This is a genomic window from Longispora sp. NPDC051575 (genome assembly GCF_040681875.1).
Lineage (GTDB): Bacteria > Actinomycetota > Actinomycetes > Mycobacteriales > Micromonosporaceae > Longispora.
On the sequence record NZ_JBFAZP010000001.1, the window covers coordinates 748,261 to 804,162 of the forward strand.

Annotated in this window: 51 protein-coding genes (1 of these 51 only partly in view); 18 read left to right on the forward strand and 33 right to left on the reverse strand. The window is 72.1% G+C overall.

The features are described 5' to 3' along the window. Positions 1 to 44: 44 nt before the first annotated feature. Positions 45 to 1,241: an ROK family transcriptional regulator gene (locus AB0M43_RS03165; RefSeq protein WP_363720637.1), complete on the forward strand. Its 1,197-nt coding sequence runs from the start codon at positions 45 to 47 to the stop codon at positions 1,239 to 1,241. 85 nt (positions 1,242 to 1,326) lie between these two features. On the opposite strand, the gene AB0M43_RS03170 is transcribed toward AB0M43_RS03165, so the two are convergent. Then, a complete protein-coding gene (locus tag AB0M43_RS03170; protein ID WP_363720638.1) occupies positions 1,327 to 1,815 on the reverse strand; it encodes a hypothetical protein in 489 nt (162 codons plus the stop codon). 49 nt (positions 1,816 to 1,864) lie between these two features. Here AB0M43_RS03170 and AB0M43_RS03175 point away from each other — a divergent pair, with 49 nt between their 5' ends. The 3 genes from AB0M43_RS03175 to AB0M43_RS03185 are packed head-to-tail and all read left to right on the forward strand — an operon-like array spanning position 1,865 to position 4,979. After that, positions 1,865 to 2,461, forward strand: a complete 597-nt coding sequence (locus tag AB0M43_RS03175) for a LemA family protein (protein ID WP_363720640.1) — start codon at positions 1,865 to 1,867, stop codon at positions 2,459 to 2,461. 3 nt (positions 2,462 to 2,464) lie between these two features. Then, positions 2,465 to 4,444 (forward strand): M48 family metallopeptidase, encoded by a 1,980-nt coding sequence (locus AB0M43_RS03180; protein ID WP_363720642.1) that lies wholly within the window; start codon positions 2,465 to 2,467, stop codon positions 4,442 to 4,444. Between the two features lie 58 nt (positions 4,445 to 4,502). Continuing rightward, entirely contained in the window at positions 4,503 to 4,979 is a 477-nt protein-coding gene (locus tag AB0M43_RS03185) for a nicotinamide-nucleotide amidohydrolase family protein (protein ID WP_363720644.1), read from the forward strand. Positions 4,980 to 4,998: 19 nt separating this feature from the next. Here the strand turns inward: AB0M43_RS03185 and AB0M43_RS03190 are convergent, their stop codons facing one another. The 4 genes from AB0M43_RS03190 to AB0M43_RS03205 all read right to left on the reverse strand — a co-directional run bounded on the left by AB0M43_RS03190 (position 4,999) and on the right by AB0M43_RS03205 (position 8,530). Then, entirely contained in the window at positions 4,999 to 5,952 is a 954-nt protein-coding gene (locus AB0M43_RS03190) for an endonuclease/exonuclease/phosphatase family protein (RefSeq protein ID WP_363720645.1), read from the reverse strand. Between the two features lie 62 nt (positions 5,953 to 6,014). Beyond that, complete coding sequence (locus tag AB0M43_RS03195) at positions 6,015 to 6,488, reverse strand: Rieske 2Fe-2S domain-containing protein (RefSeq protein ID WP_363720647.1); 474 nt, start codon at positions 6,486 to 6,488, stop codon at positions 6,015 to 6,017. A gap of 256 nt (positions 6,489 to 6,744) precedes the next feature. Continuing rightward, positions 6,745 to 7,377 carry an alpha-ketoglutarate-dependent dioxygenase AlkB gene (locus AB0M43_RS03200; protein WP_363720649.1) on the reverse strand — a complete coding sequence of 211 codons (633 nt, stop codon included), beginning with the start codon at positions 7,375 to 7,377 and terminating at the stop codon, positions 6,745 to 6,747. A gap of 4 nt (positions 7,378 to 7,381) precedes the next feature. Beyond that, a complete protein-coding gene (locus AB0M43_RS03205) occupies positions 7,382 to 8,530 on the reverse strand; it encodes a methyltransferase (protein ID WP_363720651.1) in 1,149 nt (382 codons plus the stop codon). A 179-nt stretch (positions 8,531 to 8,709) separates the two neighbouring features. Here AB0M43_RS03205 and AB0M43_RS03210 point away from each other — a divergent pair, with 179 nt between their 5' ends. Further along, positions 8,710 to 9,399 (forward strand): nucleoside/nucleotide kinase family protein, encoded by a 690-nt coding sequence (locus AB0M43_RS03210; protein WP_363720653.1) that lies wholly within the window; start codon positions 8,710 to 8,712, stop codon positions 9,397 to 9,399. A 140-nt stretch (positions 9,400 to 9,539) separates the two neighbouring features. Further along, on the forward strand, positions 9,540 to 10,118 hold the full coding sequence (locus tag AB0M43_RS03215; RefSeq protein ID WP_363720655.1) for a carboxymuconolactone decarboxylase family protein: 579 nt from the start codon (positions 9,540 to 9,542) through the stop codon (positions 10,116 to 10,118). A gap of 43 nt (positions 10,119 to 10,161) precedes the next feature. On the opposite strand, the gene AB0M43_RS03220 is transcribed toward AB0M43_RS03215, so the two are convergent. The 4 genes from AB0M43_RS03220 to AB0M43_RS03235 form a co-directional block, all read right to left on the reverse strand. After that, the gene (locus AB0M43_RS03220) at positions 10,162 to 11,091 is read right to left on the reverse strand and encodes a hypothetical protein (RefSeq protein ID WP_363720657.1); all 930 of its coding nucleotides are present in this window, start codon (positions 11,089 to 11,091) and stop codon (positions 10,162 to 10,164) included. Between the two features lie 156 nt (positions 11,092 to 11,247). Then, on the reverse strand, positions 11,248 to 12,264 hold the full coding sequence (locus tag AB0M43_RS03225; RefSeq protein ID WP_363720659.1) for an enediyne biosynthesis protein: 1,017 nt from the start codon (positions 12,262 to 12,264) through the stop codon (positions 11,248 to 11,250). Beyond that, entirely contained in the window at positions 12,261 to 14,237 is a 1,977-nt protein-coding gene (locus tag AB0M43_RS03230; protein WP_363720661.1) for a CRTAC1 family protein, read from the reverse strand. The genes AB0M43_RS03225 and AB0M43_RS03230 overlap by 4 nt, the downstream gene beginning before the upstream one ends. A gap of 498 nt (positions 14,238 to 14,735) precedes the next feature. Continuing rightward, positions 14,736 to 15,371: a MerR family transcriptional regulator gene (locus AB0M43_RS03235; RefSeq protein ID WP_363720663.1), complete on the reverse strand. Its 636-nt coding sequence runs from the start codon at positions 15,369 to 15,371 to the stop codon at positions 14,736 to 14,738. A 703-nt stretch (positions 15,372 to 16,074) separates the two neighbouring features. Here AB0M43_RS03235 and AB0M43_RS03240 point away from each other — a divergent pair. Beyond that, complete coding sequence (locus tag AB0M43_RS03240; protein ID WP_363720665.1) at positions 16,075 to 16,860, forward strand: AraC family transcriptional regulator; 786 nt, start codon at positions 16,075 to 16,077, stop codon at positions 16,858 to 16,860. A gap of 109 nt (positions 16,861 to 16,969) precedes the next feature. On the opposite strand, the gene AB0M43_RS03245 is transcribed toward AB0M43_RS03240, so the two are convergent. Next, the gene (locus AB0M43_RS03245) at positions 16,970 to 18,322 is read right to left on the reverse strand and encodes a carotenoid oxygenase family protein (protein ID WP_363720667.1); all 1,353 of its coding nucleotides are present in this window, start codon (positions 18,320 to 18,322) and stop codon (positions 16,970 to 16,972) included. An 86-nt stretch (positions 18,323 to 18,408) separates the two neighbouring features. Between AB0M43_RS03245 and AB0M43_RS03250 the strand changes: the two genes are divergently transcribed. From AB0M43_RS03250 to AB0M43_RS03260, 3 genes are all read left to right on the forward strand, one after another. Next, complete coding sequence (locus tag AB0M43_RS03250) at positions 18,409 to 19,092, forward strand: TetR/AcrR family transcriptional regulator (RefSeq protein WP_363720669.1); 684 nt, start codon at positions 18,409 to 18,411, stop codon at positions 19,090 to 19,092. Positions 19,093 to 19,206: 114 nt separating this feature from the next. Next, on the forward strand, positions 19,207 to 20,184 hold the full coding sequence (locus AB0M43_RS03255; RefSeq protein ID WP_363720671.1) for a DUF1702 family protein: 978 nt from the start codon (positions 19,207 to 19,209) through the stop codon (positions 20,182 to 20,184). Positions 20,185 to 20,228: 44 nt separating this feature from the next. Then, positions 20,229 to 21,560 (forward strand): cytochrome P450, encoded by a 1,332-nt coding sequence (locus AB0M43_RS03260; protein ID WP_363720946.1) that lies wholly within the window; start codon positions 20,229 to 20,231, stop codon positions 21,558 to 21,560. 156 nt (positions 21,561 to 21,716) lie between these two features. Here the strand turns inward: AB0M43_RS03260 and AB0M43_RS03265 are convergent, their stop codons facing one another. From AB0M43_RS03265 to AB0M43_RS03285, 5 genes are all read right to left on the reverse strand, one after another. Beyond that, positions 21,717 to 22,175, reverse strand: a complete 459-nt coding sequence (locus AB0M43_RS03265) for a flavin reductase family protein (RefSeq protein ID WP_363720948.1) — start codon at positions 22,173 to 22,175, stop codon at positions 21,717 to 21,719. Between the two features lie 100 nt (positions 22,176 to 22,275). Further along, positions 22,276 to 22,746 carry an acyl-CoA thioesterase gene (locus tag AB0M43_RS03270; protein ID WP_363720950.1) on the reverse strand — a complete coding sequence of 157 codons (471 nt, stop codon included), beginning with the start codon at positions 22,744 to 22,746 and terminating at the stop codon, positions 22,276 to 22,278. Beyond that, a complete protein-coding gene (locus AB0M43_RS03275) occupies positions 22,746 to 28,589 on the reverse strand; it encodes a type I polyketide synthase (protein WP_363720673.1) in 5,844 nt (1,947 codons plus the stop codon). The genes AB0M43_RS03270 and AB0M43_RS03275 overlap by 1 nt, the downstream gene beginning before the upstream one ends. Continuing rightward, complete coding sequence (locus tag AB0M43_RS03280) at positions 28,586 to 29,575, reverse strand: enediyne biosynthesis protein (RefSeq protein WP_363720675.1); 990 nt, start codon at positions 29,573 to 29,575, stop codon at positions 28,586 to 28,588. The genes AB0M43_RS03275 and AB0M43_RS03280 overlap by 4 nt, the downstream gene beginning before the upstream one ends. Beyond that, positions 29,572 to 31,491, reverse strand: coding sequence for a CRTAC1 family protein (locus tag AB0M43_RS03285; RefSeq protein WP_363720677.1), 1,920 nt, complete (start codon positions 31,489 to 31,491; stop codon positions 29,572 to 29,574). The genes AB0M43_RS03280 and AB0M43_RS03285 overlap by 4 nt, the downstream gene beginning before the upstream one ends. Positions 31,492 to 32,143: 652 nt before the next feature. Between AB0M43_RS03285 and AB0M43_RS03290 the strand changes: the two genes are divergently transcribed. Next, on the forward strand, positions 32,144 to 33,691 hold the full coding sequence (locus AB0M43_RS03290) for a GMC family oxidoreductase N-terminal domain-containing protein (protein WP_363720679.1): 1,548 nt from the start codon (positions 32,144 to 32,146) through the stop codon (positions 33,689 to 33,691). Between the two features lie 169 nt (positions 33,692 to 33,860). Here AB0M43_RS03290 and AB0M43_RS03295 read toward each other — a convergent pair whose 3' ends face one another. The 4 genes from AB0M43_RS03295 to AB0M43_RS03310 all read right to left on the reverse strand — a co-directional run bounded on the left by AB0M43_RS03295 (position 33,861) and on the right by AB0M43_RS03310 (position 37,178). Further along, positions 33,861 to 34,706 carry a maleylpyruvate isomerase N-terminal domain-containing protein gene (locus tag AB0M43_RS03295; RefSeq protein ID WP_363720681.1) on the reverse strand — a complete coding sequence of 282 codons (846 nt, stop codon included), beginning with the start codon at positions 34,704 to 34,706 and terminating at the stop codon, positions 33,861 to 33,863. Positions 34,707 to 34,879: 173 nt separating this feature from the next. Further along, positions 34,880 to 35,431 carry a peroxidase-related enzyme gene (locus AB0M43_RS03300; protein WP_363720683.1) on the reverse strand — a complete coding sequence of 184 codons (552 nt, stop codon included), beginning with the start codon at positions 35,429 to 35,431 and terminating at the stop codon, positions 34,880 to 34,882. Positions 35,432 to 35,619: 188 nt separating this feature from the next. Beyond that, positions 35,620 to 35,934, reverse strand: coding sequence for a hypothetical protein (locus AB0M43_RS03305; protein WP_363720685.1), 315 nt, complete (start codon positions 35,932 to 35,934; stop codon positions 35,620 to 35,622). Positions 35,935 to 36,149: 215 nt separating this feature from the next. Further along, the gene (locus AB0M43_RS03310) at positions 36,150 to 37,178 is read right to left on the reverse strand and encodes a DUF1702 family protein (RefSeq protein WP_363720687.1); all 1,029 of its coding nucleotides are present in this window, start codon (positions 37,176 to 37,178) and stop codon (positions 36,150 to 36,152) included. Between the two features lie 235 nt (positions 37,179 to 37,413). On the opposite strand from AB0M43_RS03310, the gene AB0M43_RS03315 reads away from it, so the two are divergent. After that, positions 37,414 to 38,496 carry an NAD-dependent epimerase/dehydratase family protein gene (locus tag AB0M43_RS03315; RefSeq protein WP_363720689.1) on the forward strand — a complete coding sequence of 361 codons (1,083 nt, stop codon included), beginning with the start codon at positions 37,414 to 37,416 and terminating at the stop codon, positions 38,494 to 38,496. A gap of 80 nt (positions 38,497 to 38,576) precedes the next feature. Here AB0M43_RS03315 and AB0M43_RS03320 read toward each other — a convergent pair whose 3' ends face one another. Together AB0M43_RS03320 and AB0M43_RS03325 are read right to left on the reverse strand one after the other, a co-directional pair. Next, on the reverse strand, positions 38,577 to 39,386 hold the full coding sequence (locus AB0M43_RS03320; RefSeq protein WP_363720691.1) for a helix-turn-helix transcriptional regulator: 810 nt from the start codon (positions 39,384 to 39,386) through the stop codon (positions 38,577 to 38,579). 294 nt (positions 39,387 to 39,680) lie between these two features. Beyond that, the gene (locus AB0M43_RS03325; RefSeq protein WP_363720693.1) at positions 39,681 to 40,718 is read right to left on the reverse strand and encodes a carboxymuconolactone decarboxylase family protein; all 1,038 of its coding nucleotides are present in this window, start codon (positions 40,716 to 40,718) and stop codon (positions 39,681 to 39,683) included. A gap of 339 nt (positions 40,719 to 41,057) precedes the next feature. On the opposite strand from AB0M43_RS03325, the gene AB0M43_RS03330 reads away from it, so the two are divergent. Continuing rightward, positions 41,058 to 41,657, forward strand: a complete 600-nt coding sequence (locus AB0M43_RS03330; protein WP_363720695.1) for a carboxymuconolactone decarboxylase family protein — start codon at positions 41,058 to 41,060, stop codon at positions 41,655 to 41,657. Positions 41,658 to 41,677: 20 nt separating this feature from the next. Continuing rightward, positions 41,678 to 42,553 carry an SDR family NAD(P)-dependent oxidoreductase gene (locus AB0M43_RS03335; protein WP_363720697.1) on the forward strand — a complete coding sequence of 292 codons (876 nt, stop codon included), beginning with the start codon at positions 41,678 to 41,680 and terminating at the stop codon, positions 42,551 to 42,553. A gap of 926 nt (positions 42,554 to 43,479) precedes the next feature. Here the strand turns inward: AB0M43_RS03335 and AB0M43_RS03340 are convergent. The 6 genes from AB0M43_RS03340 to AB0M43_RS03365 form a co-directional block, all read right to left on the reverse strand. Further along, positions 43,480 to 44,178, reverse strand: coding sequence for a DUF899 domain-containing protein (locus AB0M43_RS03340; protein ID WP_363720699.1), 699 nt, complete (start codon positions 44,176 to 44,178; stop codon positions 43,480 to 43,482). A 215-nt stretch (positions 44,179 to 44,393) separates the two neighbouring features. Then, a complete protein-coding gene (locus AB0M43_RS03345; RefSeq protein WP_363720701.1) occupies positions 44,394 to 45,947 on the reverse strand; it encodes an AMP-binding protein in 1,554 nt (517 codons plus the stop codon). Then, positions 45,944 to 46,768, reverse strand: coding sequence for a p-hydroxycinnamoyl CoA hydratase/lyase (locus AB0M43_RS03350; RefSeq protein WP_363720702.1), 825 nt, complete (start codon positions 46,766 to 46,768; stop codon positions 45,944 to 45,946). The genes AB0M43_RS03345 and AB0M43_RS03350 overlap by 4 nt, the downstream gene beginning before the upstream one ends. Before the next feature lie 481 nt (positions 46,769 to 47,249). Continuing rightward, positions 47,250 to 47,837 (reverse strand): copper resistance protein CopC, encoded by a 588-nt coding sequence (locus AB0M43_RS03355; RefSeq protein ID WP_363720704.1) that lies wholly within the window; start codon positions 47,835 to 47,837, stop codon positions 47,250 to 47,252. Next, positions 47,834 to 48,418, reverse strand: coding sequence for a hypothetical protein (locus AB0M43_RS03360; protein ID WP_363720706.1), 585 nt, complete (start codon positions 48,416 to 48,418; stop codon positions 47,834 to 47,836). Before AB0M43_RS03360 ends, AB0M43_RS03355 begins: the two co-directional genes overlap by 4 nt. Before the next feature lie 120 nt (positions 48,419 to 48,538). Further along, entirely contained in the window at positions 48,539 to 49,624 is a 1,086-nt protein-coding gene (locus tag AB0M43_RS03365; protein ID WP_363720707.1) for a carboxymuconolactone decarboxylase family protein, read from the reverse strand. 268 nt (positions 49,625 to 49,892) lie between these two features. On the opposite strand from AB0M43_RS03365, the gene AB0M43_RS03370 reads away from it, so the two are divergent. The 3 genes from AB0M43_RS03370 to AB0M43_RS03380 all read left to right on the forward strand — a co-directional run bounded on the left by AB0M43_RS03370 (position 49,893) and on the right by AB0M43_RS03380 (position 51,467). Continuing rightward, on the forward strand, positions 49,893 to 50,144 hold the full coding sequence (locus tag AB0M43_RS03370; protein WP_363720708.1) for a DUF2277 domain-containing protein: 252 nt from the start codon (positions 49,893 to 49,895) through the stop codon (positions 50,142 to 50,144). A 324-nt stretch (positions 50,145 to 50,468) separates the two neighbouring features. Continuing rightward, positions 50,469 to 51,005 carry a hypothetical protein gene (locus AB0M43_RS03375; RefSeq protein WP_363720709.1) on the forward strand — a complete coding sequence of 179 codons (537 nt, stop codon included), beginning with the start codon at positions 50,469 to 50,471 and terminating at the stop codon, positions 51,003 to 51,005. A gap of 105 nt (positions 51,006 to 51,110) precedes the next feature. Beyond that, entirely contained in the window at positions 51,111 to 51,467 is a 357-nt protein-coding gene (locus AB0M43_RS03380; RefSeq protein ID WP_363720710.1) for a GntR family transcriptional regulator, read from the forward strand. Between the two features lie 182 nt (positions 51,468 to 51,649). Here AB0M43_RS03380 and AB0M43_RS03385 read toward each other — a convergent pair whose 3' ends face one another. Genes AB0M43_RS03385 through AB0M43_RS03410 form a run of 6 tightly spaced genes read right to left on the reverse strand, consistent with a single transcriptional unit; the run spans position 51,650 to position 55,759 of the window. Next, positions 51,650 to 52,150 (reverse strand): SRPBCC family protein, encoded by a 501-nt coding sequence (locus AB0M43_RS03385; protein ID WP_363720711.1) that lies wholly within the window; start codon positions 52,148 to 52,150, stop codon positions 51,650 to 51,652. Continuing rightward, on the reverse strand, positions 52,147 to 52,467 hold the full coding sequence (locus AB0M43_RS03390) for a metalloregulator ArsR/SmtB family transcription factor (RefSeq protein ID WP_363720713.1): 321 nt from the start codon (positions 52,465 to 52,467) through the stop codon (positions 52,147 to 52,149). Before AB0M43_RS03390 ends, AB0M43_RS03385 begins: the two co-directional genes overlap by 4 nt. Before the next feature lie 39 nt (positions 52,468 to 52,506). Continuing rightward, positions 52,507 to 53,541 (reverse strand): hypothetical protein, encoded by a 1,035-nt coding sequence (locus AB0M43_RS03395; RefSeq protein ID WP_363720715.1) that lies wholly within the window; start codon positions 53,539 to 53,541, stop codon positions 52,507 to 52,509. Further along, a complete protein-coding gene (locus AB0M43_RS03400; RefSeq protein ID WP_363720952.1) occupies positions 53,538 to 53,861 on the reverse strand; it encodes a PadR family transcriptional regulator in 324 nt (107 codons plus the stop codon). The genes AB0M43_RS03395 and AB0M43_RS03400 overlap by 4 nt, the downstream gene beginning before the upstream one ends. 55 nt (positions 53,862 to 53,916) lie before the next feature. After that, the gene (locus tag AB0M43_RS03405) at positions 53,917 to 54,600 is read right to left on the reverse strand and encodes a hypothetical protein (protein WP_363720716.1); all 684 of its coding nucleotides are present in this window, start codon (positions 54,598 to 54,600) and stop codon (positions 53,917 to 53,919) included. Positions 54,601 to 54,628: 28 nt separating this feature from the next. Continuing rightward, positions 54,629 to 55,759: a branched-chain amino acid ABC transporter substrate-binding protein gene (locus AB0M43_RS03410; RefSeq protein ID WP_363720954.1), complete on the reverse strand. Its 1,131-nt coding sequence runs from the start codon at positions 55,757 to 55,759 to the stop codon at positions 54,629 to 54,631. An 87-nt stretch (positions 55,760 to 55,846) separates the two neighbouring features. Here AB0M43_RS03410 and AB0M43_RS03415 point away from each other — a divergent pair, with 87 nt between their 5' ends. After that, positions 55,847 to 55,902: the 5' end (the start) of a hypothetical protein gene (locus tag AB0M43_RS03415; protein ID WP_363720718.1), read on the forward strand. Its footprint extends 445 nt past the window's final position; 56 of the gene's 501 nt are visible here — the first part of the coding sequence; it begins with the start codon at positions 55,847 to 55,849; the stop codon falls past the right edge of the window.

Consider the following 55,902-nt stretch of genomic DNA (forward strand, 5'->3'; position numbering starts at 1 on the left):
CGACACTTTGACGTACGCAAGTCCGAATGGTTAACTCTCGTCTCATGGCCCGGTCTCCGATCGCCCCCGCCCCCGCGAGCGCGGGAGACGTCCTGCGCCTCGTCCTCGCCGGCGACGCCGACACCCGTGGCGACATCGGCCGGCTCACCGGGCTGTCCCGCACGGCCGTCACCGCCCGGGTCACCGAACTGCTCACCCGGGGCCTGCTCGTCGAGACCACGGTCGGCCCGTCCACCGGGGGCCGGCCGCCCGTCCGGCTGTCCTTCAACGCCGCCGCCGGGGTGGTCCTGGCCGCCGCCGTCGGCGTCACCCGCACCCAGTTCGGGGTGTACGACCTGGCCGGCGACCCCTGCGCCGAGGACTCCGGCCCGCTGGACGCCACGAGGGGCCCCGACGTGGTCTTCGACTGGCTCCTGGACCGGTGGCGCCGGATGCTCGCCGAACTGGGCCGGACCGCCGCCGACGTGCGCGGCGTGGGCCTGGCCGTACCGGCGCCGGTGAACGTGGCCACCGGCCGGACCGGTACCCCGCCGACCTTCGCGGGCTGGGACGACGTGGACCTGGCGGCGCCGTTCGTGGCCGCGTTCGGGGTGCCCGTCGTGGTGGACAACGACGTGAACGCGATGGCCGTCGGCGAGCACTGGGCCCGGCGCGCCGACGGCATCACCGACCTGCTCGCCGTGAAGGTGTCCGCCGGGATCGGCGCGGGCGTGGTGGCCGGCGGAATCCTGCAACGCGGCGCGATCGGCGCGGCCGGCGAACTCGGCCACATCCGGGTCGAGAACGGCGGCGGCGTGCCGTGCCGTTGCGGCAACACGGACTGCCTGGAGGCGGTGGCCGGCGGCTCGACCCTGGTGCGGCGGCTGGCGGACGACGGGTTGCCCGTGCGCTCCGTCGCGGACCTGGTCTCCATGGTCGGCGACGGCAACCCCCGGGTCGTGCACGCGGTGCGCGACGCGGGGCGCCGGCTCGGCGAGGTCCTCGCGGCGGCCGTGAACATCCTCAACCCGGCCGTCGTCGTCCTCGGCGGCGACCTGGCCCGGGCGTACGAGCCCCTCGTGGCCGGGGTGCGCGAGGCGGTCTACCAGCGCGCGGCGGCGTACGCGACCCGGCGGCTGGAGATCGTGCCGAGCCTGCTCGACGAGCGGGCCGGGCTGGTCGGGTGCACGGTGCAGGTACTCAGCCGGGTGCTGTCGGCGTCGGCGGTGGACGCGGCGGTCGCGGGCCGGCCGGCACCCTGACAGGTCCACGCCGACCGGGCGAGCGCGCCGGGCCGCGCTGCCGACACGGACGCGACGCGGGGCCGCTCACCCCGGCCGCCGGGACCTAGCAGGCCGCCGTCCGGTACGCCGTGTAGGCCGCGCGCACCCCGCCCAGCGCCGTGACCAGGTCGTTCGCGTTCGCCTCGCCCACGCTCCCCGCGAGGGCGGTGTCCGCGCTGAGGGCCGACACCTTCTTGTTGTACTCGTCCACCGCGTCGGCGAGCGCCTTCACCGACCCCTCGGCACCGTGGGCGCGGACCGCGCCCGCGAGCCCCTTGCCGCCCGAGGCCAGCGCCCGCACCGCCGGGGCGGCCAGGGCCTTCACGGCCGCCACGTCCGCCGGCAGCCCGATGCCCCACCGGGTGTACGCGGCGGCGATGTCGTCGCACGCGGACATCGTCGGGGACGGGGCCGGGGACGCGACCGGGGCGGCCTTCGGGGCGCCCACGCACGCGGCGAGGAGCAGCGGGAGCGCGAGGGTGGCGAGGACCCGACGGAGCAGCATGCGCGGAGCCAACACCGGCGCGCCCCGGTACACAATGATGGTTGTCACTGTGTCAGAAACTCGATAAAAGGTCCCATATGGGATGCATCATGAGGGCATGGGGCTGCTCATCACTGTCATCTGCCTGCTCGTCGTCGTCCTCGTCGTCGCCGGCTACGCCGTGGGCGTCTACAACGGCCTGGTCCGGGCGCGCAACGCCTACAAGAACGCGTTCGCGCAGATCGACGTCCAGCTCAAGCGGCGCCACGACCTGATACCCAACCTGGTCGAGGTCGCCAAGGGCTACATGAAACACGAACGCGAGACCCTGGAGGCCGTGATCGCTGCCCGCTCCGGGGCGATGAGCGCGCAGACCCGGGCCGCCGCCAACCCCGGCGACCCGGCCGCGATGGCCGAACTCGCCGGCCAGGAGAACATCCTCAGCCAGACCCTCGGCAGGCTGTTCGCCCTGGCGGAGGCCTACCCGGACCTCAAGGCCAACCAGAACATGATGCAGCTGTCCGAGGAGCTCGCCTCCACGGAGAACCGGGTCGCCTTCGCCCGGCAGGCCTACAACGACGCCGTGATGACCTACAACAACAAGCGCGAGGTGTTCCCCTCCAGCGTGCTCGCCGGCATGTTCAACTTCGCCCCGGCCGCGCTGTTCGAGGTCGACGAACCGGGCGAGCGCGAAGCGCCCAAGGTCCAGTTCTAGAGCATGAACTTCTTCGAGCGCCAGCGGCACCTGCGCCGGATGTCCGTCCGGCTGGTGCTGCTGTTCGCCCTCGCCGTCGTCGGCATCGTCGTCGTCGTGGACCTCGCCGTCGTGCTCGCGATGGGCGCGTTCGACCAGCCGCTGTCGCAGATCACGGGCCTGGTCGTCGTCAGCACCGTGGTCACGGCCGCCGGGATCGGGCTCGCCACCCTGTACCGGATGGCCACCCTGCGCGGCGGCGGCGGCAAGGTGGCCCGCGAACTCGGCGGCGACTACGTCCCGCACGACACCACCGACCCGCAGCTGCGCCGGCTCCGCAACGTCGTCGAGGAGATCGCCATCGCCTCCGGGGTCGCCGTGCCCGAGGTGTACGTGCTCCAGAACGAGTCCGCGATCAACGCCTTCGCCGCCGGCTGGTCCACCTCGGACGCCGCCGTCGCCGTCACCCGGGGCGCGCTGGAGACCCTGAACCGCGACGAGCTCCAGGGCGTCATCGCCCACGAGTTCAGCCACGTCGTCAACGGGGACATGCGGCTCAACATCCGCCTGATCGGGCTGCTGTTCGGCATCATGTTCCTCGCCCTGGCCGGGGAGACCATGCTGCGGGCCGGCGCGTTCGGCCGGTCCCGGGACGAGAAGTCCGGCGGCAACCCGCTGCCCCTGATCGGGATCGCCCTCGTCGTCGCCGGCTACGTCGGGGTCCTCGCCGGCCGGCTGATCAAGGCGTCGGTGTCCCGGCAGCGCGAGTACCTGGCCGACGCCGCCGCCGTGCAGTTCACCCGGCAGACCAGCGGCATCGCCGGCGCGCTGAAGAAGATCGGCGGACTGCCCGCCGGGTCCCGGCTCGGCGCGCCGAAGGCCGAGGAGGTCGGGCACATGCTGTTCGGCACCGGATCGAAGGCCCGGGCGTCGTGGTTCGCCACCCACCCGCCGCTGGCCGAACGGATCCGGGCGCTGGACCCGTCGTTCGATCCGGCGCAGCTGGCGGCGCTCGCCGAGGGGTGGGCGCAGTCGCCGCCCGACGGGATGCGCGAGGACCTGACCCTGGGGCTGACGGGGCACGCGGCCCCCCGGCCGGAAAGGGGCACGGGATCCGGGGACCCGGCCGGGTCAGACGTCACCGGGCCGGGCCCCGCCGGTGCGGACACCCCGACGCGGGCGACGGCCGGGGACGAGGTCGTGGCCCGGGTCGCCTCCCCCGACGCGAACTCCTACCGGCACGCCGAGGCGTTCCTGTCCCGGATCCCGGAGACCTTCGCGGCCCGGGCCCGCAGCGTCGACCGGGTCGTGCCCCTGGTGCTGGGCCTGCTGCTGTCCGCCGATCCGGACGTCCGCGCCCGCCAGCACGCCGACCTCGTCGCGGGGTACGGCCGGGCCGTCGCCGACGCCGCGTGGGCCGAGGCCGAGGAGCTGTCCGGCCTGCCGGCGGTGCTCCGGCTGCCCCTGGCCGAGCTCGCGTTCCCCGCGCTGCGGCACCGGACCACCGAGGACCAGAACGCGGTGCTCGGCGCGGTGTACGCCCTCGTCAACGCCGACGGACGCACCAGCCCCTTCGAGTACTGCCTGTCGCGCATGCTGCACCGCCACCTCTATGAGGCCCTGCACCCCCAGCCGAGGTGGACGACCCGGCTCCCGCTGACCCGCGCCCGGCACGAGGTCTCCGTGCTCCTCGCGGTGCTGGCCCAGTCCGGGCAGTCCGGCGCGGCGGCCGACCGGGCGTACCGGGCCGGCATGGCCCTGGCCCTCCCCGACGCCCCCGCCACCCGGCCGGAACTGACCGCCGGCGTCCTGGACCTGGAGGAGGGCTGGGCGGTGCTCGACCGGCTCGACCCCGGGGCCAAGGAGACCCTGGTCCGGGCCGCCGTCGCCGTGATCAGCGACGACGCGGTGGCCCAGGTGACGGAGATCGAACTCCTCCGGACCGTCTGCGCGCTCCTGCACTGCCCGCTCCCCCCGCTGACCAGCCTCCCCGGCGCACCGTAGGCACCCGGCACGGCCCGACCGCCCCGCCCTTGGTCGCCCGGCGACCTAGAGTGGGACCGTGGATCCCCAGGACGTCGTCGCCGCCGTGCTGACCGCGCGCGGGCTCACCCTCGCCACCGCCGAGTCGCTCACCGGCGGCCTGCTCGGCGGCCGGATCACCGCCGCCCCGGGGGCGTCGCGGTTCTACCGGGGCGGCATCGTCGCGTACGCCACCGAGGCCAAGGAGCACGTCCTCGGCGTGGACGGCGGCCTGCTCGCCGCGCACGGCCCGGTCAGCCACCCGACGGCCGTGGCGATGGCCGTGGCCGCCCGCCAGCGGTTCGCCGCCGACTACGGGCTGTCCACCACCGGGGTCGCCGGCCCGGCCGAGCAGGACGGACACCCGGTCGGCACCCTGTTCGTGGGGGTCTCGGGGCCCACCGGCGACCGGGCGGTGGCGCTGCGCGGGACGGCGACGGGCCGCGACGCGCTCCGGGACTGGGCGGTGCGCGAGGCCCTGCGCGCCCTGGCCACGGACCTCGACACACCACACTGAGCGCCCGGCGTGGCCGGGGTCAGAGCCTGATGCGGGCCGCGACCGGAACATGGTCGCTGGCGGTGGACGGCAGGGTCCACAGGGACGTGACGGTCGCCGTCCGGGCCAGGATGTGGTCGATCCGGGTCACCGGCAGGGCCGCGGGCCAACTGAACGGGAACGCCGGAACCGGCGCGCCCAGCCGCGCGCTGACCGGCCCGAGCCCCCGGTCGTGCACAGTGGCGTTGAGGTCGCCGAGGAGGACCACCCGGCGCACCGGCTCGGCCGCGAGCGCCGCGCCGAGGAGCGCCGCGCTCTCGTCCCGCCGGGCGGACCGCAGACCGTCGGCGCCGAGGCGGACGGAGGGCAGGTGGGCCACGTACACCGCGAGGTCGCCCTTCGGGGTGGCGGCGGTCGCCCGCAGGCCACGGTTCCAGTCCGCGCCGAGACCCGCCGGCCGGATGTCCACGGGCCGCACGTCCGTCAGCGGGTACTTCGACCACAGGCCGACGGTGCCGACCAGCGCGCGGTGCGGGTACGCCGGGTCGAGGACCGCCGCGTACGCCGACAGGGCCGGGGGCACCAGTTCCTCCAGCGCGACCAGGTCGGCCCGGGCGGCGAGCAGGGCTCCCGCGGTACCCGTCGGATCGGGGTTCTCGTCGTCGACGTTGTGCTGGACCGCCGTGAGGTCGTGCGCCCCGGAGCCGTCGGGCAGCAGCGCGCCGCCGAAGAGGGCGAGCCAGGCGGTGACCGGCAGGACCAGCGCCAGCAGGGCGACGCCGGACCGGCGCACCAGCGCCACGACCAGCAGCGGAAGGACGGCCGACCCGCACCACGGCAGGTACGTCTCCAGCAGGCTGCCCAGCCGGCCGACCCGGTTGGGCACGGCCCCGTGGAAGACGAGCAGGGCCGCGACCAGCACGGCGAGGGCCGCCGCGACCCGGCCCCGGGACAGCGACCACCGCCGGGGTGCCGTGCCGTCGGTCCCCGTCATCGTCCGCTCCCCCGTCCGGCGCCGACCGGGCGCGGGGTCCCATGGTAGCCACGGATCCCCGGTCAGGCCCTGACCACGTCGCCCCCCACCACCTTCACCGCGATCGCCGACAGTCCCCGCGCGGCCGGCCCCTTCACCAGCGACCCGTCCTCCGCCTTGAACTGCGAACCGTGGTTCGGGCAGGTGATCACACCCTGCTCGGGGGCGTCCACGATGGTGCCCTGGTGGGTGCACCGCGCGTTGAACGCCTTCACGACGCCGGCCTGCGGCTGGACCAGCAGCACCGAACCGACGAGCTTGCCGCCGCCGACCGGCACGTCCGCGACCTTGGCCAGCACACCCGCGTCCGGGGCCGCCGAGGTCGGCGCGGCCGAGCCGCCCGGCTGGGCGTTCGCCGACCTGCTCGGCTCCGGGTCGGTCGGCGCGTCGGAGGCCGAGCCGCCGCAGGCCGCGAGCACGGCGGTCGCGCCGACGGCACCCGCCCCGACCAGCACCGCGCGCCGGCACAGCGCCGGGGTCATGTCCAGGGTTGTCATTGTCCACCCCGATCGACGAGGGGCCTGTCCCCCGCCACTACGCACCGCACCCCGCTTCGGTTCACCCCGACCCCGAAAAACTTTCGACGGGTACGACCACCCCGGCACTCCCGAGCCGCGCCCGCCCCGTCGGGCAAGGCCGATCCGCGCGGGGTGGCCTGACCCGACCGGACCAACCGGACCGACCAGGAGGCCATGCGGCTGTTTCCTGCGACCGCCCCGGCGGCCGCTTCCGGATCGCTGGCCGATCCGCGGGTCAGGAGACCCCGGCCGTGCGGAACTGGACGCTCACCCGTGGCCCGACCGGCCGGTGCGTCTTCGGCACCGCGTGCTCCCACGTCCGCTGGCACGAGCCGCCCATCACGACCAGGTCGCCGTGCCCGAGCGCGAACCGGAGGCTCTCCCCGCCGCCGCGCGGCCGGAGCAGCAGCGCGCGCGGCGAGCCGAACGACACGATCGCGACCATGGTGTCGCTGGTCGACGCCCGGCCGTTGAGGTCGCCGTGCCAGGCGACGGAGTCGTTACCCGTCCGGTACAGGCACATGCCGGCGGATACGAACGGCTCGCCCAGCTCGGGGGCGTAGTGCCCGGACAGGGCGTCACGGGCTTCGGTGAGCAGCGGGTGCGGCAGGGGCTCGTCGCCGCCGAACCAGCGCTGGAGACGCGGGACGTCGACCTCGCGGTCGTACATCGTCCGGCGCTCCTCCCGCCAGGCGACCCCGTGCAGCAGGGTGGTCAGGACCTCGTCGGAGCCGCGCGCCCAGCCGGGCAGGTGGTCCACCCAGGCGCCCAGGGTCAGCGGGTGCCGCCGGACGGCCGCGAGCCCGCCGAGCCCGGGGCCGTCGGGGGCCAGGTCGAGGATCGAGGGCTGGAAGGAGTACGAGGTCACGCCGCTATCTTAGTACACCCGTACGAACGGCGCGCAGGATCACGAACTTCGGGTTGCTGGCGACCAGGTCGCAGCTGCCGAAGAGCTTGCGGAGCTTCACGTGGTACCCGAGGTGCCGGTTGCCCACCACCCACAGCTCGCCCCCGGGGCGCAGGGCCGCGCGCGCCGCCGTGAACATCCGCCACGCGGTCGCGTCGCCGGTGGCCTGGTGCACGTGGAACGGCGGGTTGTTCAGGACCAGGTCGACACTGGCGGGCGGCTGGCCGACGAGCCCGTCGCGTACCAGAAAATGGGTCTTGACCTGGGGTGCGTTGGCCCGGACCGTGGCCTCCGCCGACGCGACCGCCTGGAAGGACTCGTCGACGAACGTCACCTCGGCGGCCGGGTTGCCGAGCGCTGCGGCCAGCCCGACGACCCCGTTGCCGCAGCCCAGGTCCACGACGTGCTCCGCCCCGGACCTGACCGGCAGGTGCTGGAGGAGGAACCGGGTCCCGATGTCGAGCCGCTCCGCCGAGAACACCCCCGCGTGGTTCGTCACCGTCAGCCCCGAGACGGCGCCCACGTCGGCGGGCAGCGCGTGGGTCCGGGGCCACGGGTTGGCCGGCCGGACCAGGGCGGGGTCCGGCACGCAGTGGATCAGCCGCGCCTTGCGCTCGGCCAGGGACGTGCGGGTCGGCCCGAGGATCCGCTCGAACAGCTCCAGCGTCGAGGTGTGGATCTCCTTGACCATGCCCGTGCCGACGACGACCGTGCCCGCGTGCGTGGCGGGCGCGAGCCGGTGCAGCTGGTCCTCCAACAGGGCCAGACTCTTGGGTACCCGCACCACCAGCACGTCGATCACGTCCGGCGGCACGTCCTGAGTGGTCAGGAGGCGCACGTCCTCCGGGGCGACCCCCGCGCGGCGCAGGTTCTCCCGGGTCGCCTCCATGGCCAGGTGCGAGTCGGTGACCAGGGTCGGGCGGTACGCGGCCAGCGCCGTGGTCAGCGCGCCCCACCGGTCCCCCAGCACCACCACGGCCCCGGACAGGTCCACCCCGCCGAGCTCCCGCAGCACGTACTCGTCGGCGGCGTCCCAGGCGCGCAGGTCCGCGCGCGGGTCGACCGGGAAGCGGACGAGGTCGAGCTCGCCGGGCGGGGTCAGCAAACGGTTCATCGAGGTCACAAGGTATCGGAGCGGGCCGGGCGGGACGCGGCCGGGCCGGGGTCCGAGGCGCGGCGGACAGGCGGCGCGCGGGTGAGGCGGGACTGTGGGGTGTCACGCGGCACGCCGCGTTTCGCGTCCTAGGTTGCTAGGTGACAGGGCTGGACGGCCCCCGCCGTTACGGTGGTGCGATGACCGAGACGACGCACGCCACCGTCGGGGAACTGGTCGACCGGGCCCGGCGCCTGGCCGCGACCGGCGGGCGTCGACTGCTCGGCGTCACCGGCCCGCCGGGTGCCGGCAAGTCCACGCTCGCCGAAGCCCTGGTCACGGCCCTGACCCCCGCCCCGGGCCCCGACCACCCCGAGGGCCCGGGAACCGGCGAGGCCCCGCCCGGGGCAGTGCTCGTTCCCATGGACGGCTTCCACCTGGCCGACATCGAACTGGCCCGGCTGGGCCGCCGGGACCGCAAGGGCGCCCCGGACACGTTCGACGGCGCGGGGTTCGTCGCGCTGCTCCGGCGGGTCCGCGCCGACACCGGGGACGTCGTGTACGCCCCGGCGTTCGACCGGACGCTCGAGGAGCCGGTGGCCGGTTCGATCCCGGTGCGGCCGGGCACTGCCCTGGTGGTCACCGAGGGCAACTACCTGCTGGTGGACGAGGATCCCTGGTCGGCGGTCCGGGGCCTGCTCGACGAGGTCTGGTACCTCGACGTCGACGAGGGGGTCCGGCTGGACCGGCTGGTGGGCCGGCACGTCGCGTTCGGGAAGAGCCGGGCGGCGGCCCGGGACTGGGCGCACGGCAGCGACGGGCGCAACGCGGCCGTGGTCGCCGCGACCCGCGTCCGCGCGGACGTCGTCGTCCGGGTCACCCCGGACTGACCCCGCACCCGGACCGACCCCGCACCCCGGCGGACCCGACACGCCGCCCCGAGCGGGCCGCGCGCCGCGGAGGTGGCGCCGGCCGCCCCGGATCCGGGAAAATGTCACCCTGCCGTCCATCTACTGTGGAGCGTGACAGCGTGGCGCACATCGACCTCGGCCTCGACGAGACCCAGTTCCCCGGCATCAACGGTCCGATGCGGTTCCGGCCCGAGACGGCCAGGCCCCTCAACGATCTCGCGGAGGCGCTGCTGCGCGGCCCGCACTCCATGACCCCGGGCGAGCGGGAGCTGATCGCCGCCTACGTGTCCGGGCTCAACGAGTGCCGGTTCTGTTGCGCGTCGCACTCGGCGTTCGCGGCCGTCCAACTGCCCGAGGGCATGCCGCTGGTCGACCAGGTGCGCGCCGACCTGGACTCGGCGAAGGTGACGGAGAAGATGCGGGCGCTGCTGCGGATCGCCGGCGCGGTGCAGGAGTCGGGTCGGAAGGTGACCACGGCGCTGGTCGAGGCGGCCCGGTCGGAGGGCGCGACGGACATCGAGATCCACGACACGGTCCTGATCGCGGCGGCGTTCTGCATGTACAACCGGTACGTCGACGGGCTCGGCACCCTGTACGTCGACGACCCGGACCGGTACCTGCAGGCCGGTCACCGGATCATCGAGCGGGGCTACGTGTACGAGGCCACGCCGGCCCCCGTACCCGGAGAAGCGGTCTGATCGTGGTGCCCCGCCCACCACCACGGCGGGCGGGGCACCCCGACTAGCCGTTGTACGGCATCGTCGGGAACCACCCGAACCCGAAGATCGCCGGCACCCGCACGCCCCAGTACACGACGGTGAACACGCCCAGCGCGATCAGCAGCGACGCGGTGACCACCATGGTGCGGCGCGGGCTCGCGGCCAGCCAGCGGAGGAACCCACCCCGGCTGGCGACCACGAGCAGCGCGAAGATCGCCACGACGATCGCGATGTTGCCGAGGGACTGCAGGACGAAGGCCGCCGCGCCGTAGAGGGGGTTGCCGGTGTCGGCGGCCCAGTGGAAGAGCTTGTTGAACAGCGGGTACGGCCGGCCGATCAGGAAGCCGCCGATCAGCGCGCCGAGCGTGATCACCCGGGCGACGGGCCGGTCGCGGAACGGGTCCGGGAGCACCCGGAGCGCGGCCAGGCCCAGGTAGACCAGCGCGAGGCCGATCACGACGAACACGACCTCGGACTGGATGATCCGCACCGGGACGGCGCCGACCTTCTCCGTGGACAGCTGCGGCAGCCGGTCGCCGAGCAGGACGCCGACGAAGCCGTAGACGGCCGACACGGTCACCATGCCGAGGGTGAGGAACCCGACGGGCCGCAGCAGGGTACGGACCCCGGCGGTCCGGTCGGCGGCGCTCACCTGGCTCATCGGACCGACGGCGGCGGCCATCGCGATGTTGCAGGCGGTGAACGTGCCGGCGAGGCCGGAGACGAACGCGAAGAGCAGTCCCGCGAAGGTACCCCCGATGGCGGTGCCCTTGGCGTCGTGGCCGAGCAGGGTGTTGGCGACGTTGTCGCCGATCACGGAGTCGACGAACTCGTAGGACCAGAGCACCGCGAGCAGGATGCCGGCGGCGACGCTGAACAGCAGGATCCGGCCGGTGCGGGGCGGCCGTTCGGTGGTGGCGGGCGGGATCGCGGTGCTGGGGGACGCGGTCACGCGGGTCTCCTTCGGTCGAGGGAAGGGAGCGGTATCTCCCTTGTGGACACTGAGCGGAGCCCGGGGCGGACGTCGGACGGAAACGGGAGGACGGCTGGACGGGCCCCGCGCGCCAGGAGGCGACGCGGGGCCCGTCCAGCCGGTGGTGGCTGCCGGTCAGGTGACGGGTAACGGCGCGGGCGCGCGCCCCCGCTCCCGGAAGGACTTGATCCACCAGAAGGCGCCCCGGATGGCGCACACGATGCAGACGGCGAAGAACAGGGTGTACACGATATTGAACACCATGAGTATGCCGTAGACCATGGCCACGCTGGAGCCGAACATGAACTGCATCTTGCCGCTGGACGGCGTCGTACCCGGGTCGGTGATCATGTAGTTGGTGAACAGCACGAACGCGACCCCGGTCATCGGGATGATCGCCGCCCACAGCTGCACGTCCCAGATCCAGTGCCGCAGCAGGGCCTGGATCACGAACCCGCCGACCCAGCCGACGATCAGCGGGACCTTCTTGGTGAGCATCGTGTTCAGCACGGTCCCGGCGGTGATGATGACCAGCGGGATCACGATCCGGATCACGTCGGGCACGTGCTCGGTGAACTGGTACGGCGGCGCGATGTTCACCCAGGAGAAGGCCAGCAGGGTGATCGTGATGCCGAAGTTCGACGGGTTCATGAAGTGCCGCATCCGGCCCTTGATCGGGGCCTGGAGGACGAACTTGGCCCCGATCGACACCACGATGGCGAACGCGATCGGCCAGTACAGGGTGTTCGCGTACAGCAGCATGTTCGCCGCCAGGGCCGTGATGTGCGCGGGCAGCAGGAACGTGTACATCCCCCACACGCCGTGGCCGGAGTACCCCGGCGGCCGCTTCTGCGCCCAGGCGGCGACCCGTTCGAAGAGCATCTCGGCGGAGTACCCGATCATGAGTCCGAAGATCGGCCACAGCCACGGCTGCTCGAACCCGAACACGGTGTACCCGAGGATGTTGAACACGCTCATCGACATCGCGAAGTTCCGCAACGCCAGGTACCGGGGGTCCCGCTTGTCGATCCTCGGCGGCCGGATGTCCTTCGGCGCCTCGACCGCGCGCGCCTGGCCGTTCTGGGTGACCGGGGCGACGGCGACGGCCGTCCGGACGGCGTCGGTCCGGTCGACGGGTCTGACGTCTGTCATGACACCTTCACCTCCTGGGCGGTGGTGGTCAGCATGAAGTCGTGCCAGCCGGCGGCCAGGTCCAGCGCCTGGGTGTGGGTGGCACCGTTGAGGTCGCGCCAGGTCAGGTCCGCGGCGACCGGCTTGTCGCCCGCCTGGCCGAGCCCGAAGTAGACGTCGAAGCTGCGCTTGCCGGAGTGGCCGCCGCCGCCGTCGAGCTGGGCGATCTGGGTCCGCCCGTCGGCCGTGCGGATCCGCACCTGGGCCCCGTAGGCGGGGCTGCCGGGGGCGCCGGGGGCCGCGCCGTCCGCCGGGCGGTGCAGGCGCAGGCCGAGGAAGTTGCTCCGGCCCGGGTTCATGTTGCAGTAGAAGACCGGCGGGCCCCACTGCCGCGCGACCGCGAAGTCCTGGGAGCCGTCGCCGCTGGTGTCGGCGACCGCGATGCCCCGGGTGGGGATCGGGGCGTCCATGCCGAGTTCGGAGGTCAGGTTCGCGTACCGCCCGTTGGCCTCGCGGACCCAGAAGGCCATCGGGTGGTCGCCCGCGATGTCGTCCCCGGGACCGGCCTTGGGCCACATCGCCGGCTCCTGGAGCATCAGGTCGTTGCTCATCGCGAGTTCCTGCAGCCAGTTCCACCGGTTGATGTCGCCCTTGACGAACCCGGTGGCCTGCACGACGCTCAGCCGGCCGCTGTTGTCGAAGTCGGCCATCTTGGCGTCCCAGCCCCAGCCGACCCAGGCCATGTTGGTCTCGGCGGCCGCGTTGTCGAACGGCGCGACGTGGTCCTTCAGCTTCTTGCGCGCCTCGGCCGGGCTCGCCGCCGTGTTCTTCCAGACGAAGTTGCTCTCCTCGATGCCCCACGAGGTGGTGATGTTGCTGACGAACATGTCGAACCTGCCGGTGCCGTACAGGTCACCGAAGTCGATCGACATGCCCTTGAACGAGTCGTGCCCGACCACCAGCGACTTCGGGGTGAGCGCGCCGCGCCGCCCCTCGGCCAGCTCGAAGCAGATCTTCCCCGGCGTCGAGACGTTGTGGAAGAACCGGTCGTTGCCGAAGTCGTTGGCCAGGTACAGCTCCGGCAGCAGGTCGCCGTCGAGGTCCGCGGACGCCGAGCCCAGGGTCCAGCCGGTGGCGTACCTCGGCTCGATCGCGGGCTGTTCCTCGAACGTCGCCGACGGGACGCTGTTCGGGCCGGCCGGGGTCGAGGAGACGCCGCGCAGGATGTGCGCGCCGCCGGAGTTCTGGGCCCGCGACATCGAGTGGTTCATCTGCACGCCCTTGAGCCCGTTCGGGTCGAGGACCGCAGTGTCGGGGAAGTAGTTGAACACCCCGAGGTCGACGCGCCCGTCGCCGTCGAAGTCGGCGACCGCCACGGCGTTGGTGTTCCACAGCGGGCCCCGGTACCTGCCGTCCGTGCCCGCGCCGTTCGGGATCAGCTCGGTCGGCTTGTAGGTGCCCGGGCCGAGCGGTCCGCCCTTGGCGCAGTTGAGGAACAGCACGGGGGTGCGGCCCCAGTAGTAGACCAGCAGGTCCATCCAGCCGTCGCCGTTGTAGTCGCCGGGCACGCAGCCCATCGGCGCGACGGCGTGGGTGGTGGGCAGCGGCGCCGGGTCCAGGGCGAACGGCGGGTAGGTCTGCGCGCTGTCCGGGGACGGCGTGACGACGACCGTGTCGCTGCGGGTGTCCACGAGGCACAGGTCGTTGGCCGAGCCGCCCCGGTCCAGGTCGTTGACCGCGATGGCGGCGCCGACGGAGGAGACCCACGCCCGGATGTGCTCGTACTCGGGGTTCACCGTCCGGATCGAGTTCGCCGGCAGGCCCGGGGGCAGCGCGATCGGGAGTTCCTTGAAGTGGAACCTCGACGCCAGCGACGACCGGGTGTCGGCCGAGGCCTCGGGAAGCTGGGCCGCCACGTACAGGGCACTCACCAGTGAGAGCACCAGGACGGCGGGTAGAAGTCGGCGGAACAGGCCGACGGGTTGCGCTGGCATCGGTCCCCCTCGTAGTGGGAAGGCACGGAGAATCACCCGGCGACCGGCGCTGGGGCCGGTACCGGGAAACAGTGGGAGATAAACGTCGCGTGGAACCGCTCCGGGTTCCGCGCCGAACTGCGGACTACCGCATTCCCGGTCCGGCGCCGACGCGCCGGCACGACGGGCGGGGCGGAATTCCGTCCCGATCCGGCCGACAATTGTGTCGACGTGCGGAACGAGGTGTGAACAAAAAGAAAGAATGCAGAGGGACCACAGGGGATCCGGGTACGCGACCCGAATGTCTCGGATCTGTTTCCGCTACTCCTCTCCCCTAGTCCGTAGCACCCCCGGCGCTGTTTCTCTCGACCTTCGACATCGTCGCGTTCTGCGACGTGTCCTGTCTTCTCAGAACGTGCTCAATGCCCGTTGTGCGTGCCCGGACGGCAACACGGAAGAGGGTCCGGCGCACATTCGACAGCGGCGTCACAGCACGGGAATAGGGAGGCCCACTATTGGTTACCCGTCGGTAACGCCGGCGCCTTCCCCGTCCCGCCGCGCCAGGAGGTGCTCGAACGCCATCCTGCGCATCACCGCGAAGGCGACCTCGAACAGGACGGTCCGCGTGACCAGCTCCTGCGCGCCGGGGGGCATCGCGTCCAGCTCGCGGGCGGCGAGGAGCTCCGCGGCGCGCGCGTACGGCAGGAAGACGTCGGCGACCTCGCTGGAACACCCCAGGTCCCGCAGCGCCGCGACCACCTGGGCGAGCGCCGTGCGGCCCGGGGCGTCATCGCCCACCCGCCAGCCGACGCCCTCGATGAAGCCGTCGGTCTGCTTCCGGGCCCGGTCGACCGCCGCGGCGTCCGTGGAGACGGCCTGCTGGGCGCAGAGCGCGCCGTTGAGCACCTGGTAGAGCTCGCGCTGCTCGACCCCGCAGTCGTCGATGGCGGCGAGCACCTCACGCACGGCCGCCAGGCTCATCATGCCGATGCCGGTCAGCGTCCGGATCAGCTTGATCCGGGTCAGGTGCGACTCGTCGTAGTCGGCCTGGTTCCGCGCGGTGAGCGTCCCGGGCGGCAGGAGCCGCTCGCGGAGATAGAACTTGATCGTCGCAACAGGCACGCCGCCCCGCCTGCTGAGACTGGATATGCGCATAGATCCCCATGAGTGTGCTCGCGGCGACGGAAATGAAGCTTTGCACAGAGATCATACCCCCGACAAGGGTCGCTGATCGTCTCTTGTGGACTCCGATTGAAGGCCCGTCCACCTCGGCTAACTCGACACTAAAGACATTTGCGCTATGTCAGTACAGGGCATCACATCGCCGGACAGGGAACACGGAGCGTGGGGTCCGACAGGCGACGGGAAACGCCGTCAGCTCCCATCACCACGCTTGGTAGTCGCCGGTCCACATTCATTCTTCACTTTCTGTTGTGGACCCCGGAAATGGATAGCAGGAATCGCCAACACCTTATCGTCGCGATATTGCCCTTTTTTTGCTCGCCGCCAAACGTGGACTCCGTTTCCGCAGGTCAACGTCGCGACCTCCGGCACGCGTCCGGAACACCCTCTCGAATGCCCGCTTCCCGGTAGTCCGAGCATTGCTCTACGCAACGGGCTGAGTTAGCATCGGTATCTGTCCCTATTGGACTGTTAAGGGTGCGAGGAACCGAACCGTCACGACTTCTGAACGAGCCGGAGGTCTGTGCCGGGCAGAAAGGGACTTCCACGTTCCGGACAGGTAAGTGACGCGTAAACAATGACAGTCCGCATTGACGGTCGGATACGTGGGTCGGGGAAGCCAGGTACCACAGTACGGCGTCAACTCGCACGAAGACACTGGCATCAGGAGGCGGAAATGGAAAACGCAACCGAACGGGCCGTTGAGCGAGTAGTCACCACGATGCGCGACAAGCTGGGCGAGGAACTCACGATCGACGACATGGCCAGGGTGGCCATGTTCAGCAAGTTCCACTTCTCGCGGATCTTCCAGCGCGTCACCGGGGTCTCCCCGGGCCGCTTCCTGTCGGCGCTGCGGCTCCAGCAGGCCAAGCAGCTGCTCACCTCGACCTCGTTCAACGTGACGGAGGTCAGCCTGCGGGTCGGGTACTCCAGCGTCGGCACGTTCAGCTCCCGGTTCACCAGGAGCGTCGGCCTGTCCCCCACGACGTACCGCAGGGCCGGCGGCTTCACCCCGAAGCTCGTCGTCGACAACACCGTGGACACCACCGGCCCCGCCTACGGCACGGTGCGGGGCACCGCGTGGGCCGACACCGACGACCACAAGCTCGGCCTGGTCTTCGTGGGCCTGTTCCCCGGCCGGATCCCGGAGGGGCGGCCCGTGAGCTGCGTCGTCCTCGACGGCCCGGGTGACTTCGTGCTCGACCACGTGCCGGCGGGCCAGTGGTTCCTGCTGTCGCACTCCGTGGCCGACGACCCGGACGAGCGCATGGTGGCGCACCCGTCGGCGGCCGATCATCAGACCGTCTTCGTCGGATCGAAGGGCCCGCTCACCGTCGAGCAGGACGGCGCCCTCAAGGGCATCGATTTAGAGTTGCGACTCGCGCGTTCGTTCGACCCACCGGTCCTGCTGGACCTGCGCACCTCGGCACTGAACCGGCTGGCCCAGCAGGAGGCCGCCTGAGCATGGCGTCGTGCGAGCAGCGTCGTAGTACGTCCCCGGTCGCGGTGTCCGGCGGGTCCCGAGAGGTTCCCGCCGGGCACCGCGACCCTGTGCGCGCCCGGTACCGGCGTCAGTCCACGATCCAGTTCACGTGCAGGCCCGGCGGTACCCGGACCGGCAGCTCGACCACGGCCTGCGGGGACCCGGTGAAGTCGTCGGCGTTGAGGACGACCAGCGAGGTGCGGTCCACGTCCGCGTCGTGCACGTAGGTCATCAGCCAGCCGTCGTCCTCCGCCCCGATCGGCCCGCGCGGCACGAAGACCGCCTCGCCGGCGGTGCGCCGGGGACCGAAGTCGTGCACGGCGACGTCGCCGGTGCCCACGTCGTGCTTCAGCAGCGCCGAGCCGCCCGTCGCGCCGGAGCCCACCTGGGAGGCCACGGTGTACACGTACCGGTGCGGCATGGTCTTGACCCGCTCGTCGACCCGGGGGAACTCCTGCGGGATGTCGTCGAGCTGGCGTTCGGTCACGGTGCCGGTGGCCAGGTGCAGCGTCCAGCGCCACAGAGTCGGCGCCGACTCCCCCGGGGCCAGGCGGTCGCGGTCGAACACCCGCTCGTGCCGGACGACGTCCAGGACGAGGTCGCCGCCGGTCTCGTAGGCGTTCACCGGGTGGAACACGAAGCACGGGTCGACGTCGAACCAGCGCACGTCGGCGCCGGAGCCCTCCCGGGCGAGCACCCCCAGCCGGGAGTCGCCGCCGTCCTGCCAGGCGTAGGGGCAGCGCGAACCGGCCCGGGCCAGGCCCGCGTCGAACCGCACCGGGAGGTCGTAGAGGACGACGTGCCGGTCGGTGAGGGAGAGCGAGTGCATCATCGGGGTACCGCGCACGCCCACCCGCTCCGTCTTGCGCACCCGGCCGTCGACCCCCACCACCAGGTACTCCAGGTAGGGCAGGTCGTGGTAGTACGCGACGGTGAACAGCTCCCCGGTGACCGGGTCGCACTCGGGGTGGGCGGCGAACCCGTGCGGCAGCGTGCCGTCGAAGTCGAACCGGGCCACGGAGCCGAGCTGGCGGTCCAGTTCGATCGGCAGCACCCCGGCCTCGCCGAGCGCCAGGGTCCGGCCGGCGTGCCGGATCACGTTGCCGCTGGTGTTGTCGGACAGGCCGTGCCGGGGGCCGGGGATCGGCAGCTCGCCGAGGCCGCGCGCGATCCGGTCGGTGCGGATCCAGCGGTTGCGGTACCACTCGGCGCGGCCGTCGCGGAGCCGGATGCCGTGCACCATGGCGTCCCCCACCAGGGCGTGCTGACGGGCCCCGGCGTCCTGGCGGGAGGCGTGCGGCCCGATGCCCAGCAGCGCACCGGTGAGCTGGCGGGGCAGTTCACCGGTGACGGGCAGGGTCAGCTCGGTCAGCTCGCGGACGTCCGGGGCGGTGGGCCGCAGCAGGCCGTTCCGGGGGGCGCGGGAGGCGAGAACAGACATGGGGTCCGCCTGACGTCGAAGGTTAACGTATCAACGTTACGTAACACTGTAATGAATCGTAGGACCGGACATGAGAGCATGTCAATATGAGCCCACGCCCCGCCGACCCCCTGCTGCCGACCGCGCTGATGGAGGCCGCCGCGACCCTGCTCGCCCAGGAAGGGGCCGGCGCCCTCACCACGCGCAGGCTCGCGGCCGCCGTGGGCACCTCCACCTCCGCGGTCTACACGCACTTCGGCGGGATGGACGACCTGGTCCGGGCGCTGGTGCACGAGGGCTTCGCGCGCCTGCACCGGCGGATGTCGCGGGTGAGGGCCACCGCCGACCCGGTGTGCGACATCATGACCCTCGGCTACGCGTACCGGGCCAACGCGCTGGAGTACCCGCAGGTGTATCTCGTCATGTTCGGCAGCTCCGCGCTCGGCGGCTTCGCGCTCGCCGACGAGGACCGCCAGCACGGCCGGTACACCCTGGAGTCGCTCATGGACGGTGTCGCCCGCGCCGTGGCGATCGGCCGGTTCCGGTCCGACGACGTGGCCCTGGTGGCCCAGCAGATGTGGATCGCGCTGCACGGCCTGGTCACCCTGGACCTGGGCGGCTACCTCGTCGACCCCTACGACGCCGACGCCTGCTTCGAGGCCCAGCTGCGCGCCGTGGCGCTCGGCGCGGGCGACGACGTGCGGGCCGTGGCGACCTCGCTGGCCAAGGCCCGCCGCCGCAAGGCCGGCGCCGACGCCCCGCTGGAGGAGCTGGTCACGCCCTCCCGGTAGCGCCCACGAGGGGACATCGACACTCGGCACGGTGGGAGTGGTCGCCGCGCGCCCCCAGCGATCAGGATCACGGGTAGGCCTAGAAATCGCACGCCACCCCACCTGGGAGACACCGTGGCTAGCACCCTGAGGGCGCTACGGCGCCGCATCCTGACCCCTGACATCTCCGAGACCCAGCTGTCCAAGCGCGGCTTCCACGACAAGGGACCCGAGGCGCGGTTCCTGCTCGAGACGGTCGGGCGCAACTTCCTCGGCGGCTTCGCGCGCGCGGCGGAGTCCCAGGTGCCCGACGACATCACGGCGCCGCTGGACGCCATCGAACCGCAGTACCGGGGCTTCGCCTACGAGGGCGCGGCGATGGCGTACGCGCTGATGGACGGGTTGTCCCTCGGCTCCGCCCAGCGGACCGCGCGGTTCCTGGCCGGCGAGGGCGACAAGCACGTCTACATGGCGTACGTGGGCGTCGGCTGGGCGCTGGCCCGGCTGCCCCGGGTCCGGTGGGCGAAGGCGAGCGCTGCGGCGAACGACCCGCTGCTGCGCTGGCTGGTCCTCGACGGCTACGGGTTCCACCAGGCGTACTTCCAGACCGCCCGGTACGTGCACGACATGCACGAGGAGACCGCGTTCCCCTGGCCGGCCGACGACACCACCGGGTACGCGCACCACGCGATCGACCAGGGCGTCGGCCGGGCCCTGTGGTTCGTCGCCGGCTCCAGCGCCACCCTCGCGGCCAACCTCATCGACCGGTTCCCCGAGCGGCGGCGCCAGGACCTCTACAGCGGGGCCGGCCTGGCCGCCACGTACGCGGGCGGCAGCGACGAGGCCGAGCTGCGGACCTTCCGGGACCGGGCCGGGGAGCACCGGCCCTGGGTCGCGCAGGCCAGCGCCTTCGCCGCGCAGGCCCGGGTCCGCGCCGGCCTGGTCGTGCCGCACACCGAACTGGCCACCGGGGTGTTCTGCGACATGAGCCCCGAGGAGGCGGCCACGCTGACGGACAAGGCCATCCCGGAGCACCCGGCCGGCGACACCCCCACCTACGAGACGTGGCGCGCCACCATCGCCGACGTCTTCCTCCAGCGCGGCGGGTACTGACCATGACGACGACACAGGGGCCGACAGCGCTCGGCCGCCGGGACATGCCCGGACCGTCACGCTGGTCGGCCCCGCAACTGCTCACCCGGATGGCCCGCAACCGGCTGGAGGTGATGCTGTCGGTGTCCGCGCAGTACGGGGACGCGGTGCGGCTGCCGTTGGGGCCCAAGACGCTGCACTTCTTCAACCATCCCGACCACGCCAAGTACCTGCTGGCGGAGAACAGCACCAACTACCACAAGGGCATCGGCCTCGTGCACGCCCGCCGCACCCTCGGCGACGGCCTGCTGACCAGCGAGGGCGAGCTGTGGCACAAGCAGCGCAAGACCATCCAGCCGGTGTTCCAGGCGCGCCGGATCGCCCGGCAGGCCGACGCCGTCGCCGACGAGGCCGTGAAGCTCGCCCGGCGGCTCGGTACCCATGTCGGGGGTGGGCCCGTCGACATCCGGCACGAGATGACCGAACTGACCCTCGGGGTGCTCGGCCGCAGCCTGCTCGACGCGGACCTGTCGGAGTACCAGGGCATCGGCGACTCGTTCGAGGCCGTGCAGGACCAGGCCATGTTCGAGATGATGTCGCTGAGCTCGGTGCCGACCTGGGTGCCGCTGCCCAAGCAGCTGCGGTTCCGTCGGGCCCGCGCCGACCTGCAGGTCATCGTCGACAAGCTGGTGGCCGACCGCAAGGCGCGCGGCGACGTGGCGACCAGCGACGACGTCGTGTCCCGCCTGATCGAGTCCACCGCCCAGGAGGCCGACCCCGCCGTGGGCCGGCAGCGGATGCGCGACGAGCTGGTCACCCTGCTGCTGGCCGGGCACGAGACCACCGCGAGCACCCTGAGCTGGACGTTCTACCTCGCCGACCAGCACCCGGAGATCTGGCAGCGCCTGCACGAGGAGGCGGTGGAGGTGCTCGGCGACCGCACCCCGGTCTACGAGGACCTGCACAAGCTGCGCTACACGGCGATGGTGGTCGACGAGGTCATGCGGTTGTACCCGCCCGTCTGGCTGCTGCCCCGGTTGGCCGTGGCGGACGACGAGGTCGGCGGCTTCCACGTGCCGGCGGGCGCCGACGTGGTGCTGTGCCCGTACACCCTGCACCGGCACCCGGAGTTCTGGCCGGACCCGCACCGGTTCGACCCCGAGCGGTTCGATCCGGCGCGGTCGACCGACCGGCCGCGGTACGCCTACATCCCGTTCGGCGCCGGGCCCCGGTTCTGCGTGGGCAACAACCTCGGCATGATGGAGACGGCCTTCGTCATCGCCGCCGTCGCCCGGGACCTGCGGCTGACCATGGTGCCCGGGTACCAGGTGGTGCCGGAGCCGATGCTGACCCTGCGGATCAAGGGCGGGCTGCCGATGACGGTCAGCAAGGCCTGACCGCACCCTCCAGGGCCACCGGGCATCGTCCGGTGGCCCTTCGCCGTGCCCGACAGCGGCCCGGCGGGCGGGTGGAGGACCAGACCACCAGAGGGGTACGCCCGCCCCGGCACACGGAAGGGCGGGCCACCCGCAGGTGACCCGCCCGGTGACCCGTTACCTCTTCTCGGCGTCCAGCGCGTGGAAGGCGCCCCCGAGGAACAGCAGGGCGTCCTTGCCCTCGCCGCGCCCCAGATCCAGCACCGTGCCGAGGAAGATGGAGTGGTCGCCGCCGTCGTAGACCGCGGTCAGCTCGCACTCCAGCCAGGCCAGGTTGCCGCCCAGCACCGGCGCGCCGGTGTGCCTGCCGGGCTTCCAGTCCACCCCGGCGAATTCGGACTCGTCCCGGGGCCGGCTCTTGCTGGCGAAGTACCGGGCGACGTGTTCCTGCTGCGCGGCCAGCACCGAGACGACGAAGCCGCCGCTGTCGATGACGGTCTGGTGCATCACGGCCGTGCGGATCACGCAGACCAGCACCATGGGCGGTTCGAGCGAGACGGACGTGAACGCGTTCGCCGTCATGCCGTGCGGGTTGTCCCGGCCGGCCGTCACCACGGTGACCCCGGTACCGAACATGCCCAGCGCGCCCCGCAGTTCCTTGCTGTCGACGGTCGGGGCGTCGGGGCCGCGGGGCGGCAGGGTGAGCCGGGGCGTCAGGTCGGTGCGCTGCCCCATGTCACACCTCGCTGACCGCGTCGACCAGCCGCTTGGCACCGGGGGCCACGACGGCGTAGCGCGTCAGCGCCGCCCGCAGGACCTCCGGGACCTTGGTCGGCCGGGTGTCGGTGTTGGGTCCGCGCATGCACGCGATGCGCTGGCGGCCCCGGGCGACCAGGTCCTCCCCGCCGTCGCGCAGCCGCACGTAGTCGAACGCGAAGCCGATCTGGGTCTGGGTCAGGTCCTCCAGCCGCATCCGGATGGACAACTCGTCGAACGCCGTGATCTCCGAGAAGAACTCGCACTCGCACTTCAGGGTGAACAGCTTCAGGTCGGCCTGGATGTCGGCGAGCACCTCCGGGGCCTGGGTCAGCAGGAACATCTCCCTGCACCGGCCCTGCCAGCGCAGGTAGTTGACGTAGTAGACGTTGCCGACCAGGTTGGTCTCCTCGAAGCCCACCATGTGCCGGTACTCGAAATACTGTTCCATCATTCGTCGCCTTCCACCAGGACGGTGAACACAACCGGCTCGCTGATCCCGTCGAGGGCGGTGGTGAACGTCGCGATCCGCGCGCCACCCGCCCGCAGCAGGACCCAGTTCTCCGGGCCCGGGGCGCCCACGGACAGGTCGGCGCGCGTCCGGCCCACCTTCCGCAGGCTCTCCGCCGCTCCCCACACCCGGGTCGCCGACACCGCGAGGTCCTCGCCCCGCTCGGCGGAGACCAGCCGGGCCAGGGTGAAACCGTCGGCGCCGAGCAGCTCGGCCCAGTCCCCGTCGGACCGGGCGGTCGCGGTCTGCACGTCGCAGCCCACCGGGCGGTCGGCGGCGACGGCGAAGGTGACCCCGCCGCCGTGCGAGGCGGACACCTCCGCGCCCTTCGGGCTCTGCACGGTCGGCTTGCCGTCGGGCCGGTACCGCACCGTCGTCGCCTGGCGCAGCGCCCACGACAGGGCCTGGGCGGTCTCGTCCCGGCGGGCGGCGCGCCCGAGCGGCGGTCCGTCCCGGTCGGGCTGGACCACGCAGCGCAGGTCCACGGGCGGCAGCATCGCGTTGAGCCGCCGCTCCAGGTACGGTCCGACCAGCACCGGCAGCCACGGCCCGGTGCCGTCCTTCTTCCGGACGGCCTGCAGGCGCAGACCCTCCCACCGCTCGATGACGGTGCCCGCGTCGTCGCACACGTCGACGTCGTAGATGTAGGTGTCGCCCTCGTTGGAGCGCTCCTGGGCATGGATCGTGACGGTGTCCAGGGCGCCGATCACCGCCGGGTCGGCGAGCCGGAGCCGGGTGATCCCGGCCGGCAGCAGCGTCGCGTCGGGGACGCAGCACTGCAGGGCGTGCATGACCACGTCCCGGGTACCGGGGTCGCCGAGCACCAGTTCACCGGACTGGTACCGGGCGAACCACGGCTCCACCGGCCGGGTGGACACCGTCGCGACACAGCTCGTCGACGCCAGCTGTTCGTAGCCCTGCAGGCGCTGGAACCGGCCGCCCTGGAACAGGACCGGCCCGTACAGCTCGCCGGCCGGCTCCAGGCGGACCCTGGGCGTGTCGGTGGCCGCGTACGGGGCCACGTCCGCCAGGCTCCCGCCCCCGTAGCGCAGCCGCGCCCGGAAGTGGTCGGCCTGGAAGCCCGTGTCGCTGCTCCGGATCACCGCGGTCACCGTGTCGGCGTCCACCGCCAGCAGGGCGATCCTGATGGTGTTGGTACCGGTGGCCGGTACGACGATGGGCCGGAGGAACTCCATGTCCTCCATCGCCGGGGCCGTGGTGTGCCCGGTGAGCGCCCTGGCCGTCTGGGCGAGCGCCTCCATGCTCAGCACGGCGGGGAACAGCAGGTCCCCGTCGAGGTCGTGGTCGGCGAGGTACAGGTCGTCGGTGGCCGACAGGTCGGCCTCCACCACCAGTTCCACGCCCGGGTAGTGCACCTGCGGCCGGTCCACGAACCGCAGCAGCGGCAGCTCCCGCCGCTCCAGGGTGATCGTCGGCAGGCCCTCGGCCCGGCCCATGACCACCATCGCGCCGGGCGCGTCCGGGGTGGCCAGCACCTGGTGCAGCAGGGCGATGCCGGCCTCGGTGGAGATGGGCTCGATGCCGTCGCGCATCAGCGACTCGAGGACCCCGAGCCGCTCCCCCATGCCCGCGCCCGACCACACCGACCACTCCAGGGCCACGCAGCGGCAGTTGGGGTAGTACTCCTGTACCCGTCGGGTCATGTCCGTCAGCCAGTCGTTGGCCGTGGCGTAGTCGGCCTCCCCGCGCAGGCCCGCCCGGCCGATGATGCTGCCGAACGTGACCAGCAGCTTCAACGAGTCGGCGTCGGTCGCGGCGAGCACCGCGTCCAGCCCGGCGAGCTTCGGCGCCAGGGTCCGCTGGAAGGCCGCCTCGTCGAGGTTGGCCAACGCGTTCGGCTGGTTGCGGCCGGCGCCGTGCAGCACGCCGGTCACCTCGCCGAGGACGCGCCGGATCTCGTCCACCGCCGTCTTCACCTGGTCCACGGCGGTGACGTCGCCGCGCACGTAGTGGAACCGGATCCCGGCGGCCGCCATCCGGTCGAGGTTGCCGGCCAGTTCCTCGTCCTCGGCCGGGTCGGAGCGGCCGAGCAGCCCCACCGCCGCGCCGGTGTCCACGGCCAGGGCCAGCGCGCACTCCGCCGTGATGCCCTTGCCGCCGCCGGTGACCAGGACCACGTCGTCCTTGGTCAGCGGGCTCTCGCCCGAGGTGGACAGCCGCACGGGCCGCAGCACCGGGACCGTCCGCACCCCCTCGGTGTCGTACCGCACCTCGCTGAACCCCGCCGTGGCCGCCACGTCGTCGACGATCCGGGCCACGATCCGCTCGACCCGGCCGGCCGACATCAGGTCCGGCAGCGGCAGGCTGACCACGGTGGTGGTCACCGACGGCGTCTCCTGGTGCAGGGTCTTGGCCAGCCCGGCGGCACCGCGCCGGTCCCCGACCACCACGAACCGGGTCGGCGACTGCTGGGACAGCGCGGCGCGCGCGGCGCCCAGCATCAGCGACACGTGCCGCTCGTCGCAGTCGTGCGGCAGGCACAGCAGCACGCCCTGCCCGACCCGGGCACCGCGCAACGCGTCGTGCAGGGCGTCGGCGATCGGGTGGTGCTCGGTCGCGAACACCTCCCACTGGCCGCCGCCGACCGACGGCAGCGCCGGCCCCACCGGGGTGGGGACCTGCACCACGTTGAAGGCGCGCGCCCACGGGGCGACACCCGCCGGGGTGCGGGACTGGTCCTCGCCCGGCACCGCGGTCGCGCTGAGGTCGTCGAGCATGCCGGCGATCTCGGCGAGGGTCGCGGTCGCGAACGACGACGTCAGCGCGGGCGGCGGCAGCTGGAGCTCGCGGGCGGCCTCGTTGACGATCTGGCCGACCGTGATCGAACTCAGGTGCAGCTCGTCCAGCGGGTGGCTGTCCGGCAGCACCGCCTCCAGCGGCAGCTCCGCCCGGGCCGCCGCCATCCGGCGCAGGATGTCGAGGCTGCTCTCCCCCGACGGCACCGTCGCGGCCTCGATCGGCGCGGGGCCGGCCGTGCTCGGGCTGTCGGCGACGAGCGGGACGGGGGTCCCGGTGACCCCGGCGTAGTCGTCGGCCGGGGCCGACTCGACGGGGCTGGCGAAGAACCGGAACTCCTTGTCGAGCGGCAGCGGGCGGGTGAACCTGCCCTCGAAGAGCCGGCCGTGCCGCACCGGCGCGCCCATCGCGTACGCCGCGGCGACCGCCGTGAGCAGCCCCGACAGCGACAGGCTGTCCGTCTCCAGGGACACCGCCGGCACGCCCGGGGCGATGTCGGCGGCCAGGCCGCGCAGGATCCGGCCCGGGCCGACCTCCAGCAGCAGGTCCACCCGGCCGGCCAGTTCGGTGACGGCCTCGCTGAACCGGACCGGGTCGAGGACCTGCCGTTCCAGCAGGGCCGGCACGTCCGTGTCGGCCGGCAGTTCCCCGCCGGTGACCGTGGACACCATGCGGCGGGCCAGCGGCTGGAAGGACCGCGTGTCCAGGTACTCCCGCAGCGCGACGGCCGCCGGGGCGACCGCCTCGGAGTGGAACGCGTGCGACACCGGGACGCGCGTGGCGACCAGGCCCTGGCGCGCGGCGGCGGCGAGCACCTTCTCCACCTGCTGGACCTGTCCGGAGACGACGGTCTGCTGCGGGCCGTTGAAGCCGGCGATGACCACCGGCGTGCCGACCAGCAGCGGCACGACGACCTCCGGCGCGGCGGAGATGCTGGCCATCGTCCCGTCGCCGGCGCTGGCGTCGGCCATGATCCGGCCCCGGGCGGCGGCGGCCTCGAGGAGCGCCTCCTCGCCCATCGCGCCGGCCCAGTGCAGCGCCGTCAGCTCGCCGAGGCTGTGGCCGGCCGCGCCGACCGCCTCGATGCCCAGCGACGACAGCACCCGCAGGCCCGCCACCGAACCGGTGACGATCCGGGGCTGGGCGACGTCGGTGGCGACGAGGTTCGCGTCCGCCGGGGGCTGGTGGTCGCGGTACAGCTCGTCGACCTCGGTGAACCGGCGACGGATCCCGCCGCCGTCGGCCCGCCGGCCGGCGCCCTGGCCGGGGAACAGGTACCCGATGGTCGGCGCCGAGGTTCCGGTGCCGAGGAAGACCCCGCCGTGCGTGTCGAGCACCGACCGGGCCCCGCCGTCGAGCATGGCGAGCAGCTTGGTGAGCCGCTGCTGCACGTCCTCCGGCGAGGTCGCGGTGATCGCGGCCCGGACCGGCCGGCCGTCCAGTTCCCGTTCCAACGTCGCGGCCAGGTCGCCGACCTCGGCGAACGACAGCTTCGTCACCCACGTCGCGAGCCGCGCGACCTTGGTGCGCAGCTCGGAGACGGTGGCGGCGTCGAGGAGGAGCAGTTCCACGTCCTGGCGGGAGCGGACCAGCATCTCGGTCGCGTCGTCGAGCCCGGCCTGCCGGGCGCCCTCGGCGTGTTCGAGCACGACGTGGGCGTTGATGCCGCCGAAGCCCATCGAGGACACCCCGACCCGGATCGGGCCGTCGGCCGGCCACAGTTCGGCGGTGGCCGGCACCCGCAGGGCCGGCTTGTCCACCGCCAGCGCCGGGTGGGTGTCGAAGTGGCTGGTCGCCGGGGGGATCACCTGGTGGCGGATCGCCAGGATCGCCTTGAGCAGTCCGGCGACGCCGGCGGCGGCCTTGGTGTGGCCGAAGATCCCCTTCACGGTACTGATCGCGGCGGGCGGCGCGTCGGCGGCGGTCTCCCGGCGCTCCTCGGTGAAGGCGCGCAGTTCGGTGGCGTCCCCGACGGCGGTACCGGTGCCGTGGCCCTCGATGTAGGCGACGGTGTCGATGCCGAACCCGGCCCGCTCGTAGGCGCGCTTCATCGCGAGCCGGTGCCCGCTGGCCTCGGGCCGGGTGATGCCGCCCTTGCCGTCGGAGGAGTAGCCCCAGCCGGCGATGGTCGCGTACCGGCGCAGGCCGCGCGCGATCGCGTCCTCGTCGCGCATGAGCACGAGCATGCCGCAGCCCTCGCCGGGCCAGAACCCGTTGGAGTTGCGGTCGTAGACCCGCATCTCGGAGGTGGCCAGCGCGCCGGTCTTGGCGAACCCGATCACCTCGAACGGGTCGATGCTCAGGTCGACCCCGCCGGCGACGACGGTGTCGAGTTCGCCGTTGGCCAGCGCGTTGCACGCGGTCGCGACGGACAGCAGGGAGGAGGAGCAGGCGCCGTCGACGGTGTAGCCGCCGCCGCCGAAGTCGAAGTGGTTGCACACCCGGCCGGCGATGGTGTTGGCCAATCCGCCGGCCAGGGTGTCCTCGTCGATGGGCGGGAACGGGCTCTTGTACTGCACCTCCAGCTTGCCGAGGAACTCGCGCACCTTCGTGTCGTCCCAGCCGTCGTCCTTGAGCCCCGCCGCGACGGTGCGCCGCACGTACGGCCAGCGCAGCCGCATCAGGTTGGCCCGGGCGAACTCGCCGGTGAGGGTGTTGCCGATCACCACGCCGGTGCGGGCCCGCTCCAGGCCCTCGCCGCCGGGGAACTCCGCGTCCTCCAGCGCCCGGGCGACGGTGTCCAGCGCCAGCCAGTGCGTCATGTCGGTGGAGCGGAAGGTGCTGCCGGCGATGCGGTACTTGACCCGGTCGAACTCGAAGCCCTCGATGACGGCGGCCTTGGCCGAGTAGAACCGGTCCGGCGCGGTCGGGTCGGGCGAGTAGTAGTCGTCGTGGTTCATCCGCTCGTCGGGGAGCCGGCGGAACGCGCGCCGGCCGGCCAGGATGTTCTCCCACAGTTCGGTGGGGGTGTCGGCGTCGGGGTACCGGCAGGCGATCCCGACGACCGCGATGCGATGTCCGCTCATGCTGTCGCCGCCTTCACACCGAGGGCTTCCATCTTCCGGTCCCGGGACCGCTTCCGCAGGTGCAGGTACCAGTGGTAGGCGCCCCGGGTGGCGCAGACCACGACCACGGCGAAGAACAGGGTGTACACGACGTTGAAGAGCATCAGGGCGCCGTACACCATGGCCACCGAGGAGCCGAACATGAACTGGTGCATCGGCTTGGACGGGGTGGTCCCGGGGTCGCTGATCATGTAGTTGGTGAACAGCACGAAGGCGACGCCGACCATCACGCCGAGCGCGGAGAACAGGGCCACGTCCCAGATCCAGGTTCTCAGGAACGCCTGGATGGCGAAGCCTCCGAGCCAGCCGACGATGAGCGAGGTCCGCTTCGTCAGCAGCGCGTTGATGACCGTGCCCGCCGTGACGATGATGATCGGGATCATGATCCGGAAGAACGTGTTGGCGTTCTCCGTGAACTGGTACGGCGGGGCGATGCTGATCCAGGACCCGAAGCACACCAGGGCCACGGTGATACCGAAGTTGGACGGGTTCATGAAGTGCCGCATCCGGCCGGCGACCGGCGCCTGGAGGGCGTGCTTGCCGGTGACGCCGACGATGACGGCGAACGCGATCGGCAGGAACATGTCGTTGGCGTAGAGCAGCATGTTGGCCGCGAGGGCGGTGATGTGCGCGGGGAGGAGGAACTCGTACATGCCGCGCATGCCCCGGCCGAGGAACCTCGGCGGGCGCTTCTGGGCCCAGGAGCTGATGACCTCGAAGACCATCTCGGTGCCGTAGCCGACGAGGACCGCCAGGATGGGCCACAGCCACGGCTGCTCGAAGCCCAGGATGGTGTACCCGAAGATGTTGAAGACGCTGATCGACATGGCGAAGTTGCGCAGCGCCAGGTAACGGGGGTCGGGCTTGGGCTTCGTCCCGACCGCGGGCGGCGCGACGGCCGGGACCGGCCCGCCGGCGCTCTGCTTGGATTCGACAACGGATGTCATCGGGTCTCAACCTCCTGCGCGGTGTCGGTCAGCAGCAGCGAGTGCGTGCCGGCCGTGAGCTTCTGGCTGGACTTGTGCAGCGCGCCGTTCACGTCGCGCCACTGGAGCTCCACGTCCACCGGGCCGGTGACGTCACCGAGCCCGACGTGTACCTCGAAACTGCGCTTGCCGCCGTGGCCCCCACCGCCGTCGACGTAGGAGACCTGGCAGGTGCCGTCGGGCAGCTTGACCATGACGGTGGCGCCGTAGGCCGGGGTCCGCAGCGCGGTCTGGTCACCGGTAGCGGGGCGGTACAGGCTCAGGTCCAGGGACTTGCCCCGGTTGGGCGACTTGTTGGCGTAGAACGCCGGCGGTCCCCACTGGCGGGCGATGGCGAAGTCGAGGGTGCCGGTGCCGGTGGTGTCGGCGGTGGCCACGCCCCGGGTCGGGATCGGCACGGCGAGCCCGAGCTCCTCGGCGATGTCGACGTAGACGCCCTCGGAGTTCTTGGCGTAGAACGCGATCGGCTGGCGGCCGGCGAGGTCGTCACCGGGTCCGGCCTTGGGCCACATCCCGGGGTTGGACAGCATGTTGTCGTTGGTCATGGCCATCTCCTGCAGCCACGGCCACCGGTCGATGTCGCCCTTGACGAACCCCTCGGTCTGCACGACGTCGAGGTTGCCGTTGTTGAGGAAGTCGCCGAACTTGACGTCCCAGCCCCAGCCCGTCCAGGCCATGCCCATCGGCCGGGCCTTCTGGGTGAACGGCGCGACGCCCTTGCCGAGTTCGGCGAGCATCGCCTCGTTGCTCTCGGCGTCGTTCATGAAGACGAAGTTGCTCTCCTCCAGGCCCCACGCGGTGGTGATGTTGCTGACCACCATGTCGTAGCGGCCCCGGCGGTTGATGTCACCGAAGTCGATGCCCATCCCCTTGAACGAGTCGAGTCCGAGGACGAACGACTTCGGGGTGGTCGGGGTCCGCTTGCCGATCACCGGCGCGAACTTGATCTTCCCGGTGGTGGAGATGTTGTGCAGCAGGTGGTCGTGCCCGAAGTCGTTGGCCACGTACACGTCGGCCAGGCCCCGGCCGGTGAGGTCGGCGGAGGCGATCGCGAGCGTCCACCCCGTCGACACCTCGTACGGGATGGCGTCGTGGTCCTCGACGAACGTCACGGACGGCTTGTCGCCGGCGGTGGCCGAGTGCCAGCGCATGACGTGGTTGCCGCCGCCGTTGCGGGCGGTGGACAGGCCGTTGTTCATCTCGACGTTGTGCAGGCCGCCCGGGTCCAGGACGTCGGAGTCCGGGAAGTAGTTGCCGATGATGACGTCGGGCTTGCCGTCCCCGTCGAAGTCGTTGACGCCGACGGCGTTGGTGTTCCAGCGCGGGCCGTGGTACAGGCCGTCGGGCGAGCTCTGCGGCGTCAGCTCCTGCGGGCAGTACGCGTCGTTGGCCAGCTGGGTCGCGCCGGCCTTGGCGAGGAAGAGGATCGGCACCCGGCCCCAGTACGTGACCAGCAGGTCCATCCGGCCGTCGAGGTTGAAGTCCCCGGGGGTGCAGCCCATCGGCGCCATGGCGTGGTCGATGGGCAGCGGGGCCGGGTCCAGCAGGAACGGCGGGAACTGGTCGGCCTTCGGCGCGGTGGGCGCGTACGTGACGACGACCTGGTTGGTCCGGGTGTCCACGATGCACAGGCTGTTGGCCTTGCCGTGTCCGGTGAGGTCGTTGAGGGCGATGCCCGCGCCGACGGAGGAGACCCAGGACTTGATGTGCTCGTAGGCGGGGTTGACGGCCCGGTACTTCGCCTTCGGCAGGTTGTCGTAGCCGGCCGGGAAGGCGATCGCCTGTTCCTCGAACTTGTACTTGCTCGCGGCCTCGTCGCTGCCGGCGACCGCCACCTGGTTGGACACTATGACGAAGAGGGTGGCTGCCAGGAGCACCGCGGCGATTCCCGGTACCAATCTGCGTACACGTTCACCAAACACTGTTATACTATCCTTTCGCAAAAAGGTTGGGACGGCCCTGTGCCCCCGCGTCGGATGCGTATTCATGGAGTTCGGACGCACCCGTATCGCGGCGGGCGAGCAGCCTGGTCGTCGAACAGGACAGCGTCAGATCGCTGTCGTTTCTCGTATGGGTGAGGCGGGCGTGCCGGCTCCCGCTTGAGGCTCTTTCACATGGCGCCCGTTGCAGCGGGCGTCATGTCCTTTCCGGATACCGCGTGTGGCACCCGAAGTCCCGGCGGCCGTCTCCCCGATCAGCCCCCACTGGTGGCCTACTCATACTCGGGTACCCGGTGCTCCAAGGGCTTCTCTCACATTGCTCGCCCCGCACAACGGGGGAACCGGACAGGAGAAGTCCAGGTCAGAGCGGATGACCGATTCCTTATTGGCACGAACGGAACCCATTGCCGCGCGGTGATTCCCGACAATGGACCCGGCCCGGAAACGGCCGAGCAAGTTCGGAGAAGCCACCGGTAGGGACTGCTGTGATGCTCGTCAGTGGGTCGCACGAAGGATGCCCGCGGCCGTGCCGCCCCGCCACGATGCGCTGTGAACGTCGAGGCGCCATCCACGTCCTTGGAGAGGTTCCATGACGAATGAGTTTGACTACGTAGTGGTGGGATCCGGCTCGGCCGGTGCCGCGGTGGCGGCCCGGCTCAGTGAGGATCCGTCCCGCAAGGTGCTGCTGCTCGACGCCGGGCCCGATTTCCCGGTCATCGAGGACACCCCGGCCGAGATCCTCAACGGCAGCGCCATGTCGCTCGCCCTGCACGACTGGAACTACCGGGCCGAGATCAACGACGGCCGCAAGATCCGGTTCCCGCGCGGAAAGATCACGGGCGGTTCCTCGGCCGTCGGCGCCACCATCGCGCTGCGCGGCACCCCGAACAACTTCGAGGAGTGGGTGGCCGCCGGCAACCCGGCCTGGGCCTGGGACAACGTCCTGCCCTTCTACCAGAAGCTCGAGGACGACCTCGACTATGGCGACGACGCCGTGCACGGCGCGGGCGGCCCGATCCCGATCCGGCGGTGGCAGTCCGACGAGCTCACCCCGGTGGGGCAGGCGTTCCTGGAGTCGAGCCTCAAGGCCGGGTACGCCGAGGTCGCCGACCACAACAACCCGACCGCCACCGGGGTCGGCCCGATCCCGTCCAACCGGCGCGACCCCGCGGTCCGGTTCTCCTCGGCCATGGGCTACCTGCCCGCCGCCCGGCAGCGGGAGAACTTCACCGTACGGGCCGGCGTCCAGGTCAACCGGGTGCTGTTCGACGGGAACAAGGCGATCGGCGTGGAGCTGTCCACCGGCAACGGCAGCACCGAGGCCGTGCACGCCCGGCACGTGATCCTGTCGGCCGGGTCCATCAACTCGCCGGCGATCCTGTTGCGTTCGGGCATCGGCCCGGCCGCCGACCTGGGCTGGCTGGGCACGGACGTGCGCGTCGACCTGCCGGGCGTCGGGGACAACCTGATCGACCATCCGCGCACCGGCGTGTTCATGGTGCCGAAGCCGGGCACGTTCCGGCAGACCGACCCGTTCCTGCAGACGATCCTGCGGACCACGGCGGAGGGCTCCTCGGAGTTCAACGACATGCAGTACTACATGGTCAACCACTTCGACCTGGCGCTGTTCCCCGAGCTGCAGATGCTGGCGAACGCGCCGGTCATCTTCGGGGTGATGGCGGTGCACCAGAAGCCGCAGTCCCGCGGCCGGATGAAGCTGACCACGCTCGACCCGTCCGTCGACCCGAACATCAAGCTGAACCTCCTCGACACCGAGCAGGACATCCAGATCCTGGTGGACGCGATCCGCAACTGCTGGAAGCTCGTCAACCAGGACGGGATCGCCAGCCTCGGCCAGAGCTTCATCGTGCTCAGCGACGAGCTGATGGAGGAGGAGGAGATGCTGCGCTACTACGTCAAGCTCAGCCTCGACAGCGCCTACCACCCGGTCGGCACCGCCAGGATGGGCCCGGCCTCCGACGAGTCGGCGGTGGTCGACGAGCGGCTGCGGGTGCACGGCACCGAGAACCTCTACATCGCCGACGCGTCGGTGATGCCGGAGATCGTCAACTGCAACACCAACCTCACGTCGACGATGATCGGCGAACGGCTGGCGGCCTGGCTCCGGGAGAGCTGAGCCCCCGCCCGCACCACGGACGCCGCGCGGTCACGCGCGGCGTCCGTCTTTCGTGTCCCCGCCGGGCACGCGCGTGGTGGGCCGGACGCCTGGAGTGACGTCCGGCCCGCCACGGAAGAACGGATCAGAGGGGTACCGGTCCCGCGTACCCGTCGAAGGGGTTTCCTGGTCAGGAGGGCAGCCGCATCGTCGCCATGAACTCCGGCAGCAGCCACGGCCGCCGCCCCGCGACCCGGACCCGGCCGGTGAGCGCCGCGCGCGCCTTGCTCACCCGCCCGAACAGCATCAGGTTGAACACGACCGGGTCGTAGGAGACCCGCACGTCGGGGCGCGGGTCGAGCTCCTCCAGCACCACCCTGCCGTCGACCAGCGCCATGGTGACCGGCTCGCTGACGCCGGCGCGGAAGGTCACGGAGATCCGCCCGGGGCGCACCGGGCGGTCGTGGTCGAGGAGCTTGCCGTACCCGCACCGGGTGACGCCGACGAGGAACAGGTCCACGAACATCGCGGCGTCGCGCGGGTCGGTGTACCAGGGCCGGCGCAGCGCGCGGGCGATGTCCCAGGCGTGGATGTTCAGCTCGTTGACCAGGTGCGCGAGCAGTCCGGCGATCGGGAGGTTCGCGCCGCCGAGCCAGATGATCTCGCGTTCAGGGTCGACGTCCTCCGTGGCGGCGAGCAGTTCCGCGACGTCGGCGCGCAGCCGGGCGGCCAGCACGGGCACCGACCGCTCGGTGTACTTGGACATCACGATCCGGTTCATCGCGGCCACGGTGTCCACTGTGGTGTTCAGGCGCAGCTCGCGGACGACCGACGGCGAGGGGTCGCCGGCCGGGCCGCGGACCAGCGCCACGTCGGTGGCGGCGATGGTGGCCAGGTGCGCGACGGTGTCGGCGATGGTCCAGTGCGCGGTGGCGGGCAGGTCGGGCGGGGCGCCGTCGAGGAGGGTGAGGAGCCGCTCCAGCACCTCCGGCACTGACGTGCGCGCCCGCTGCCATTGATTCAAGGTGATCGACATGGTGTCAACGATCGCGGATCGGGCGGGCCGGGGCGCACTTCGAGGTTGCCGAGTTGGGCGGGGCCCCAGAGGCCGGTGCGGCACGGGCTGGTGCGGCAGGGGCCCTGTGCGGCGGAGTCCCGCGGCCGGTGGTGCCGGGCCGGCGGGGCTTGGCCCCGCCGGCCCGGCACGGCTCACGCGGTGCGGACGTACCCGCCGGACTTGACGCGTTCCGCCGCCTGCTCGTAGGCGATCGGGTCGACCGGCAGCTTGGTGCCCAGCCCGTCGACGTACCGGTTGAACATGCAGAACGCGGCGGCGATCAGCACCGCGTCGTGGATCTCCAGGTCGGTGGCGCCGTCCGCGCGCGCCGCCTCCACGAGCTCCGTGGTGACCTTGCGCCCGCTCTCCTGCACGGCCCCCGCGATCCGCAGCAGGCCCCGCAGCTTCGGGCTGACCGGGGCCGTGTCCAGGTTCGCGCGCACCTGCTGCACCAGCGTCTTGCCGCCGTCGAGCTGGGCGGCGGCGAACGCCGAGTGGGAGGTGGCGCAGAAGGTGCACTCGTTGAGGCCCGACACGTACGCGGCGATCAGTTCGCGTTCCCCCGGGCTGAGGGTCGGGTGCGGGGCGGACAGCAGCGCGTGCGCCAGGTCGTTGAGCGGCGCGGCGGTCTCCTGCCGGTAGGTCAGTAGCCCCGTGATTCCGGGGAAGTTCTCCTCGTCCAGGCCCAGATTGATGTGTGCCACGTCTACTCTCCTCGGCGACAGGCCGCAGCCGGCGGCAACGCGGTCCTGTTCGGCATGCTGCCCGCCCGGACCCGGTGGGCGCTTCTTCGAGCGTGCTCCGTCCCGGGGCGCTCGTTCGCGCGTCCCGTCGACGGCGTCGGCCCCGTCCGCCGCGACCGGGCGCGGCGGACGGGGCCGACGGGACGGGTTCAGCCGGCCTGCGCGGCCGGCTCCCGGCGGCCGGTGACCTTCGACGCGGGCATGATGCCGCCCTTGGCGGTGCCCGTCATGTCGTCACCGTCCACCACGAGGTCGAAACTCAGGTCCATGCGCATCGGTCGCTTGATCGACTGGTACCACGAGAGCTTGTCGCCCTCCAGCCGCAGGTCCTTGAGGATCAGCTCCTCCTTCTCGCCACGGGAGATCCCCTGCAGGACACCGTCCTCGGTGAACAGTTCCAGCACGGTGTGGCGGGTACCCAGCGGCGTGGAGACCGCGACTTTCCAGAATCCCTCGACAGACACGGCGTTTCCTCTCTTCCCAGGTCACCCGGGGGCCGCGCTGCCTCGGCGGCGTGGCGCTCCAGGCGGCGCCTCGGCCAGCGCCACCCCTGACGGTAGCGACCACCGGTCCCCGGGACAGTCGCCAGATTGCCGTCTTCGGTGCCGCCGCCGGACTCCGCACTCCAGCGGAAGAGTGGTGGGCCCGGACCCGAGCAGGTCCGGGCCCACCACCGGCGTCACAGGCTGGTACGGCGCCGCCGGCCCGGGTCTGCCACGGCGTTGAGCTGCGGGGCCGGCGCGCCGAACCGGAACCGTTCGGCGACGGACCGCCGCCACACCTCGTACGCGGGCAGGCCCGACGCGGACGGGCCGGGCGGGATGAGTTCCTCGGTGACGAGCCCGGCCCGCACCGCGTCGGTCCGGCAGAACACCTGGGCGGCCAGGTCGGTGTGCGGCACCAGGAGCCCCGCGCGGACCCGGGCCTGCGCCGCGAACGCGGAGGCCTGGGACACGAAGGGCGCGTGCGGGCCGGAGCGGCGGTGGAACTCGCGCAGCTCCGCCTCGGACACCCCGCCCGCGTAGGTCGCGGCGAGACCGGCGCCGCTGTAGAGGTCCTCGTGCCGGTGGGCCGGGAAGTCGTCGATCATGTCGGCCACCAGGGCCGGGTCGGTACCGGCGACGAACCACATGGCCCGGCCGATGCCCTGGTCGATGGCGTGCCGGGCGTACCCGGACGGGTCCTCGGTCGGCCACGGGAACGTGACGAGCTCCCGCTGGCGGAACACGTACTCGAGGGTGTGGAAGTAGGCCTGGTGGAAGCCGTACCCGTCGAGCACCAGCCAGCGCAGCAACGGGTCGGTCGCGGCGGCCGTGGCGCGCCGCCAGAGCATCCGCGGCAACCGGGCGATGGCCCAGCCGATGCCGACGTAGGCCATGTAGACGTGCGGGTCGCCGGAGCCCGCGAGGAACTCGGCACTGCGCCAGGGCCGCCCCGGGGTGACCGCGTCGACCAGCGCGAAGCCCATCCCCGCGCCCTCGTAGGCGAAGCCGCGGAACCGGTTCGGCAGGCCGGCCAGCTCGGTGTCGACGTCGGTCACCTGGGCCGCCCCGGCCGCGGCGGACAGCCCGGCCAGGAACGACGCGCCGACGGTCTCCAGCACGGTGCGGGCCTCCGGCCCCTTGTCGTGGAAGCCCCGGGTCGAGACCAGCGTCTCGGAGATGTCGGGGGTGAAGACGCGGCGCCGGAGCGCCCGGATGGCGTTCATCCGATACTCCCTTCGTCTGTGTTCGAAGGATCGATCCGCCTGATTCTCCCGGTCGCGCGGGCTCCCGAGCCACTCCCGCATTGCCCTGCTGACCTCGCACGGAGGCCCCGGGGACTCCGCACGCTCAGAGGTGAACCCCCGGCCCGAGACGGGCCACGATCGGACCGGCCACCCGCCGCGCGCACCGCGCGGCGCGACGCGGTCCCGGCACGCACACGACTAGAGGGAGCCTGTGATGTTGGTACTGGTGACGGGCGGTTCGGGTTTCGTCGGCGCGCACACGATCGCGGCGGCCACCGCGGCCGGGCACCGGATCCGGGTGCTCGCCCGCGACGCCGCCGCCGTGGAGCGCGCCCTGGTGCCCCTGGGGGTGCCCAGCGACCCGGTGGAGGTGCTGATCGGCGACGTGACGGACCCGGTGACCGTGGCGCGGGCGGTGCGCGGGGTCGACGCCGTGGTGCACGCGGCCTCGGTGTACTCGTTCGACAGCCGGCGGCACCGCGAGCTGCGCCGGACCAACGTGCGCGGCACCGAACTCGTGCTCGACGCGGCCCGCCGGTTCGGCGTGGCGCGCACCGTGTACGTGTCGACGTTCGGCGCGATGCTGCCCGCGCCCGGTGGCGTGGTGGGCCCGGAGACGCCGCCGGGGACGTCGCGGGAGCCGTACCTGGCGAGCAAGGCCGCCGCGGAGACCCTGGCGCGCCGGCACCAGGCGGACGGCGCCCCGGTCGCCATCACCTACCCGCCGGCCCTGCTCGGCCCGCACGACCTGCGGCTCGGCGACCAGAACGGCCGGCTGCGCAACACGTTGCGCGGGCTGATGCCGATGTGGCCGACCGGCGGCTTCCCGGTCGGCGACGTGCGCGACACGGCGCGGCTGCACGCGGAACTGGTGGCGTCCGTCCCGACGGGGCTGGACCGGCACGCGGGACCCGGCCGCTACCTGACCACCCGCGACTACGTGCGCGCCGTGCGGGCGGCCACGGGACGGGACCTGCCCACGTTGTTCCTGCCCGCGCGGATGATGCTGCCGTTCGCGTACCTGACGAGCGTCGCGCAGCACGTGTGGCCCTGGCACATCCCGGCCGAGTACGGGGCCTGCTACGTCTGCGCCTGCGACGCCCGGCCCGCCGCCGGCCCGGCGCCGTGGGGACCGGCGCCGCGCCCCTTCGCCGACACCGTGGCCGACACGGTCGGGTGGATGCACCGGTCCGGGCTGCTCACGGCGCGGCAGGCGGGGCTGGCCGCCGATGTCGGGCACCTCGCGACGGTCGCGGCGCTCGCGGCGGAGCGGGTCAGGGCCGCGCCGCGCGGCTGAAGGACACCGGGGAGCCCGGGACCCCGCCGGGCCGGGTCGCGGGTCCCGGCCCGGCGGGGGCCGTCACGGAACGGGGGCCGTCACGGCTTGGCCCCGTGCAGCACCCGGGCCGCCGCGGCGTTGCGGCGGTCGGCCCTGCGGACGACCCGCCCGTTCCCGCCGGGCTGATGACTGTCCAGCTCCGGCAGCGCGAACAGGATCGGCAGGTCGAAGCTGCCGGCCGGGTGCAGCTGTAGATCGGCCTCGATGGCCGCGCCGGCCACCACGAACAACGGGTCGTAGGCGCCGACGGCGAGGGGGCGGCGCAGGGACGGGCCGGACGCGAGGTCGTCGAGGGCGATCGCCGCCGCCCGTAGATGCCACTCCCCCTCCGGGATGTCGCGCAGCACGTAGGCGCCGGACGTCTCCAGGATGTCGCACGCGGCGGGCAGGCCCTGCACGATGGGGCTGTCGAACACCCCGACATACACCTTGACGGGTACGTCGAGCGCCGGCAGCGTCAGATGACCGCTGATGGTGGCGCGGCGCGGCGGCCCGGCCAGCGGCGGGCGGTGCAGCTGGGGGATGCCCTGTTCGGCGAGCCAGCGGTAGCGGGCCGGCGAGATGCCGACGCTGCGGGTGAAGCGGCTGATGAAGGTGCCGAGGCTGTTGTACCCGACCCCGTAGGCGATGTCCGTGACGGTCATGTCGGTTTCCAGCAGCAGGTTCTTGGCCTTGAACAAACGGATCGCGGTCAGGTACCGACCCGGCGAGGTGCCGGTGGTGGACCGGAAGAGGCGCGAGAAGTAGAACCGGCTGAGGAACGCGGAGCCGGCCATGGCGTCCAGCGACAGCGGCTCGTTGTAGCGGTCCCACATGATCGAGATGGCGTGCTCGACGGCTTTCTTCATGGGCGGGTCATCTCCGTTCGGCGAAGGAGCACGGCTGGGACACCACCTCGGAGCACTCACTCGACACTCGACACCCGGGCGTGCCGGACGGGACGCCGCCAGGCTGGCGTCCCGTCCACCTGGGGTGCGGTCCGGCACAGAGAGGACCGCAGTCTCACTCTCCGCGTCTTAGTTGATCTCACTGCGTCACGACACTAGCATCCACGGAAATCAATAACAATGATGGTTGTCTATACTTACCACCCTTTCCGGATGGACAGCGCACGTCCGAAGAAGTCGCCCCCTCAGGCCGGGTCAGGACGCCGCCTTCGGCAGCGGGAGCGCGCCGCCCACCTGGCGCGCGGCCGCCATCGCCGCCCAGGAACACAGCTCGACGATCGTCCCGTCGTCCGCCCCGGCCTCCCGGCAGCTCCGCACCACGCTGTCGTCCACCTGGTACGACGCGAACGCGACCAGCAGGGTCAGCCGGCCCGCCGGGCGCTGCTCCGCCGGCAGCACCCCGACGAGGTCCTCGACCCACGCCCGGCTGATCCCCCGCAGCCCGCCGCGCCAGCCGGCCAGGTTGGCGAGCACCAGCTCGCGCACCGGCTCCGGCACCGACCGCAGCCCCGCCGCGTCCGTCACGGCGCAGGCCCGCGCGAACGCCTCCGCGACCGTGCCGCCGCCGACCGCCCAGCCCAGATCGGCCGGCAGTTCCGCGGCCGGCAGCAGACCGAGCGCCTCCCCGGGCGGGTGCGGACGGCGGGACGCGCCGACCATGCCCCGACCCAGGACCCACAGCACGGGCGACAGCGCCAGCTCCGGGACGCCGGGCGGCAGCGGCACGTCGCGCAGCAGGACGTTGACCACCCGGTTGAGGTAGTGCAGCAGCACCGCGACGCCGACCAGCTCGGCCGTCTGGTCGGCGGGGAACGGCGGATCCACGGCGGCGCCCGGGTTCTGGGCGGACAGCACCCAGTCGGCGTACGCCTCCAGGTCCGGGCGCTCCTCCCTGCCGGACGCGCCCAGGACCGCCAGGGCGTTGTTGTGGATCGTCGCGCAGTAGGGACACGCGTTGCCCAGGGACACGGCGGTGGCCACCGCCTCCTTCGCGGCCCGGGGCGCGTTGCCGTTGACGATCAGGACCTCGCGGAGCAGCGTCCACGCCGCGGCCAGGCTCGGCGGGGCGGGGGCGTGCAGGGCGATCGGCGGCGCCAGGACGCCGAAGTCGCGTTCCATCTGCCGGTAGACCTGGGCGACCAGCCCGGTCGCGCGACCCCGCCGCACGGGGGAGACGTGTCGGATCTGGGTCAGCCCCAGTACGCCCAGCACCGGTCGCAGGAGACTTGCCATCGGGGGACCCCATCCGTCGCAAGAGGAATTTGACCACAGATTAGCGGTGCCCAGTGCCACTAGCCAGCGCCTGCGGCGAACCGCTTTCCCAGTTGTCCCGACGACCAGCGAAAAGGGCACCGGACTAGGCAATATGAGAGAGCAATCGTCCCGTGTGGACGTGCCATCATTAGCCAGCGATTCTTTCGCCCGACCACTGTCGCGGAGAACGTCCGCAGCGCCGTCGCCGATCGCACGGCAATTCGCCCCGAGCGGGATCACACCCCAATTCCGGCCCCGCTCGGGCGGCACGTGCGGAAGCGGCCCCGGGCATCGTTCACCCACTGAGGAGAAGGCCCTATGGAAACGACGACAAGGCAGCCGGGAATCAGGGTCCCGCTGATTGACGAGGAACACGCGCAGGGGCGCACCGCGGAACTGTACGAGAAGATCAAGCAGGTCACCGGACTCCCCTTCGTACCGGACATGTTCCGGCTCACGTCCACGAACCCGCGGCTGCTGGAGGTCGTGCTCGCCGGCTACGGCGGTGTCTTCGGCGACGGCGCCCTGGCCCGGCAGACCAAGGAGCTCATCTCCGCCTGGACCTCCAAGCTCAACGGCTGCCCGTACTGCGTCGGCACGCACAGCTGGTTCCTCAGCGAGTTCGGCGGCTCCGACGAGCTGCTGGACGCCGTGGAGAACGCGACCACGGCCGAGGAGCTGCCCGTCGACGAGCGCACGATGCCGCTGATGCAGCTGGTGACGAAGGTCAGCACCGGCGCGTACAAGATCACCGACGCCGACTGGGAGAAGGCCGCGGCGGCCGGATGGAGCGACGCGGAGCTGCTGGAGGCCGTCTTCACCGCCAGCCTGTTCGCCTTCATCAACCGGCTGGTCGACTCGACCGGCCTGGGGTCCTCCGTGGACCGCAGCCGGGTCGCCCGCCAGGGCGACGCGTGACGGCCGGGGCGGAACCGACCATGACGCGATCCCGCGCGATCCTGCTGACCGGCGCCTCGTCGGGCACCGGCATGTCCTCCGGCTCCGGCCGGGCGACCGCGCTGCGCCTGCACCGCGCCGGCTGGCCGGTGTACGCCACCGGCCGCAACGTCGCCGCCCTCGAGGACCTCGCCGCCGAGGGCATCACGGTCATGCACCTGGACGTGAACGACGAGGAGTCCATGGTCGCCGCCGTCAAGCGGATCACCGACGAGCACGGCGCGGTCGGCACCCTGATCAACAACGCCGCGTACAGCCTCAACGGCACGATCGGCGAGACCCCGATGGACGAGGTGCGCGCCCAGTTCGAGACCAACGTCTTCGGCCTGAGCCGGCTCACCCAGCTCGTGCTGCCCGGGATGCGGGAGCGCGGCGGGGGCCGGGTCATCCTGATGTCCTCGATCTTCGGCATGTTCGCCACCCCCGGCCGGGGCTACTACCAGGCCACCAAGCACGCCCTGGAGGCCATCGGGGACTCCCTGCGGCACGAGGTGCGCCGGTTCGGCATCGAGGTGGTACTCATCCAGCCCGCGCCGATCCTGGGCGGGTTCGTGCCGGAGAGCGTCGCGGACCTGGGCATGGACTCGCACGACAACCCTGCCCTGTACAAGGAGTTCTGGGACTACTTCGTCGACTGGCACCAGGCGTACCGGCTCAGCGACAACCCCCCACTGCGGGGCAAGATCGCGATCCGGGCCGAGGACGTCGCGAAGGTGATCGAGAAGGCCGTGACCAGCCCGCATCCCAAGATCCGGTACCCGATCGGCATGCCGCCCCGGGTGCTCCCCAAGATGCGGGCCATCATCGGCCACCGCGGGTTCGAGAAGTTCGTCCGGGCGTTCTTCCCGATCCCCTGAGCGCCGGCCCGACGGAGGGGCGGCACCGGCATCGCGCCGGTGCTGCCCCTTTCGTGTCGGCCCCACCTCGGCCTGTCCGGGCTCCACACAGGCCCCACCCAGACCCGGCCCGACCCGGGCCCAGGTCCAGGTCCAGGTCCACCCAGACCGAGCGTGGCCAGGCCCAGCTCCACTCAGACCCGCGCCTGGCCAGGGTCCTGCTCCACCCAGATCCGCGCCCGGCCAGGGCCCAGCCCACCCAGACCCGAGTCTGGCCAGGGCCTGGCCAGGGCCTAGCTCCACCCAGACCCGAACCCGACCCGGGCCCATCCGACTCTGGCCAGGGCCCCACCCCACCCGGGCCAGACCCAGCCCGCGAGGCCAGCCCCGGACCAGCCCGCGCGGTGCCGCTCAGGCCCCACCCGAGCCCAACGCGCGAGCCCCACGAGCCCAACTCCCGCACCCACCCCACGCCTGCCCACCCGGCCAGCCCCTCGCTCCACCCCACCGAGGCCCGGCCCACCATCCCCGACCCACCCCGGGGCACATCAACGCCTTCACACAGCCTCGCCCCCCACCCCGGGCCGCGCCCCGCCCGCAGGCCCAGAATGCGCCGCACCTCCCCCGCCAGGCCGCGACCGCACCCGCAGGCCACCCCCGCACACAGACCGGGGCAGGACCATCCTCTGGCCCTGCCCCTCACCCCTGACATGCCCGGATCAGGGAGATCTCCGCTCCCCCCAACAGCCACAAGGCTCCGGCCCGGATCCGACGCGGGGGGGCTGCGCCGTACACCGGAGCCGGAGCCCTCGGCGGTCCTGCCGACCGGCGCTCCACCTACCGCGCGCCCGCCCCGTCTACCTCGGGGCCGGCCGCCGGTGGGGTCGCGCCCGCCGACCGGCCGCACCGGCCGACCGACGGCAGGACCGGGGGAAGGACCCGGTCGGTCACGCCTTGAACCGGGTGCCGTTCCAGTGGTTGGTACCGGGCGCCGCGGCGCTCGCGTCGTCGTACTCGTCCTTGCGCCGCCACCAGTCCCACGGGTGTTCGAGCTGGGCCTCCTGGCGGCCCAGGTGGGTGATGTCCAGATAGTTGTAGAAGCTCTTGAAGATCTCCCCACCCCGGTCGTAGATCGAATAGGTGTGGAAGACGTCGTCCCCGTCGCGGATGAACGAACTCACGCCGGGCGATTCGCCCAGGTCCGTGGTGACCTCGTAGTCGCGGTTGAACTCGCTGTCCCCGGACGAGAACCACGGAATGGTCCAGCCCATCCGGTCCTTGTAGGCGTCGAGCTCGGCGAGCGGCGCGCGGGAGACCAGGACGATGCTGGTGTCCCGCGCCCAGATGTGCGAGAGGTCCCCGATGCTGTCGGTCTGCATGGAGCAGCCGATGCAGCCGACCTTGTCCCCGGGGGCGAACATGAAGTGCCGCACGATGAGCTGGCGGCGCCCCTCGAACAGGTCGAGCAGCGTGACCGTGCCGTTCGGCCCCTCGAAGAGGTAGTCCTTGTCGACCTTGACCATCGGCAGGTTCTGGCGCGCCTCGTTAATCATGTCACGCGCGGCAGTGACCTCTTTCTCCTTCTCCAGCAGAGCCTTGCGGGCCTCCAGCCACTCTGCCCTGGAGACAATTGTCGGAAGGTTCATCAGTTCTCCTCAGTGCTGTCGGCGGAATGGTTCCACCGGGACCCGACGCAAGGGGCGAAGAATGGTGTCACCTGAATCCCGAACGGGAGACCACCCCTTATCAGGATGGCAAATTCCCCGCGTCTGTTCTTCTTCCAGAGCGGCGTCTTCCGGACGCGCTCCCCCACTCGCGGGAAACACCGGAGAACCACCATTCGGGTACTGACGCCGCGGGACTAACGGGCCGCGCGCTCGCGTTCCTTCAACGTCCGGCGCTCTATCTTGCCGACCGGCGTGCGCGGGATCTGGTCGACGAACTCGACCCGCCGGACCTTCTTGTACGGCGCGACCCGCTCGGCGACGAACGCCATGATCTCCTCGGGCGTGGCCGGCCCGTTGGCGACGACGAAGGCCTTCGGCAGTTCGCCGGTGGCCTCGTCGGGCACCCCGATCACGGCGGCGTCGGCGACCTTCGGGTGCGCCATCAGCACGGCCTCCAGTTCGACCGGGGACACCTGCTGCCCGTTGTACTTGATGAGCTCCTTGATCCGGTCGACGATGAACAGTTCGCCGTCGTCGTCGACGTGTCCGAGGTCGCCGGTGTGCAGGAACCCGTCGGGTTCGAGGACGTCGCGGGTGGCCTCCTCGGCGTTGAGGTAGCCCTTCATCACGTGCGGGCCCCGGATCAGGATCTCGCCGTCCCGGTTGGGCCCCAGCTCCCGCCCCGTGGTCACGTCGACGATCTTGCACTCGACGTTCGGGGCGTTGCGGCCGACCGACCCGGGCGTCGCCGGGTTCTCCAGCTGCATGAACGACACCATCGCCTCGGTGAGGCCGTAGCCCTGGCTGATGTGGCAGCCGAGCCGTTCGCGGACCAGGCGCGCGATCTCGGGGTCCAGGCTCGCGCCGCCGGAGATGATCGAGCGCAGCGACGACAGGTCGTACCTGTCCACGAGCGGGCTCCGGGCGAGCAGCACGGCGATGGTCGGCACGATGTACAGCCGGGTGATCCGGTGGTCCTGGACGGCGCGCAGGAAGGCCTCGGGTTCGAAGCGGAGCATGGTCACGAGCGTCGCCCCGTCGAGCAGGCTGGCGTTCATCATCATGGTGAGCCCGAAGGCGTGGTGGAACGGCGGCACGGCCAGGACTCGCTCGCCCTCGCCGTTGGGCGCGACGAGGCTGGTCAGGAGCGCCTTGGCGATCATGTTGCGGTGGGTGAGCATCACACCCTTGGGGTGCCCGGTGCTGCCGCTGGAGTGCACGAGGGCGGCCACGTCGCGGGCCGGGTCGATGGGCGGGTCGGGCGGCGTGCGGTCGTCGGCCAGCAGCGCGGCGAACGGGGTCGCGCCGTCGGCCTCCCCGAACACGATGATCTCGTCGACCTTCGTCCGGGCGGTCAGCGTCCGCGCCTTGTCCACTTCGGACGGCACGGTGACGAGGAGGCGGGCGCCGGCGTCGTTGAGGAGGGCGGCGTGCTCGTCGGCCGTGTCGAGCGGGTTGAGGACCACCACCGTGCCGCCGGCCGTGGCCGCCGCGTGGAAGGCGATCGGGTACTCGGGCACGTTCGGCGCGAGGATGGCCAGGACGTCGCCCTTGCCGAAGCCCCGGGCCCGCAGTCCGCTGGCCGCGTGCCGCACGGCCGACGCGAGCTGCCCGTAGGTGTACGCGTTGCCGCCGGTGACGTCGACGATCGCGACCCGGTCGGGGTACCCGTCGGCGTTCTGGAGCACGAAGGAGGTCACCGAGGTCTCGGGGATGGGCACGCTCGGCCGGGTGCCGGTGAAGATCACGAAGCCACCTCCTCCCGCTTGTACGTGCTCAGGCCCGGCTGGTACGCGCGCTTCTCGAACTGCTTGAGCGCCACGTTGATCCACTCGTTGCTGGTGAGGCGCGCGAGCTCCCACAGCTTGGCCTGGTCGTAGTCGATCGCGGCCGGCAGGTCCAGGGTGGTGGTCCGCTCGTAGACCTCCTTGGCCAGCCGCAGCGTGACCGGGTTCTTGTTCACGATCTTGGCCACGATCCGGTCGGTCTCCGCGTCGAGCTCCTCCAGCGGCACCGCCTTGTTCACCAGCCCGTGGGTCTCGGCCTCCCGGCCGGTCATCGTGTCCCCGGTGAGGATGTAGTAGAGCGCCTGCTTGCGCGGCAGGTTGTGGGTCGCCGCCCAGGAGGCGCCGCCGGCCGGGAAGATGCCGAAGTTGATCTCGGAGAGGCCGAACTTCGCGGCCTCGTTCGCCACCGCCAGGTCGCAGAGCCCGGTCACCTCGAAGCCGCCGCCGAAGGCGTACCCGTTCACCTTGGCGATCGTCACGGCCGGGAACGCCTTCAGGCGCTGGAACCACTTCAGCGCCACCAGGTTCGTCTTGTAGAACAGCATCGGGTCGTCGTACGGCTTGAGGAAGCACTCCTCCAGGTCCATGCCGGCGCTGAAGCTGTTGCCGTTGCCGGTGATCACGACCGCCTTGACGTTCTCGTCCGCCTCGATGGCGTCGAGGATCTCGTGCATGTCGTTGTGCATCTGGGGGTTCATGGCGTTCTTCTTGGCCGGTCGGTTGAAGTAGACCGTGGCCTTCGGTCCCTCGATGTCGAGGTTCACCGTCTCTAGCTCGATCATGTTCGGCCTTCTCTCCTCTGGACGACATACCCGCGCACAGCTGGAGACCGCTCAACCGGAGAGTCCGCGACGCGCCCCGCACTGGTGAAGCGACCCACGGCTACGAGCATCACAGGGCCGGCGCCGGTCTGGCTTCTCCGAGCTTGCTGGGCCGCGCGGGGCCTCGTACCCGTCGGATCCGGGGTGGTTTTCCGGGGCCGGACCAGGCAATACGACCCAGCGGAGTGCAACTCCGTGGTTGCGCTGGTCCGGGACGTTATGCAACTATCAAGTTGCACAGATTGGCTCCGGTGACGTCGCCCCCGCGTCCGGGGAGCGAGCCGAGCGACAGGTCACCGCGCGCCAGGGGTCCGGCCCGGGATCCCGCAGCGCGGACCGGCCTGTCGCCGAAGGGGAAGAAGGGTGCACCTGCTCCCGCCGCGACGCGCACTCCAACGCGTCCGCGGGGACAGGTGCACCTTCCCGTGCGCGCGCCGGGGTGCTAGCCGGTGGGCCTGCGTGGCCGGGGGCGACGGAACAGCAACGTGCTCAGGGCGACGAGCAGAACGACATCGATACTGACGAGTACGAGGCTCAGCGGGTCCTTCGCGCCGTGTCCGCCGTGCCCGGCCGGGGCCGCCAGGGGCTCGCCGATCGGGGCGGGCGCGGCGGCCTCGCCGACGCTGAACCGGCTGATCCCGGTGGCCTCGGTGCCGTCCTCCAGCAGGACGTGGTACCCGACCAGGTAGACGCCCCGGTCGGCGATCCGCACGGGCACCGTGATCCGCGAGCCGTCCACCCGGGCCGTCCCCTCCGTCACGGGGATCCCGCGCGCGGTGGCGACCGTCAGGTGGTACTCCCGGGTCCGGGGCGGGGCGGTGAACTCCATCGCGACCTCGGTCGGCGCGGCGGCCAGGCCCGCGCCGTCGGCGGGCGCGAGGGCCGACAAGGCGGTGGGCGCCGGTTCGAGCAGGGCGATCACTCCCATGGAGAGTGCCACCGCCACCACGATCCCGGCGCCCAACCGACGCGACCACGGCCGTCGCCACCAGCGGACGGCAGCGCCCCGCACGGCCGTGTCGGTGGTCATCCGCGCGAGGTGCCGGACAGGGCCGGCTCCTTGGCGCACGAGCAGTCGGCGCGGTCGAACTCACTCTGGTTCGGCCGGAGGTGCAGGTACATCGCGACCACCATCGGGATGAAGACGATGGTGTTGTAGAACAGGTGCAGCTCCACCCGGGGGAAGACCAGCTGGGCGATGCTGGTCGGGACGGCCTGGCCGAAGAACATCGTGCCGCTCTGGGCCTGGACGAACAGCAGCAGGTGCTCGATGTGGTGCCAGAACTGGATGGCCAGCGCGACGGTCCACCACCCCTTGGCCCGGCCCACGAATCCCCTGCGCAGCAGGAACAGGCCGATCAGCATGACCAGCGCGTACCCGTAGTGCAGCCACTCCGACTTGACCAGCCACGGGTAGAAGTACCCGAGGACACCCCGGGACTCCTTCAGGGGCATGCCCAGTGCCCAGATCTGGAAGGCCTGGGTGAGGTGTTCCGCCCAGTGCGCGACGACGATCACCATGAACAGGTTGAGTGCGAACCGGTGCCGCACGCCGTTCAACCGGTTGACCAACCCGGTGGAACCGGCGCCCGGCGCCTGGATAGTGGTCATATGTGCCTCCAGCGGAAGGAAATTGCCTGTCAGCGGCGCACACGACGACGTTCTGTCAGGGCGCAGCTTTCCCAGCTTGTCGGAGCACTCCGCGCGGATTCTTCTTCCAAAGTGCTCTCTTCAACTCTGTGTGCCCGGAAGGGAACCGGATGTGGCCGGCACCTGCCAGCTGCCCACCTGTCGGGCCGCGGCGAAGCTCGCCCACGCCACCGTGTCCACGAGCGCCCGGTCGTCGGTCTGCCAGCGCCGGAACCCCGCGATCTCGCTCTCGTCCACCTGGTACGAGGCCAGCGCGGCGAGCAGCGCGACCCGGCCGGCGGCGCGCTGGGACTCGGGCAGGCCGGCGACGAGCTTGTCGACCCACCATCTGCTCAGTCCGGTGTCCTCGCCGCGCCAGTCCGCCAGCCGGGCCCGGACCACCTCGCGCACGGCCGGCGGCACCGACCGCTCCCCCGCCGCCTCGAACGCCGCGTACGACCGCGCCACGGCCCCCTCGACGAACGGGTTGCCGGCCGCCCAGCCCGCGTCCGCCGGCAGCGCCGCCTCGGGCAGCAGCGGCACGGACCGGCCGGCCTCGCGGTCGCCGCGCAGGGTCGGGCGCAGCACCCGGCTGATGCCGCGCTTCGCCCGCCGCCGCGACGCGGGCCGCAGCCCGGGCGGCAGCAGGAAGCTGGACAGGAAGACGTTCACCATCCGGGTGAGGTAGTGGAAACTGACGACGACGCCGACCAGTTCGGGCCGGTCGGCCGCCGGGAAGGGCTGCTCGCCGCCCGGGGCGCCCGGCAGGTGCGCGGACCGTGCCCACTCGGCGACCGCGCGGACGTGCGGGTCGCCGACCTCGGAGAGCCGGTCGGCCAGCACGGCCTCGGCCTCCTGCTCGGTGGACAGGTCGTACAGGCCGATGCTGTGCATCTCCGCGCAGTACGGGCACGTGTTGGCGACCGAGACCACCGCCGCGACCGCCTCCTTCAGGGCCCGGCTCACGGTGACCGTGGGCAGCAGCGGCTCGCGCATCAGCATCCAGTACGCGGCCAGCAGGTCCGGGGACGGCGAGTGCAGGAGGGCCGGCGGCACCACGAGGCGCATCTCGTCGGCGACCTGTCCGTACACGGTGGACACCAACCCTGTCGCGTTGGTGGGGGACACGGGCGCCACGTACCGGACCTGACGCTGCGCGACCGAGGAGATTACCCGCCCGACGACCATGCTGACCTCCCGCGATGGTGTGGTGAATTCCCAGTATGTACCGCATCCGGGCCCTCACGACCGCTGTGCGCGGAGTCGAGCACTCTGGGAGAAATCGCCGTGGGCGCGGGGTGTCGACCGGTGTGGCGCCCGGCTCCGGGTGGGATCCGGGCAGGGTGCGGCCGGGGCCCCAGGCGGGGTGCGGGACGGGCCCCGGGCAGGGTGCGGGCGCGCTCCGGCCTGGTGCGGAGCGGGCCCGGGCCGGGCGGGCCGGGGCATAATGAGGGGCATGTGCCGAAGCATCAAGATCCTGCGGCCCCCGGTCGCGCCCGAGGTCACCGAGGACGACATCCACGCGGCCGCGCTGCAGTACGTGCGGAAGGTGTCGGGGTTCCGCAAGCCCGCCGCGCACAACGCCGAGGCGTTCGACGCCGCCGTGGAGGCCGTGGCCCGGGCGACCGCCGAGCTGCTCGGGCGGCTGGAGGTCCGGGGGCACCATCACCACCACCCGCACGGGGAGCCGGCCGCCGACGCCGCCTAAGCGACCCGCCCGCCGCACCGAAGCGCCCCCGGCCGGTCACCTGCCGAGGCGGCGCACCCGTGTCACCCGCCGAGGCGGCCCACCCTTCTTCCCGGCCGGGGCGGCGCACCCCTCGCCACCGGAGACCGCCCGCCCCTCGCGGGCCGGGACCGCCCGCCCGTGGCCGCGGGCCCCTCGTACCCCGTGATGGTCGTGGGGTTGATCCTTTTCGGGCCCGCAGTCTTGGCACTGTCTCTTTCGGACAGACGCTACACCTGATCTTAACCTTCAAATATAGTCCAACATCAATATGTTCCTTCCGACTCCCCCGATCGGAGGACCACGATGGTCCGACTCGTCCGCGCCGCCGCCGTCACCCTGCTAGCCCTCGCCGGCAGCCTGGTGGCGTTCGCCGGCCCGGCACACGCCTCCGTCACCGACGCGAGCTGCGTACCGCCGAGCAGCAACGTCACGACGTTCAACCCGCCGATCTCGTTGGTGCTCGCACCCACCGTGCTCACCTACAAGACCACATACAAGCCCTGCACCTCGCAGACCGTGCCGAACCTGGTGTCCGGCCTGGTCAACGTGAGCTCCACCCTCAACGACCAGTGTCAGATGAACCTGCAGACGTTCGTCGTGACGTACACGATCCTGTGGAACACCGGCGCGACGACCAAGGTGCAGGCGACCCACACCGCGTACATCTCGGGCAGCACCCTGGTGACGACGTACACCGGCACGGTGATCGCCGGGCTGTTCACGGGCAGCTCCGTGGTCGAACAGCAGGTCGGCTCGGCCGTCGAACTCCAGCAGTGTCTGGCCGGCACCAACCGGCTGAAGAGCCTCACCTCGCGGGTCAGCCTGAAGATCTACCACTGACCGCACAGGAGGACGGCCTGACCCGTCCGCGCGGACCCGTGCCCAGTGGCACGGGTCCGCCCTGTGTGTCGCGGCGGGGCCCATCCCGTGTGTCACGATGAGGCCATGATCGTCACTGTCGTCCCGGACGGGCCCGTGCCCCCGTTCGAGCAGCTCAGAACCCAGATCACGGACCAGGCCCGCACCGGGGTACTCGCCGTCGGCACCCGGCTGCCCACCGTGCGCGCCCTGGCCGGCGAGCTGGGCCTCGCGCCGAACACCGTGGCCCGCGCCTACCGCGAGCTCGAACAGGACGGGGTCGTCGAGACCCGGGGGCGCAACGGCACGTTCGTGACGGCGTTCGGGGACGCCGCGCAGCGCCGGGTGCAGGTGGCCGCCGCCGCGTTCGCCGACACGGTGCGCCGGGCCGGGGTCACCCGGGACGAGGCCCTGCGGCTGGTCGCGGCGGCACTCGGGGACTGAGCCCCGCCCCGGGTCGCGCGGGGCGGACCGTGGCCGGTCGAGCGCGGGCGGTCGTGCGGGCCGGTTCCGACGCCCGGTCGTGCGGGCCGGTTCCGACGCCCGGTCGTGCGGGCCGGAAAGCTCCGGTCCCGCCGTGCGGGCCGGAACCCGTCGGTCCGGCCCCGGGTGCGGAACCGTCGTGGTCAGCCGGGCCAGTTGAGCGGCGCGCCCGTCTCCAGCAGCGTCTTCAGGCTGCTCAGCACCCACGCCCAGCCACCGCCGGCACCCGTGTCCGCCAGCTTGCCCGACATCAGGGGCCGCAGCCGCGACTGGCCGGTCAGGTCGTGGGTGACGGTCAGCGAGGTGACGCCGCCCTCGCCCGGCTTGATCTCGTACGTCAGCGTGCTGAAGCCCTCGGCGGCCATCTCCTCGTCCATCAGCATCCGCCAGGTCTGGACCAGCCTCTTCGGCGGGTCGGACTCGATCACCTCGCCGTCGACGGCCAGTTCGGGGGCGCCCATCGAGACCATCTCGGCGCTGGCGTAGCCCCGGTAGGCGCCGCCGGGGGTCAGGTCGTAGACGGAGCGGCCGCCGTAGCCGAACTTCTCGGTCCACTCCGGAGTCGTGATCGCGTCCCAGATCGCCTGGGGGGTGGCGCTGATGTACACCCGGTACACCTGGACGTGCTGCTCGGTGGTGGTCATGGTCCCTGCTCCAGTTCGTTCTTGAGGTCGACGAGCGCGGACACCCGGCGCTCGGTGTACTTGTCGATCCACCGGTCGTGGATCAGCCGGATCGGCACCGGGTTGAGGAAGTGCAACTTCTCCCGCCCCGACCTCCGGGTGACCACCAGGCCCGCCTCCTCGAGCACCCTCAGGTGCTTCATGACCCCGAACCGGGTCATCTCGAGCTCGGATTCCAGCTCGGTGAGCGTCTGGCCGTCCCGGGCGAACAACCGGTCGAGCAGGCGGCGGCGGGTCTGGTCCGCCAGGGCCTTGAACACGCGGTCGTCGTCGGTCACGGACCCAGGATAGGTGACCAAATGGTCACATGTAAAGGGTCAGGCCTCCTGGGGCAGGCCCCGCAGCGCGCGCCGGGTGCGCAGGGCCAGCGGCAGGCCGACGGCGAGCAGGGCGGCGACCACCAGGAGTTCGCCCCACGACCCGGAGCCGGGGGCCGTCCCCCACGTGCCGAGCCGCAGCGCGAGCACCGCGCCGCCGAGCACGAGCAGGGCCAGCCCCCACGCCGAGTCCCGGGCCGGCCGGAGCGCGCCGGCCACCAGGTACCCGGCGATGGCGACGGTCAGCAGCGCGCCGTAGACGGTCGCGGTGTCGAACGACCAGCTGAACGGGTCCACAGCCAGGCCGAGCACCAGGATCAGCGGAGCGGCCAGCACCAGCCCGCCGACCGGCACCGCGAGCAGCCAGGGCCACAGCCGGGGCTTCGGCGAGTCGGACCGGAAGGCGCCCATCGCGAGAACCAGCAGCAGGTCGAGGACGAACCGGGGCGCGTTGCGCAGCAGCAGTTCGCTGTCGTAGAGCCCCTGCCACAGCGGGGCCGGCAGGATCGCCAGCACCACGAGGACCTGGCTGAGCCGGCGGCGCCCCAGCAGCAGCGCCAGGTACCCGGCCAGGACGAGCAGGTCGACGACGATCCAGACCTGGTCCCAGAGGGCCGGCGGCAACGAGACCTCGACGCCGGGCACGGGGATCCCCTCCGCGGGGACGCCGGGTGGGCCGAAGGGGATCAGCCCGAGCCGCCCGTCGATCCAGAGCCGGACCACGAGGGAACTGACCACGGAGGCCGCGTGCGACAGGAGGCCGACCAGCGCGGCGATCCGGAGCGCCTGCCCCCAGACGAACTGCCTCGGCGGCGCGCCCAGCCCGCCGAACCAGAGCCGGGCCGCCAGGGCCAGCACGCTGAGGACCTCCGAGGCCGGCGGCCGGCCCAGGTCGGCGATGTCCTCGTCCAGTTCGGGGTCGCCGGTGGCCATGCTCTCCAGGAACGCGGTGACCATGTCCTCCTCCCACGCCCGGCGGTACGGCGCGGGCAGGAGGCGCAGCAGCCCGCGGTACCGGCGCTCCAGGCGGCTCACGCGGCACCACCGGCCGGCCTGGCCCGCAGGCGCGCGACGGCGACCTGGGCGTTGACGGCCTGGCGCTCGGCCTCCCGGGCCAGGGCGTGCCGGCCGCGTTCGGTGAGCCGGTAGTAGCGGCGCAGCCGGCCCTGCCAGACCTCCTCGCGGTCGGGCTCGACCAGTTCGTCGGCGGTGAGGCGGTCGAGGATGCCGTACAGCGAACCGATCTTGAGGGTGACCCGGTCCTGGGACAGCTCCGCCACGTCGCGGACGATCCCGTAGCCGTGCCGGGGGGTGTCGACGAGCGCCGTGAGGATGAAGAAGGCGGGCTCGGTCATGGCCTTGGTCATGCCGGCCAATATAATGGTTGCCAGGATATCCTGGCAAGAATGGCTACCGGGCCAGCGCCGGGGTCACCGCCGCGTTGAGCAGCCGCCGGACGTCGCCGGACTGGCAGACCAGCACGGCCGGGTCGCCGCGCACCTCGTCGACCGTGGCCGACACCCCGAGCACGGCGGCGGCGGTCACCAGCAGGTCGGCCGTCCCCGACGCGCCGGTGCGCAGGCAGATCGCGTCCCGGCTCGGGCCGAGCCCGCCGATCAGCAGGCCCATCCGCCAGGTCGCGGCCGCCGCCCCGGCACCCGAGCCGGCCAGGTCAGCGTCCAGCTCGCGCCGGGCGTGCCGGAGCGCGCCGCTCAGGGCCCGGACCACCAGGTGGTACACGGGGGCGGGCACCTCCACCCGCAGCCGGGGCCGCGAGGTACCGGGCGCGGGCTCCGACCGGGTCACCACGGCCCAGGCCAGCTCGGACAGCAGCCGGCACAGCCGCGCGGCCACCTGCTCGTCGTCGACCTCGGCGAGCGGCAGGTACCGCAGCCCGGTCGGCGGGGTCTGGGCCCGCGCTCCCCCGCGCCGCGACGGCCGGGTCTGGGCCGGCCGGAAGTTGCGCCACGCGATGGCGGCCTCCAGCAGCGCGTACTCGCCGGTCGGCACCTCGGCCAGCGCGCGGCGCAGACCGTCGGTGGCCGGGTCGGCGCGGCGGATCATCGGGGCGTGCCGGGTGAGGGATGCGGTCATCGTCTGCCTCCGGGGTCAGGTCTCGGGGTCAGGCTTCGGGAATGAGTCGGTCGGTCACGATGGCCCCGGCGCGGACCCGGTACGCCCAGACCTTGCCGGCCGAGCCGACCAGCTCACCGGTCTCGGTGAACCGGATGTCGCCGGTGACACCGGTACCCGAGTAGGCGTCGACGTACGCGACCATGGCCGGTCGGGTGGCGTGCCCCGCGTCGAGTCCGCGCAGGAAGATCGTCGCCGCGTCGTAGGCCTCGGCGCTGTAGGTGACCGGCGAGCGGCCGAACCGGTCCCGGTACTCGGTGAAGAACCGGCCCCCGGCCGTCTCCGGCGGGTGGCACGGGCACGTGATGACCGCGCCCTCGGCGGCGGCCGGGCCGGCCCGTTGCAGGAAACCCTCGTCCTTCACGCCGTCGCCGGCCACGAACGTCGCGGTGACGCCCGCCTCGCGCGCCTGGCGGAGGAGTTTGCCGGCCTCGTCGTAGTACCCGCCGTAGAAGATCGTGTCGGGTCTCGCCGCCACGATCTGGGCGACCACCTCGGAGAAGTCGAGCTGCTTGGAACGCACGGTCGCGCTGCGCACCACGTGGTGGCCGAGCACCTCCATCACCTGGGCGGCCAGGCCGTGGCCGTAGGCGCCGGTGTCGTCGATGACGAACACCTTCTCGGCGTCGAGCACCTTCTCGATGTACCGGCCGATCGCCGGCCCCTGCTGGGCGTCGCTGCCCAGCAGCCGGTGGAACGTCCGCCAGCCGTGGCCCGTCAGGCTCGTCTCGGTCGCCGAGGTGGAGATGGTGACGACCTGGCCCTGGTCGAGCAGCGGCACCGCCGCCTGGGACTCGCCGGAGAACACCGGGCCGACGACGCCGATGATCTCCGGATCGGCGACCACCCGCTGGGCCAGGGCCGGCGCCTGCTTCGGGTCGCCCTGGGAGTCGAACGTCGCCAACTGGACCGTGCACGTGCGGTGTGCCGCGTTGTGCTGTTCGATGGCCAGTTCGACGCCCTCGCGCACGTTGCGGCCCAGGTTCTCCGACACCCCGCTCAGCGGGCCGAACACGGCGATCCGCATCCCGCACCCGTCCGGCTGGGGGTCGGCGGCGTTCACGCAACCCGCCGCGACCAGGGCCGGGAGCAGCAGGGCGGTGACGCCGGACCAGCGCATACCCACCCCTCCCACCCGTCTTCAGTGTCGTGACTCACAGTGTGGTCCGGCGATGGTGAGGATTTCATGAGGCCCGATACTGGGAGGGTGACTCCCTGGTCCAGGCTTCTCGCGCCGGCCGCCGTCGCGGTCGTCGTGGCGCT

Excerpts from the sequence above, each read along its gene's own strand:
- AB0M43_RS03325 (WP_363720693.1), bottom strand. The coding sequence starts at position 40,718 with ATGGCAAGTCTCCTGCGACCGGTGCTGGGCGTACTGGGGCTGACCCAG.
- AB0M43_RS03165 (WP_363720637.1), top strand. The coding sequence starts at position 45 with ATGGCCCGGTCTCCGATCGCCCCCGCCCCCGCGAGCGCGGGAGACGTC.
- AB0M43_RS03410 (WP_363720954.1), bottom strand. The coding sequence starts at position 55,759 with ATGCGCTGGTCCGGCGTCACCGCCCTGCTGCTCCCGGCCCTGGTCGCG.
- AB0M43_RS03380 (WP_363720710.1), top strand. The coding sequence starts at position 51,111 with ATGATCGTCACTGTCGTCCCGGACGGGCCCGTGCCCCCGTTCGAGCAG.
- AB0M43_RS03365 (WP_363720707.1), bottom strand. The coding sequence starts at position 49,624 with ATGGTCGTCGGGCGGGTAATCTCCTCGGTCGCGCAGCGTCAGGTCCGG.
- AB0M43_RS03360 (WP_363720706.1), bottom strand. The coding sequence starts at position 48,418 with ATGACCACTATCCAGGCGCCGGGCGCCGGTTCCACCGGGTTGGTCAAC.
- AB0M43_RS03355 (WP_363720704.1), bottom strand. The coding sequence starts at position 47,837 with ATGACCACCGACACGGCCGTGCGGGGCGCTGCCGTCCGCTGGTGGCGA.
- AB0M43_RS03295 (WP_363720681.1), bottom strand. The coding sequence starts at position 34,706 with ATGTCGATCACCTTGAATCAATGGCAGCGGGCGCGCACGTCAGTGCCG.
- AB0M43_RS03270 (WP_363720950.1), bottom strand. The coding sequence starts at position 22,746 with ATGGAACAGTATTTCGAGTACCGGCACATGGTGGGCTTCGAGGAGACC.
- AB0M43_RS03240 (WP_363720665.1), top strand. The coding sequence starts at position 16,075 with ATGGAAAACGCAACCGAACGGGCCGTTGAGCGAGTAGTCACCACGATG.
- AB0M43_RS03175 (WP_363720640.1), top strand. The coding sequence starts at position 1,865 with ATGGGGCTGCTCATCACTGTCATCTGCCTGCTCGTCGTCGTCCTCGTC.
- AB0M43_RS03310 (WP_363720687.1), bottom strand. The coding sequence starts at position 37,178 with ATGAACGCCATCCGGGCGCTCCGGCGCCGCGTCTTCACCCCCGACATC.
- AB0M43_RS03335 (WP_363720697.1), top strand. The coding sequence starts at position 41,678 with ATGACGCGATCCCGCGCGATCCTGCTGACCGGCGCCTCGTCGGGCACC.
- AB0M43_RS03230 (WP_363720661.1), bottom strand. The coding sequence starts at position 14,237 with ATGCCAGCGCAACCCGTCGGCCTGTTCCGCCGACTTCTACCCGCCGTC.
- AB0M43_RS03250 (WP_363720669.1), top strand. The coding sequence starts at position 18,409 with ATGAGCCCACGCCCCGCCGACCCCCTGCTGCCGACCGCGCTGATGGAG.
- AB0M43_RS03265 (WP_363720948.1), bottom strand. The coding sequence starts at position 22,175 with ATGTTCGGTACCGGGGTCACCGTGGTGACGGCCGGCCGGGACAACCCG.
- AB0M43_RS03245 (WP_363720667.1), bottom strand. The coding sequence starts at position 18,322 with ATGTCTGTTCTCGCCTCCCGCGCCCCCCGGAACGGCCTGCTGCGGCCC.
- AB0M43_RS03180 (WP_363720642.1), top strand. The coding sequence starts at position 2,465 with ATGAACTTCTTCGAGCGCCAGCGGCACCTGCGCCGGATGTCCGTCCGG.
- AB0M43_RS03205 (WP_363720651.1), bottom strand. The coding sequence starts at position 8,530 with ATGAACCGTTTGCTGACCCCGCCCGGCGAGCTCGACCTCGTCCGCTTC.
- AB0M43_RS03330 (WP_363720695.1), top strand. The coding sequence starts at position 41,058 with ATGGAAACGACGACAAGGCAGCCGGGAATCAGGGTCCCGCTGATTGAC.
- AB0M43_RS03385 (WP_363720711.1), bottom strand. The coding sequence starts at position 52,150 with ATGACCACCACCGAGCAGCACGTCCAGGTGTACCGGGTGTACATCAGC.
- AB0M43_RS03350 (WP_363720702.1), bottom strand. The coding sequence starts at position 46,768 with ATGATCGAGCTAGAGACGGTGAACCTCGACATCGAGGGACCGAAGGCC.
- AB0M43_RS03290 (WP_363720679.1), top strand. The coding sequence starts at position 32,144 with ATGACGAATGAGTTTGACTACGTAGTGGTGGGATCCGGCTCGGCCGGT.
- AB0M43_RS03405 (WP_363720716.1), bottom strand. The coding sequence starts at position 54,600 with ATGACCGCATCCCTCACCCGGCACGCCCCGATGATCCGCCGCGCCGAC.
- AB0M43_RS03260 (WP_363720946.1), top strand. The coding sequence starts at position 20,229 with ATGCCCGGACCGTCACGCTGGTCGGCCCCGCAACTGCTCACCCGGATG.
- AB0M43_RS03340 (WP_363720699.1), bottom strand. The coding sequence starts at position 44,178 with ATGAACCTTCCGACAATTGTCTCCAGGGCAGAGTGGCTGGAGGCCCGC.
- AB0M43_RS03210 (WP_363720653.1), top strand. The coding sequence starts at position 8,710 with ATGACCGAGACGACGCACGCCACCGTCGGGGAACTGGTCGACCGGGCC.
- AB0M43_RS03400 (WP_363720952.1), bottom strand. The coding sequence starts at position 53,861 with ATGACCGAGCCCGCCTTCTTCATCCTCACGGCGCTCGTCGACACCCCC.
- AB0M43_RS03280 (WP_363720675.1), bottom strand. The coding sequence starts at position 29,575 with ATGACATCCGTTGTCGAATCCAAGCAGAGCGCCGGCGGGCCGGTCCCG.
- AB0M43_RS03190 (WP_363720645.1), bottom strand. The coding sequence starts at position 5,952 with ATGACGGGGACCGACGGCACGGCACCCCGGCGGTGGTCGCTGTCCCGG.
- AB0M43_RS03320 (WP_363720691.1), bottom strand. The coding sequence starts at position 39,386 with ATGAAGAAAGCCGTCGAGCACGCCATCTCGATCATGTGGGACCGCTAC.
- AB0M43_RS03375 (WP_363720709.1), top strand. The coding sequence starts at position 50,469 with ATGGTCCGACTCGTCCGCGCCGCCGCCGTCACCCTGCTAGCCCTCGCC.
- AB0M43_RS03275 (WP_363720673.1), bottom strand. The coding sequence starts at position 28,589 with ATGAGCGGACATCGCATCGCGGTCGTCGGGATCGCCTGCCGGTACCCC.
- AB0M43_RS03370 (WP_363720708.1), top strand. The coding sequence starts at position 49,893 with ATGTGCCGAAGCATCAAGATCCTGCGGCCCCCGGTCGCGCCCGAGGTC.
- AB0M43_RS03195 (WP_363720647.1), bottom strand. The coding sequence starts at position 6,488 with ATGACAACCCTGGACATGACCCCGGCGCTGTGCCGGCGCGCGGTGCTG.
- AB0M43_RS03225 (WP_363720659.1), bottom strand. The coding sequence starts at position 12,264 with ATGACAGACGTCAGACCCGTCGACCGGACCGACGCCGTCCGGACGGCC.
- AB0M43_RS03315 (WP_363720689.1), top strand. The coding sequence starts at position 37,414 with ATGTTGGTACTGGTGACGGGCGGTTCGGGTTTCGTCGGCGCGCACACG.
- AB0M43_RS03235 (WP_363720663.1), bottom strand. The coding sequence starts at position 15,371 with ATGCGCATATCCAGTCTCAGCAGGCGGGGCGGCGTGCCTGTTGCGACG.